Origin of the sequence: Actinoplanes philippinensis, assembly GCF_900113015.1 — a bacterium.
Classification (GTDB): Bacteria; Actinomycetota; Actinomycetes; order Mycobacteriales; family Micromonosporaceae; genus Actinoplanes; species Actinoplanes philippinensis.
In genome coordinates this window covers 1-55,522 of sequence record NZ_FONV01000027.1, presented here as the reverse complement: position 1 = coordinate 55,522, position 55,522 = coordinate 1, and the positions used below count along the sequence as shown (strand labels likewise).

57 protein-coding genes (1 of these 57 cut by a window edge) are annotated in these 55,522 nt (G+C 72.4%); 31 read left to right on the top strand and 26 right to left on the bottom strand.

Going from position 1 to position 55,522, the window contains the following annotated elements:
• Positions 1-751 carry the 5' end (the start) of a glycosyl hydrolase family 28-related protein gene (locus BM290_RS43475; protein ID WP_093621858.1) on the bottom strand. Its footprint begins 1,607 nt before the window's first position, so only the first 751 of its 2,358 coding nucleotides appear in the window; it begins with the start codon at positions 749-751; the stop codon falls past the left edge of the window.
• A 541-nt stretch (positions 752-1,292) separates the two neighbouring features.
• Here BM290_RS43475 and BM290_RS43470 point away from each other — a divergent pair.
• The 8 genes from BM290_RS43470 (at position 1,293) to BM290_RS43440 (ending at position 8,967) form a co-directional block, all read left to right on the top strand.
• Positions 1,293-1,790 (top strand): hypothetical protein, encoded by a 498-nt coding sequence (locus tag BM290_RS43470; RefSeq protein WP_203779897.1) that lies wholly within the window; start codon positions 1,293-1,295, stop codon positions 1,788-1,790.
• 290 nt (positions 1,791-2,080) lie between these two features.
• Positions 2,081-3,529 (top strand): hypothetical protein, encoded by a 1,449-nt coding sequence (locus BM290_RS43465; protein WP_143134165.1) that lies wholly within the window; start codon positions 2,081-2,083, stop codon positions 3,527-3,529.
• Complete coding sequence (locus BM290_RS43460; protein WP_093621856.1) at positions 3,529-4,239, top strand: ABC transporter ATP-binding protein; 711 nt, start codon at positions 3,529-3,531, stop codon at positions 4,237-4,239. The genes BM290_RS43465 and BM290_RS43460 overlap by 1 nt, the downstream gene beginning before the upstream one ends.
• Positions 4,236-5,453: an FtsX-like permease family protein gene (locus BM290_RS43455; protein ID WP_093621855.1), complete on the top strand. Its 1,218-nt coding sequence runs from the start codon at positions 4,236-4,238 to the stop codon at positions 5,451-5,453. The genes BM290_RS43460 and BM290_RS43455 overlap by 4 nt, the downstream gene beginning before the upstream one ends.
• A gap of 2 nt (positions 5,454-5,455) precedes the next feature.
• The gene (locus BM290_RS43450) at positions 5,456-6,496 is read left to right on the top strand and encodes a hypothetical protein (RefSeq protein ID WP_093621854.1); all 1,041 of its coding nucleotides are present in this window, start codon (positions 5,456-5,458) and stop codon (positions 6,494-6,496) included.
• A 377-nt stretch (positions 6,497-6,873) separates the two neighbouring features.
• Positions 6,874-7,032, top strand: coding sequence for a hypothetical protein (locus tag BM290_RS48885; protein WP_177320140.1), 159 nt, complete (start codon positions 6,874-6,876; stop codon positions 7,030-7,032).
• 240 nt (positions 7,033-7,272) lie between these two features.
• Positions 7,273-7,857, top strand: a complete 585-nt coding sequence (locus BM290_RS43445; protein ID WP_093621853.1) for a DoxX family protein — start codon at positions 7,273-7,275, stop codon at positions 7,855-7,857.
• Positions 7,858-8,199: 342 nt separating this feature from the next.
• Complete coding sequence (locus tag BM290_RS43440) at positions 8,200-8,967, top strand: universal stress protein (RefSeq protein ID WP_177320139.1); 768 nt, start codon at positions 8,200-8,202, stop codon at positions 8,965-8,967.
• Between the two features lie 62 nt (positions 8,968-9,029).
• Here the strand turns inward: BM290_RS43440 and BM290_RS43435 are convergent, their stop codons facing one another.
• Both BM290_RS43435 and BM290_RS43430 read right to left on the bottom strand, forming a co-directional pair.
• Positions 9,030-10,766 carry a DUF1996 domain-containing protein gene (locus BM290_RS43435; RefSeq protein ID WP_093621851.1) on the bottom strand — a complete coding sequence of 579 codons (1,737 nt, stop codon included), beginning with the start codon at positions 10,764-10,766 and terminating at the stop codon, positions 9,030-9,032.
• A 98-nt stretch (positions 10,767-10,864) separates the two neighbouring features.
• Positions 10,865-11,710: a helix-turn-helix transcriptional regulator gene (locus BM290_RS43430; protein ID WP_093621850.1), complete on the bottom strand. Its 846-nt coding sequence runs from the start codon at positions 11,708-11,710 to the stop codon at positions 10,865-10,867.
• A 147-nt stretch (positions 11,711-11,857) separates the two neighbouring features.
• On the opposite strand from BM290_RS43430, the gene BM290_RS43425 reads away from it, so the two are divergent.
• Entirely contained in the window at positions 11,858-12,403 is a 546-nt protein-coding gene (locus BM290_RS43425; protein ID WP_093621849.1) for a YbhB/YbcL family Raf kinase inhibitor-like protein, read from the top strand.
• A 53-nt stretch (positions 12,404-12,456) separates the two neighbouring features.
• Here BM290_RS43425 and BM290_RS43420 read toward each other — a convergent pair whose 3' ends face one another.
• Positions 12,457-12,876 (bottom strand): DUF3592 domain-containing protein, encoded by a 420-nt coding sequence (locus BM290_RS43420; protein WP_143134164.1) that lies wholly within the window; start codon positions 12,874-12,876, stop codon positions 12,457-12,459.
• Positions 12,877-13,096: 220 nt separating this feature from the next.
• Here BM290_RS43420 and BM290_RS43415 point away from each other — a divergent pair, with 220 nt between their 5' ends.
• The 4 genes from BM290_RS43415 to BM290_RS43400 all read left to right on the top strand — a co-directional run bounded on the left by BM290_RS43415 (position 13,097) and on the right by BM290_RS43400 (position 16,098).
• The gene (locus BM290_RS43415) at positions 13,097-13,618 is read left to right on the top strand and encodes a DUF6328 family protein (protein WP_239144107.1); all 522 of its coding nucleotides are present in this window, start codon (positions 13,097-13,099) and stop codon (positions 13,616-13,618) included.
• A gap of 75 nt (positions 13,619-13,693) precedes the next feature.
• A complete protein-coding gene (locus BM290_RS43410; protein ID WP_093621874.1) occupies positions 13,694-14,248 on the top strand; it encodes a DM13 domain-containing protein in 555 nt (184 codons plus the stop codon).
• A gap of 38 nt (positions 14,249-14,286) precedes the next feature.
• Entirely contained in the window at positions 14,287-15,165 is an 879-nt protein-coding gene (locus BM290_RS43405; protein WP_093621847.1) for a dienelactone hydrolase family protein, read from the top strand.
• A gap of 84 nt (positions 15,166-15,249) precedes the next feature.
• Complete coding sequence (locus tag BM290_RS43400; protein ID WP_203779895.1) at positions 15,250-16,098, top strand: alpha/beta fold hydrolase; 849 nt, start codon at positions 15,250-15,252, stop codon at positions 16,096-16,098.
• 45 nt (positions 16,099-16,143) lie between these two features.
• On the opposite strand, the gene BM290_RS43395 is transcribed toward BM290_RS43400, so the two are convergent.
• Positions 16,144-16,710: a TetR/AcrR family transcriptional regulator gene (locus BM290_RS43395; protein ID WP_093621845.1), complete on the bottom strand. Its 567-nt coding sequence runs from the start codon at positions 16,708-16,710 to the stop codon at positions 16,144-16,146.
• 116 nt (positions 16,711-16,826) lie between these two features.
• Between BM290_RS43395 and BM290_RS43390 the strand changes: the two genes are divergently transcribed.
• Positions 16,827-17,492, top strand: a complete 666-nt coding sequence (locus BM290_RS43390) for an NADPH-dependent F420 reductase (protein ID WP_093621844.1) — start codon at positions 16,827-16,829, stop codon at positions 17,490-17,492.
• Positions 17,493-17,581: 89 nt separating this feature from the next.
• A complete protein-coding gene (locus BM290_RS43385) occupies positions 17,582-18,634 on the top strand; it encodes a right-handed parallel beta-helix repeat-containing protein (RefSeq protein ID WP_239144106.1) in 1,053 nt (350 codons plus the stop codon).
• Positions 18,635-18,640: 6 nt separating this feature from the next.
• On the opposite strand, the gene BM290_RS48880 is transcribed toward BM290_RS43385, so the two are convergent.
• Positions 18,641-18,796 carry a hypothetical protein gene (locus BM290_RS48880; RefSeq protein WP_177320138.1) on the bottom strand — a complete coding sequence of 52 codons (156 nt, stop codon included), beginning with the start codon at positions 18,794-18,796 and terminating at the stop codon, positions 18,641-18,643.
• Positions 18,797-18,946: 150 nt separating this feature from the next.
• Here BM290_RS48880 and BM290_RS43380 point away from each other — a divergent pair, with 150 nt between their 5' ends.
• The 3 genes from BM290_RS43380 to BM290_RS43370 all read left to right on the top strand — a co-directional run bounded on the left by BM290_RS43380 (position 18,947) and on the right by BM290_RS43370 (position 24,340).
• Positions 18,947-20,770, top strand: coding sequence for a LamG-like jellyroll fold domain-containing protein (locus tag BM290_RS43380; protein WP_093621843.1), 1,824 nt, complete (start codon positions 18,947-18,949; stop codon positions 20,768-20,770).
• Positions 20,771-21,002: 232 nt separating this feature from the next.
• Positions 21,003-22,256, top strand: coding sequence for a glycosyltransferase (locus BM290_RS43375; RefSeq protein ID WP_093621842.1), 1,254 nt, complete (start codon positions 21,003-21,005; stop codon positions 22,254-22,256).
• Entirely contained in the window at positions 22,253-24,340 is a 2,088-nt protein-coding gene (locus BM290_RS43370; RefSeq protein ID WP_093621841.1) for an ArnT family glycosyltransferase, read from the top strand. Before BM290_RS43375 ends, BM290_RS43370 begins: the two co-directional genes overlap by 4 nt.
• A 342-nt stretch (positions 24,341-24,682) precedes the next feature.
• Here the strand turns inward: BM290_RS43370 and BM290_RS43365 are convergent, their stop codons facing one another.
• Both BM290_RS43365 and BM290_RS43360 read right to left on the bottom strand, forming a co-directional pair.
• The gene (locus BM290_RS43365) at positions 24,683-25,342 is read right to left on the bottom strand and encodes a class I SAM-dependent methyltransferase (RefSeq protein ID WP_093621840.1); all 660 of its coding nucleotides are present in this window, start codon (positions 25,340-25,342) and stop codon (positions 24,683-24,685) included.
• A 1,026-nt stretch (positions 25,343-26,368) separates the two neighbouring features.
• Positions 26,369-27,256: a hypothetical protein gene (locus BM290_RS43360; protein ID WP_093621839.1), complete on the bottom strand. Its 888-nt coding sequence runs from the start codon at positions 27,254-27,256 to the stop codon at positions 26,369-26,371.
• Positions 27,257-27,323: 67 nt separating this feature from the next.
• Here BM290_RS43360 and BM290_RS43355 point away from each other — a divergent pair, with 67 nt between their 5' ends.
• Positions 27,324-29,897: an NACHT domain-containing protein gene (locus BM290_RS43355; RefSeq protein WP_143134163.1), complete on the top strand. Its 2,574-nt coding sequence runs from the start codon at positions 27,324-27,326 to the stop codon at positions 29,895-29,897.
• On the opposite strand, the gene BM290_RS43350 is transcribed toward BM290_RS43355, so the two are convergent.
• Genes BM290_RS43350 through BM290_RS43330 form a run of 5 tightly spaced genes read right to left on the bottom strand, consistent with a single transcriptional unit; the run spans position 29,855 to position 34,269 of the window.
• A complete protein-coding gene (locus tag BM290_RS43350; RefSeq protein ID WP_093621837.1) occupies positions 29,855-30,742 on the bottom strand; it encodes a helix-turn-helix domain-containing protein in 888 nt (295 codons plus the stop codon). The two genes, BM290_RS43355 and BM290_RS43350, sit on opposite strands and share 43 nt — an antisense overlap.
• Before the next feature lie 27 nt (positions 30,743-30,769).
• Positions 30,770-31,426: a response regulator gene (locus BM290_RS43345; RefSeq protein ID WP_093621836.1), complete on the bottom strand. Its 657-nt coding sequence runs from the start codon at positions 31,424-31,426 to the stop codon at positions 30,770-30,772.
• The gene (locus tag BM290_RS43340) at positions 31,423-32,601 is read right to left on the bottom strand and encodes a sensor histidine kinase (RefSeq protein ID WP_143134162.1); all 1,179 of its coding nucleotides are present in this window, start codon (positions 32,599-32,601) and stop codon (positions 31,423-31,425) included. Before BM290_RS43340 ends, BM290_RS43345 begins: the two co-directional genes overlap by 4 nt.
• A gap of 10 nt (positions 32,602-32,611) precedes the next feature.
• Positions 32,612-33,385 carry an ABC transporter permease subunit gene (locus BM290_RS43335; RefSeq protein WP_093621834.1) on the bottom strand — a complete coding sequence of 258 codons (774 nt, stop codon included), beginning with the start codon at positions 33,383-33,385 and terminating at the stop codon, positions 32,612-32,614.
• On the bottom strand, positions 33,382-34,269 hold the full coding sequence (locus BM290_RS43330) for an ABC transporter ATP-binding protein (protein WP_093621833.1): 888 nt from the start codon (positions 34,267-34,269) through the stop codon (positions 33,382-33,384). Before BM290_RS43330 ends, BM290_RS43335 begins: the two co-directional genes overlap by 4 nt.
• A 53-nt stretch (positions 34,270-34,322) precedes the next feature.
• Between BM290_RS43330 and BM290_RS43325 the strand changes: the two genes are divergently transcribed.
• The 5 genes from BM290_RS43325 (at position 34,323) to BM290_RS43310 (ending at position 36,841) form a co-directional block, all read left to right on the top strand.
• On the top strand, positions 34,323-34,739 hold the full coding sequence (locus BM290_RS43325) for a hypothetical protein (RefSeq protein WP_093621832.1): 417 nt from the start codon (positions 34,323-34,325) through the stop codon (positions 34,737-34,739).
• A 57-nt stretch (positions 34,740-34,796) separates the two neighbouring features.
• Positions 34,797-35,264, top strand: a complete 468-nt coding sequence (locus tag BM290_RS43320; protein WP_093621831.1) for a GNAT family N-acetyltransferase — start codon at positions 34,797-34,799, stop codon at positions 35,262-35,264.
• Between the two features lie 211 nt (positions 35,265-35,475).
• On the top strand, positions 35,476-35,616 hold the full coding sequence (locus BM290_RS48875) for a hypothetical protein (protein WP_177320137.1): 141 nt from the start codon (positions 35,476-35,478) through the stop codon (positions 35,614-35,616).
• Between the two features lie 7 nt (positions 35,617-35,623).
• Positions 35,624-36,247, top strand: coding sequence for a DUF7002 family protein (locus tag BM290_RS43315; RefSeq protein WP_093621830.1), 624 nt, complete (start codon positions 35,624-35,626; stop codon positions 36,245-36,247).
• Between the two features lie 9 nt (positions 36,248-36,256).
• Complete coding sequence (locus BM290_RS43310; RefSeq protein ID WP_093621829.1) at positions 36,257-36,841, top strand: GNAT family N-acetyltransferase; 585 nt, start codon at positions 36,257-36,259, stop codon at positions 36,839-36,841.
• A gap of 452 nt (positions 36,842-37,293) precedes the next feature.
• On the opposite strand, the gene BM290_RS43295 is transcribed toward BM290_RS43310, so the two are convergent.
• The 5 genes from BM290_RS43295 to BM290_RS43275 are packed head-to-tail and all read right to left on the bottom strand — an operon-like array spanning position 37,294 to position 42,390.
• Positions 37,294-37,737: a DUF6086 family protein gene (locus BM290_RS43295; protein ID WP_143134161.1), complete on the bottom strand. Its 444-nt coding sequence runs from the start codon at positions 37,735-37,737 to the stop codon at positions 37,294-37,296.
• Positions 37,738-37,767: 30 nt separating this feature from the next.
• Positions 37,768-38,640, bottom strand: a complete 873-nt coding sequence (locus BM290_RS43290; protein ID WP_093621825.1) for an intradiol ring-cleavage dioxygenase — start codon at positions 38,638-38,640, stop codon at positions 37,768-37,770.
• Complete coding sequence (locus tag BM290_RS43285) at positions 38,637-39,653, bottom strand: maleylacetate reductase (RefSeq protein WP_093621824.1); 1,017 nt, start codon at positions 39,651-39,653, stop codon at positions 38,637-38,639. The genes BM290_RS43290 and BM290_RS43285 overlap by 4 nt, the downstream gene beginning before the upstream one ends.
• Entirely contained in the window at positions 39,650-41,404 is a 1,755-nt protein-coding gene (locus BM290_RS43280) for an FAD-dependent oxidoreductase (RefSeq protein WP_093621823.1), read from the bottom strand. Before BM290_RS43280 ends, BM290_RS43285 begins: the two co-directional genes overlap by 4 nt.
• Positions 41,401-42,390, bottom strand: coding sequence for a helix-turn-helix domain-containing protein (locus BM290_RS43275; protein ID WP_203779893.1), 990 nt, complete (start codon positions 42,388-42,390; stop codon positions 41,401-41,403). The genes BM290_RS43280 and BM290_RS43275 overlap by 4 nt, the downstream gene beginning before the upstream one ends.
• 93 nt (positions 42,391-42,483) lie before the next feature.
• Between BM290_RS43275 and BM290_RS43270 the strand changes: the two genes are divergently transcribed.
• A complete protein-coding gene (locus BM290_RS43270) occupies positions 42,484-43,272 on the top strand; it encodes an SAM-dependent methyltransferase (protein ID WP_093621822.1) in 789 nt (262 codons plus the stop codon).
• A 151-nt stretch (positions 43,273-43,423) separates the two neighbouring features.
• Here BM290_RS43270 and BM290_RS43265 read toward each other — a convergent pair whose 3' ends face one another.
• Positions 43,424-44,032 (bottom strand): TetR/AcrR family transcriptional regulator, encoded by a 609-nt coding sequence (locus tag BM290_RS43265; RefSeq protein WP_239144105.1) that lies wholly within the window; start codon positions 44,030-44,032, stop codon positions 43,424-43,426.
• Here BM290_RS43265 and BM290_RS43260 point away from each other — a divergent pair.
• Both BM290_RS43260 and BM290_RS43255 read left to right on the top strand, forming a co-directional pair.
• A complete protein-coding gene (locus tag BM290_RS43260; RefSeq protein ID WP_143134160.1) occupies positions 43,992-44,747 on the top strand; it encodes an SDR family NAD(P)-dependent oxidoreductase in 756 nt (251 codons plus the stop codon). The two genes, BM290_RS43265 and BM290_RS43260, sit on opposite strands and share 41 nt — an antisense overlap.
• A gap of 83 nt (positions 44,748-44,830) precedes the next feature.
• The gene (locus BM290_RS43255; RefSeq protein ID WP_373871153.1) at positions 44,831-45,871 is read left to right on the top strand and encodes an FAD-dependent monooxygenase; all 1,041 of its coding nucleotides are present in this window, start codon (positions 44,831-44,833) and stop codon (positions 45,869-45,871) included.
• 39 nt (positions 45,872-45,910) lie between these two features.
• Here the strand turns inward: BM290_RS43255 and BM290_RS43250 are convergent, their stop codons facing one another.
• Both BM290_RS43250 and BM290_RS43245 read right to left on the bottom strand, forming a co-directional pair.
• Positions 45,911-46,372, bottom strand: a complete 462-nt coding sequence (locus BM290_RS43250; RefSeq protein WP_093621820.1) for a phage tail protein — start codon at positions 46,370-46,372, stop codon at positions 45,911-45,913.
• Positions 46,373-46,399: 27 nt separating this feature from the next.
• Positions 46,400-47,308 carry an AraC-like ligand-binding domain-containing protein gene (locus BM290_RS43245; RefSeq protein WP_093621819.1) on the bottom strand — a complete coding sequence of 303 codons (909 nt, stop codon included), beginning with the start codon at positions 47,306-47,308 and terminating at the stop codon, positions 46,400-46,402.
• Between the two features lie 98 nt (positions 47,309-47,406).
• Between BM290_RS43245 and BM290_RS43240 the strand changes: the two genes are divergently transcribed.
• The 3 genes from BM290_RS43240 to BM290_RS43230 all read left to right on the top strand — a co-directional run bounded on the left by BM290_RS43240 (position 47,407) and on the right by BM290_RS43230 (position 49,749).
• Complete coding sequence (locus BM290_RS43240; RefSeq protein WP_093621869.1) at positions 47,407-48,405, top strand: NAD(P)H-dependent flavin oxidoreductase; 999 nt, start codon at positions 47,407-47,409, stop codon at positions 48,403-48,405.
• A 98-nt stretch (positions 48,406-48,503) separates the two neighbouring features.
• On the top strand, positions 48,504-49,001 hold the full coding sequence (locus BM290_RS43235) for a hypothetical protein (RefSeq protein ID WP_093621818.1): 498 nt from the start codon (positions 48,504-48,506) through the stop codon (positions 48,999-49,001).
• A gap of 64 nt (positions 49,002-49,065) precedes the next feature.
• Entirely contained in the window at positions 49,066-49,749 is a 684-nt protein-coding gene (locus BM290_RS43230) for a hypothetical protein (protein WP_093621817.1), read from the top strand.
• Positions 49,750-49,765: 16 nt separating this feature from the next.
• Here the strand turns inward: BM290_RS43230 and BM290_RS43225 are convergent, their stop codons facing one another.
• From BM290_RS43225 to BM290_RS43210, 4 genes are all read right to left on the bottom strand, one after another.
• Positions 49,766-50,692 (bottom strand): cyclase family protein, encoded by a 927-nt coding sequence (locus tag BM290_RS43225; protein ID WP_093621816.1) that lies wholly within the window; start codon positions 50,690-50,692, stop codon positions 49,766-49,768.
• A 131-nt stretch (positions 50,693-50,823) separates the two neighbouring features.
• The gene (locus tag BM290_RS43220) at positions 50,824-52,809 is read right to left on the bottom strand and encodes a beta-1,3-glucanase family protein (RefSeq protein WP_093621815.1); all 1,986 of its coding nucleotides are present in this window, start codon (positions 52,807-52,809) and stop codon (positions 50,824-50,826) included.
• Positions 52,810-52,899: 90 nt separating this feature from the next.
• Positions 52,900-53,478: a DEAD/DEAH box helicase family protein gene (locus BM290_RS43215; RefSeq protein ID WP_203779891.1), complete on the bottom strand. Its 579-nt coding sequence runs from the start codon at positions 53,476-53,478 to the stop codon at positions 52,900-52,902.
• Positions 53,479-53,722: 244 nt separating this feature from the next.
• The gene (locus tag BM290_RS43210; RefSeq protein ID WP_143134159.1) at positions 53,723-54,016 is read right to left on the bottom strand and encodes a hypothetical protein; all 294 of its coding nucleotides are present in this window, start codon (positions 54,014-54,016) and stop codon (positions 53,723-53,725) included.
• Positions 54,017-54,118: 102 nt separating this feature from the next.
• Between BM290_RS43210 and BM290_RS43205 the strand changes: the two genes are divergently transcribed.
• On the top strand, positions 54,119-54,592 hold the full coding sequence (locus BM290_RS43205; RefSeq protein WP_093621813.1) for a GNAT family N-acetyltransferase: 474 nt from the start codon (positions 54,119-54,121) through the stop codon (positions 54,590-54,592).
• 3 nt (positions 54,593-54,595) lie between these two features.
• Here BM290_RS43205 and BM290_RS43200 read toward each other — a convergent pair whose 3' ends face one another.
• Entirely contained in the window at positions 54,596-55,369 is a 774-nt protein-coding gene (locus BM290_RS43200; protein ID WP_093621812.1) for a hypothetical protein, read from the bottom strand.
• Positions 55,370-55,522 lie beyond the last annotated feature (153 nt).

The following is a 55,522-nucleotide window of genomic DNA, read 5'->3' as shown; positions in this document are numbered from 1 at the left end:
CGAACCGGTTGTCGAGCACCCGTACGCCGGTGGTCCCCTTCACCCACAGCTTGAAGTACTCGAAGTTGGTGAACCGCACCTGCCGGACCGTCCAGCGGTCACCGGCCGCGATCCCGCCCCCGGTGTTGGTGTGCGCGCCGAGTGTCGCGCGGAAGTCGCACGGCTTCCCCGGACGGCCGGGGGCGGTCGCGTCGTCGAAGGCGCCCGCGCCGGTACGGCAGTTGCCGTTCACGGTCAGGTCGGCGACCAGGTTGGTGCTGCCCGCCTCGGTCACGCCGTTGGGCAGGACCAGGTAGCTGTAGGAGAAGTTGCGCCAGTCCACGGTCGGGTCCATCAGGATCGTCGTGGCCGCGATCCCGGCGCCGCGCAGGTTGACGTTCGGCGGCAGCTTCAGCCCGCGGGTGATCCGGTACGTACCGGCTGACAGCAGCACCGTGGCGGTGGTGGCCGGCGTGGTGACGGTGCCGTCGGCGGCGACGACCGCCCGGGTGGTGCGCCCGGCCGCGGTGGTGATGGCCTGGGTGAGCGCCGCGTGGTCGTCGAGGGTTCCGCCGCGCGGCGCCGGGGCGGCGACACAGGTCGGGTCCGCGGCGCAGTCGGCCGCGGTGAGCGGCGCGGGGCTGCTGCCCGAGCTCAGCGAGTACGCCGCGGGGTCGGCGGCCGCGGCGCCGGTGGCCGGCAGCACCACGGCGGTCAGAGCGGCGACGGCGATCGCGATGTCACGGGCGATCTCACGGGAAACCAGGCGCATATACGTTCCGTCATCTTCTCGGCGGCAGGTAACTGAAAGTCACTGTATTGCCTGGCCCTTCCGGGAAGATCAGCCGTTCGGTGGCTTCGAACCCGGCCGAGGGATGACACGCAGTAATCGCACACCATGACGCTGAGCGCACGACCCGGATGCCACAAAACGGACTCCGGGCCGTGGTTCGACGAAACGGCGCAGCCATTGGCAAAATTGGGCAAAGAGTCCAGGAAAGCGCTTGCCAGCGCAATCCACTTTCGGCGTCAAAGCGCGGCCTGGGCGGTTTACACGATTCAGAAAACGGCTCCTGAAAATTGTTTTCGAGAGAATCTCCGAACCCTCCCGATTCCCTGACCTGCAATAACGCGATACGCGGGAACCCATCGCCACCGGGCCATTACTTTCCGCCACCGCCGTGCGATGGACACGCACCTGACGTGCTGTAGCGTCCTGCCCCGCACCGCCACGAGGGCCCTCTGGCTTGATGCGTTCGATATCTCAACCCCCTTTCTTGATATCGGGGGAGATCAGTGAGTGGAGTAACTTGATGCGCACATCTGTACGCGCCGGCCGTGCCGCGGCGTTCGTCGGCGCCGTGGCGGGATTGATCGGCCTGGGCCTCACCGGTCCGGCCATGGCGACCAGCGACTCGGCCAGCTGGAACCTCGCCGGCGGCGACAAGTGGCAGGTCAACGCCTGGCACTGCGGCACCTATGTGAACGCGTGCAACTGGACCTCGTCGACGAAGCTGCTCGGCTCCAACCCGGCCACCGCGCAGACCATCACCAACCGTGCCGAGCTGCAGGCGCACGGGGTCAGCGCGAGCCTGACCATCTCGAAGAACCCGGAAGCCACCCTGACCATGAAGAGCAAGTCGCTCGGCGAGGTGAAGTGGACCAACACCCGGGCGTGGATCGCGGACAACAGCGGCCAGATGAAGCCGAACTACAGCACCGTCTACGTGTCCACGCGCAGCTGCGGCTCCGGCAAGGTCAACGCCAGTATCACCGTTTCTGAGAAGTGCGTCGAAGCGGGCGCCTTCTAAGAATCATCCGTACGGGCCACGGCGGGCCGCCGGTTCCGCCGTGGCCGTTCATCGGTGGGAGAGACAAAAGCGTGATCAGGATGAGCTCGGGCGCACCCCGGCGTGTCCGTCCGGGACTTCTTGTCATTCTGTCGGCGGTTCTCCTCCTCGCCGGCTGCACGGAGCCGGAAGAATCGCCCGAAAAGACGTTGACCCAGGGCTTCGACATTCTGGTGAGCACGGTGAACGGGTTGTATTACCCGCCATTCCTGAGGGATGAGACCGCCGGGCCGGAAGCCAATTCGTACGCCGTGCGGATCCGCCGTCTGCTGGACTCCGAACCGCCCCAGCTGAGCGTCTCCGACGACACCGCCCGATTCTTCCGGGACGAGGCCGTCGGGGCCTCCCCGCTGTGGGGACGTCAGTGGCTGGCGCCGCTGGCCGAGGCCGGTGTCGGCGGATTGCTGAACGACGAGGACATCGCCGAGATCCGCCGGATGCAGTCCGCCGACGGCTACTACGCCGAAGCCGGCGCGGGTGCCGACGAGGGCTACCGCGTGGCCGCCACCGTCGCGGCGCTCGAGGTGCTGGCCGCAGCCGACGCCGTCGAGGACACCGACCGCCGGACCGCCGGCGCCTGGCTCACCCGGGTGGCCGAGGGGTCCGGCACGCTGCGGATCACCGCGGACGCCGTACGCGGCCTGCAGATTCTCGGTCTTGCCGTGCCGTCCTCGGCGGCGCCGGCCGTGACCGCGCCGGCCGACTTCGGCAGCCTCGACGACCGGGCCCGCTACGAGGCCCTGCTCGACGCCTACAGCACCGCCGTCATCGCGCGGGCGCAGCACGGCACGGCGTCGCTGGACCCGCGGGTCTGGGGCAACGTCCTGCAGCACAACGCCGGCACACTCGGCTTCCACGACCTCTATTACCTGGTGGTCGTCGCGGTCGCCGCCGGCGTGCCGGACGCCGACCTCGCGCCGGTCCGCGCCCGGATCGCCAGGGAGACGCTGCCGGACAACTCGATCCGCGAATCCGACACGCTCAGCGGCAGCCCGGAGGCCACACTGTTCGTCCTGCGGCTGCGCGGCATGGCGGGCGAGGCGACCACCGATGCCGGGCAGGTCGAGGCGCTGAAGGGCGCGCTGGCCGCCCAGCCGTCGGCGGGTCCGGCCGAACGGCTGCCGATCGCGGCCGCCCGGAGGCTGGCGGGCGACTCCGATTCCGCCGAGGATCTGCGGACGCTGTGTGCCGATCACCGTGCGGTGCCGGGCGCCGTCACCCCGGACAACGCCGAATGGTGGTCACGGGCGACGCTGTCGTGCGCCGAAGCCGGCATCCCGGTCGCCCCGCCACACGCGACGGCTTGGCCGCTCGACACGCCGGCCGGTGTGACGGCCGCCGGCACGCTGGTCACCGGACTCGCCGACAACGGGCACAGCGGCGAGATCCCCACCTGGGTCACCGCCGACTCGCTGCGGCAGTGGGTGGCCGACCCGGGACGCCTGCCGTCGACCAGCGCCTACGTCACGACCGTCCGCGCGTACCTCCTTCTGGGCGGTTCCGCGGACGAAAAAATACGAAACAGCGTCACGAAAGTGCTCACCGCGCGGCAGGGGTGCGCCGATCTTCCCGGTCTCTACCGGGCCGACGGCTCCGGATCCGGCTGCGACCTGAAAGCCACGTGGGCCGCCTGGAAACTCGAGCTGCAACTCGACAACCGCCTCCCCGCCCCGTCCACCCCGTCAGCGAGGCAGAAGTGATGAACACCAACACCGACTCACCGCTGCAGGTGCGCGACGTACACAAATCGTTCGCCCTGCACGGTGAGCGGATCGACGTGCTGCGCGGAGCGGATCTGTCCCTGGCCGCCGGCAAGGTCACCGCGCTCGTCGGCCGCTCCGGCTCCGGCAAGACGACCCTGCTCCAGATCGCCGGCCTGCTGGCGGGGGCCGACCGGGGTTCGGTCCGGATCAGCGGGCGGGACGTGCACGAGCTGAGCGACAACCGGCGCGCCGACCTGCGCCGCCGCTCGCTCGGCTTCGTCTTCCAGGCGTTCAACCTGCTCCCCCAGCACACCGCGGCCAAGAACGTGGCGCTGCCCCACCTCGGCGGTGGCCGCGACGCCGCCCGCCGGGCACACGAGTTGCTCGGGCGAGTCGGGCTCGGCGCGCGGGCCGGTCATCGGCCCGGCGAGCTGTCCGCCGGCGAGCAGCAGCGGGTGGCCGTGGCCCGGGCCCTCGTCAACGACCCCGTGGTGGTGCTCGCCGACGAGCCCACCGGCAATCTCGACGCCGACAGCGAGGCCGCGGTCCTCGCGCTCTTCCGGGAGATCGCCCGGGACGGCCGCGGCGTGCTGCTCGTGACCCACAGTGAGGCCGTCTGCCGGTCCGCCGACGTCGTCATCCGGATGTCCGACGGCGTCACCGTGCCCGACGTCCTCCTCGACTCGGGCGCGGGGGTGCAGCGATGAGCATCCTCGCCCTGTCCGCGGCGAACGTCCGGTCGATGTGGCGCCGCTTCGTGGGCCTGACCGCGCTGCTGACCGTCACCGTCGGGGTGTGCGTCACGGCTCTCGCCGTCTCGGCCAGCGCCGACCGCGCCGCCCACGATCGGGTGCAGGAGGGCGCCGCCAACCGCACCGTCACCGTCGAACGCGCCTTCGACCGCCCCGGAGCCCAGCCGCTCACCGACGCGGCGCTGCGTACCCTCAAGGGACTGCCGCACGTCACGGCCGTCGAGCCCCGCGCGCAGGTCTCCTTCGGTTACAAGGACGCCACGGTCATGGGCGTGCTGCTGTACGCCACCACGGTGCGCAGCTCGGTCACCCCGCCGATCGTCGGGCAGACCCGGCCGGACCTCTTCCCGCTGCGCACCGGCGAGGTGGTGCTGCCGGCGACCTCCCAGGGCAGCGACCTCTCCACGCTGCTCGGCCGGAAGATCACCGTCGACATCACCCGCCTCGTCTCCAGCGGCCAGGGCACCGGCGCGCAGGACGGCGTGACCGTGGTCGGCCTCTTCGACCCGGGCTGGCAGGTCGACGGCGCGGACGCGGCCTACGCGGACAACGACACCGTGGTGGAGTGGTCGGCCGCGCGGGCCGGGGTCACCGCGGCACAGTTCACCGCGAACGTGGGCTACGACAAGGTCAGCGTGATCGTGGACGAGGCCCGTAACGTCGACGCCACCCTGCAGCTGGTGCAGAGCGCCGGCTTCGTCGGATCGACGTTGCAGCAGGAGTTGTCCGCGCTGCCCGGGGTGCTCGCCATGATCCGTACCACCGGAACGTTGTTGCTGGCCGTCCTCGGCCTGGTCGCTCTCGTCGGCGCGATCGTGGTCACCGGGGCGCTGACCCGGCAACGGATCCGGGAGATCGGCATCCTCAAGGCCGTCGGCTTCCGCAGCGCGGCGGTGCTGGCCATGTTCGTCGGCGAGATGGCCGTCGTCGGCGTGCTCGGCGCAGCCGCCGGCGCCCTGGTCGGCGCCGCGGGCGCCGCGGCGGCGGTCACCGTCCTGCGCGGCCTGCCCGAGGCGGCGGCGTACGTCCCCGACGCCCTGCCCCTGCCGGACACCACGACCTTCGGCGGGCTCCTGCTCCTGACCGTGCTCATCACCGTCGCCGGTGCACTGCTGCCCGCCCTCCGCGCGGCCCGCCTGGCGCCCAGCGACGCGATCAAGGAATGGTAATCATGACGAAGAGCCGTCGTACGTTCGTCCTGCGCCGCGGCACTGCCGCTGCCGTCGCCTGCGCCGCCCTGCTGCTCGCGGGCTGTGACGGAGCGGCCGGGGTGGAACTCAGCAAGGACTGGTCCGGGGTCGAGGTGTTCGTGCTGTCCCGGGTCGACGACCTCACCACCGTCGTCGGTGTCGACCCGGTGGCCCGCGTCGGCAAGCCGCTCGCCGTGGTGCCCACCCAGTCCGACGACGACGAGGTGCGCAGCCCGCAGATCGTCCGGCTCACCACCGGCGAATGGATCATCAACATCCCGAAGAAGGACGGCAGGCCCAGCGCCCTCTACCGGATCGACACCGGCGGCCACTCGCTGGAGCGGGTCGGCACCGTGGAGGCCGAGCGGGCGCTGGTGCCGGTCGGCGCGGTCGTCGCCGCGCTGAGCACCGCCGCCGCCTCCACCGCGGGCAAGGCCGAGGCGCTCATGTACGACCCGGCGACCTGGAAGTCCGACCGGGCCGTGGCCCTGCCCACCGACCCCGGCCTGGCCGCCGGCGGGACCGACGACCTGTGCACGGCGACGGCCGACGGCGCCGGCAGCAAGGTGACGGTGGTGCCGGTGGGCGCCGGCCGGGCCCCGACCACCACCACGATCGCGCAGCTGCAGGTGCAGGCGCTGACCTGCGACGGCGACCGGGTGGCGGTGGCCGGCGGCACGGCGACCGGCGAGGGCGCCGGCGAAGGGGTCCGGCTCACCACCGTCGACGGCGCCGACGTGGTCACCACCGCCGCCGGCCGGGTCGACCGGATCGCGGCGACCAAGGACGCCCTCACCGTGGTGGTGTCCTCACCGGCGGGCGTACGGGTGTCGACCCTGCGCCGCAGCGACGGCAAGGTGGCCGGAACCGTCGACCTCACCGGCATCGACGGGGCGACCGGCCTGCACCAGGTCACCAAGGGCTGGCTGCTGACCTCCGGCGGCACCGCCGCGGTGGTGTCGCCGGAGACCGGCAAGGCCGAGACCTTCACCCTGCCGGGCCAGTTGCTCAGCGCCGACTGACCGGGTACCACCGATTCGCGGAAGGAGAGAGACATGGGTCCGTTCGTCGTCGGCTCCACCCTGCTGGGGGTCGCCGCCCTGACCGGCCTGGTGCTGCTGATCGTCCGTCTGGTCCGTCGCTGACCGACCCGGCCGTCATGGTGAGGCGGCGCCACGCCTCACCATGACCACGGTTGCCGGAACCAGCCAGATGAGGAAGAACGGCCACCAGCGCCTCGCCGGCGGCGTCGCCGGCCACACCGATCTGAAATGCCTGCGCCACCATGTTCAGCACCGCCCAGGCGACACCCGCTCCGAAGGCAACGTTCGACAACCGGCCGGAACCGCCCTCGGCGCGCATCAGGTGGGCGCGCAGGCTACCCAGATACCACAGGCTGATGGCACCGGCGGCCAGGAACAGCATGCTCTGCGTCCACAAACCCGGCCGGTTCGCGGTGAAGTCCGCCGCCGTCACCGGCGACCGCTCGAACGCCATCGCCACCACCGTGAGGACGACCAGAACGAATCCGCTCGCCGCGATCACCGGCCTACGGTGAACACCACAGGATGGCCGACGCGCCACCAGACCCACCGTCGTCAAGACGGGAGCCGGCCCGGCGAGCGCCGCCCGGCGATGGGTGCCGCGAGCCTCCGGCGGCGCACGACGAGGGCACGGCTCGGTGACCGCAGGTGGACGGGCCTTTCGGCCCGGTCCGCTCAGGACCTGCGGCACAGGTGACCACACCGGGCCACGGCGAATAGTCGTCCATGGAAGTTCATCAGTCAAGGAGGACGCCATGACCGCCACCGGCCGCGACGCGGCCACCCAGCTCGACCCGGCACCCGCACCCGGTAACGCACTCACCACGACAGCCGGCCGCTCACTGGCCGTCCTGCGGATCTCGCTCGGATTCGTGTTCCTCTGGGCATTCCTCGACAAGACCTTCGGCTGGAACTACGCCACTCCCGGCGAGCGTGCCTGGATCAACGGCGGCTCCCCCACCAAAGGCTTCCTCTCCGGCGTCGACGCCGGACCCTTCGCCGGCTTCTTCAACGACATCGCCGGACAGGCCTGGGCCGACTGGCTGTTCATGCTCGGGCTGCTCGGCATCGGCGTGGCCCTCGTTCTCGGCATCGGCATGCGCATCGCCGCCGTGGCCGCCACCGTGATGATGGTTCTGATGTGGTTCGCCGAGTTCCCGCCCGCGCAGACCAACGACGCCGGCGAGGCCACCCACTCGACCAACCCGTTCATGGACTACCACCTCGTCTACGCTGTCGGCGCCGTCGTCACGGCGCTCACGTACGCCGGCCACACCTGGGGCCTGGGCCGCTGGTGGGCGCACCTGCCGCTGGTCCAGCGCAACCCGTGGCTGATCTGAACAATGGCGGCGGACGCCGCACTCCCGGACGGTCGCGGCCGCGACCGTCCGGTTCTGCCGCCAAGACCGACGGAGGCAGATCCCACCTGGCTCACCCGGGCTTACGGAACGGGACCAGTGACCCTGGTGATCGGAGCGGCACCGGCGGTGTCCTGGCATCAGAAGGACTTCACGACGGTCGGGAAGGAAGAGGCCATGAACGATCTCGACGATCGCCGAGCGGAGCGGGACGTTCGCTCTCACCTGGTCGATGTGAGCCGCCCCAGCCGGTACGCCGATGTCCTGAACCGATACCTGGGTGCCGCCGGTCATCCGGCTGGAGTACCCGCTCCCGTCCCCCGGATGAGGCCGGCGGTCGCGCCGACCGGAGTCGTGCTGGTCGGCGCCGACGAGACACCGGCCGGCTGCACGGTGGTCGACCACGCCGCCATCGAGGCCGAACTGCGTGGCTGGGACCTGCGCATCCTGCACGCCCAACAGGGCAGAACTCTGAGCTCGTCCCGTGATGCGGGCGCCCGGCTGCTGCGAGGGCTGACCGACAGGGTGCATGCGGGTTCGTCGTCGGTGGCGGTCAACTGCCGGCTCGTCGTCGGTTCGGCGGCGTCATTGTTGCTGGCCGAGGCCCGGGCGACGGACCTGCTGGTGGTCGGCAGCCGCCGCAGCGCCACGAGCGCTGCCCTCGGGTTGAGTGTCGCCGATCGGCTGGCCGGGAGCCACGAGGGTGTCATCCTGGTGGTCCGCATCCCGGATCACCCTCCGGAGTCCGGCTTCGGTCAGCGGCCGGTGGTCGCCGGTGTCGAACAACGGGGAGTGCTGACCCCGGCCGCCCGTTTCGCGCTGCTGGAGGCCCAGCTCCGTGGCTGCGAACTGGTCCTGGTCAGCGCGCATCACGGCCCGGCTCCGGTGGACCGCACGGAGACCGTCGACGGGGTCGTCGTGCGTCATCGCACCGAGGACGCCGATCCGGTCGCGGCTCTCACCGACTTCTCCCAGCGGGCGGCCGCGCTGGTCGTCGGCAGGCGTGCATTCGGAGGGCACCCCGTCACCATGCTCGGTTCGGTGAGCCGCGCCGTGATCCAACGCGCGGCATGCCCTGTCTTCCTGGTCTGAAGCGACGGTTCCGGCCCGCGCGGCTCCGGGGCAGGAGCCACGTGGGCCGGAACCGGGGTGTCTCAGGAGCAGGACTTGCCCTTGTTGATACAGGTGGCGATGCGTTGCATGGTCCGGTCCGAGTTGACGTTGACGAAGTCGTTGTGGTCGGAGAACGGGTTGTGGTTCTCCTCGGGGAAGGAGTCGAGGGCGTACTGGCCCTTGAGCTGGACGTCGCGGGGGATGTCGTAGGACACGGTGATCCGTAGTTGCGGGATGGCGGTGAAGCCCTGCGGGCAGGCGCCGGTGGCCTTGTCGGCGAAGGCGACGTGCTTGCGGTGGTTGTCGCTGTCGATGTTCCTGCCGTCCCAGCAGCCGGGGAAGTCGTGCACGCGCTGCACCCGGCTGCCGGCGGGACAGATCGGGTACTTGTCGGAGAGCCGGTCGGCGAAGCCGGAGCAGCTCCAGACGGCGCGGGCGTTCGCCGGGCCGCGGCTGGTGGGTTTGGCGTCGCCGGTCAGAGCCCGCAGGAACTTCGGCATGGGTACGACCTTGGCGGTGGCGTTGCCGCGGTACTCGATGAGGACCTGTGCCGGGCGGACGATGCCGCCGGTGTTGCCGGGCAGTTCGAGGTTGGGGCCCTGCGGGTCCGGCAGCGCGGCCGGTGAGCCGGTCGGGGCGGGCGCCGCGCCGCTGCCCGGGGCCGGGATCGGCTGGTTCAGCGTGCACGCGGCGAGCCGGTCGAGGCCTTGCGGGCGGGCGGCCTGCCGGGAGATGGCGATGGTGATCCGGTCCAGCACGGCGGTGCGCTTGGCCTTCAGAGGGCCGAGGACAGCGTTGTCGACGAACGCCGGGCCGCCCTGACCGCGGGTGCTCAGCAACCGCTCGTTCGCCTCGGTGATCTGGCGGTCGAGTTCGTCGAGGTTGCGGTTCACCTCGGCGAGAGCGCGGTCGGGTACGCCGGGCAGCCTGTCTCGGACCGTGGGGCACTGGACCTGCGGCGTGGCGTCGCGGGCGGCTTTGACGCTGCCGGCGTGGTCGGCGCCGCGCATGGCGGCGTGCAGGCCGTCGTAGCTGACATCGCAGTCGACCAGGGAGACCAGCCCGGCCGGGCGGGCGCCGGCGGAGGCGAGGGTGTCGCCGATGCCACGGATCACCTCGGCGCGGCGGGTGCGCAGATCGTCGAGGACCTGCTTGTTGAGGGTGGGGTCGATGCGGCCGCGGCTGGCGGTCATCCGCCGGTCGGCGGCGGCGGTCAGCGCGTCTAGCTCGGCCAGGCGCCGGTCGACGGCGGCGCGGGCCCGGGTGGGCACGGCCGGGAGCCGGTCACCGACCGTGGGGCAGGCGACGGTCGGCTGCGTCCTGGTCAGCGCCTGGCGGATCGCGTCGCCGTTACGCACGGTCTTGTCGATACGCACGACGGGCCAGAAGTACGACGACTTGTCACCGTTGCGGCAGGTCGTGCCCGAGGCGTCGAGTTCGGCGTTGGAGGAGAACGCGGTGATGGCCTTGTTGCCGACGAAGTCGTGGACGTGCTCGGCGCCGTTCTTGATGCCGGGCTGGGCGACCGGGTTGTCCGGGCTGAACTTGCCGTTGCCGTTGGTGCCGCAGTCCACCGTGAACCGGCCGGTCGACGCGGCCCGGCCGGGCTTCGGCGCGGCCACGTTCGGGCGTACGGCCTGGATCGGCACGTACTGATCCAGGCTGGTCGCCGCGTCGGCGGTGCCCTTGCCACCCCCGGAGACGAACGTGACGGTCAGAGCCCCGGTCGCGGCCAGCACCGCCACGGCCGTGGCGATCCGGTACTTCGTGCGTTTCATGTGTCTCTCCTCGTGTGTCCGACGGCGGCGGATACGCGCCCTCGGGCGGGGAGAGATGAAGTTTCGCCGGCTACGTCATCGTTCGGTAAGAACTCGCCTCAGTTCACCGCGCGCAGCCCGGCCGGCGGGAAGATCAGCGTGCGCAGAGCGGTCTCGGCGTGCGTGTCGGCCGGGGTGACGACCGACAGGCGCTGGCCGGAGCCGTCCTGGACGGCCAGCACGTCGTAGCGCAGCGTCAGGATCCCGGCGGTCGGATGCAGGATCCGTTTGGTCCCGTTCGTACGCTCCTGGACGGTGTGATCGTCCCACCAGGCGGCGAAGTCGCTGCTGCCCCGGCGCAGGTCGCCGACCAGGGCGGTCAGGCGTGGGTCACCGGGGTGCCGGGCCAGGTTGGCGCGCAGGTTGCCCACGTACTCCCGGGCGATCCTGGTCCAGTCGAGCTGAATATCACGGCTGCCGGGGTCGAGGAACAGCTGCTCCGCCGTGTTCACCCCGGGCGTGAACCCCGGGCCGAACAGCGCGGCGGCGGCCGCGTTGTGAGCGAGCACGTCGAAGCGGAAGTCCAGGATCCAGGCGGGCGTCGCCGGCATGCTGTGCAGCATCACCTGGAGGGACTCGCTCGCGGGGGCTGGCTGGTGCCGGGGCGGCGGGGCCTCGCCGCGGGCGATCAGGTGCAGGTGGTGACGCTCGGCCTCGGACAGCCTGAGGGCCTGGCCCACGGCGTCCAGCACGGCGGCCCCGGGCACACCGACCCGGCCCTGTTCGAGCCGGATGTACCAGTCGATGCTGACGGCCGCGAGCTGGGCGACCTCCTGGCGGCGCAGCCCCGGTGTCCGGCGGCGGTCCGTCTCCGGCAGGCCCACGTCAGCCGGCCGCCGCCGCGAGCGCATGGCCCGCAGGAACGCCGACAGCTCGGGCCGGTTGGTGGCTCGGGGCGCTGGCATCGGTCCAGTCTGCCCCCGGTACGGGCGGGCGTCGACGGCCGAGGGTGGCACTGCGGACACCAGGATGCCGGGGATCTCCCTGCCGGCCGCCGCGGGACGCAGGCTCGGTGGTGTCCGCAGTTCACCACTTCGAGGAGCGCTGTCGTCTTGACTGCCATCGACAACCCGTACGCCCGTCTTCCGCAGGTCCCGGAATTCACTGTCACCAGCGCCGCGGCCGGCGACGGCCGGCCGCTGCCACTGCCGCAGATGTCCGGCGCCTTCGGCATCCCCGGCGGCGAGGACCGGTCCCCCGATCTGACCTGGTCCGGCACGCCGGAGGGGACCAGGAGCTTCGCGGTGACCGTCTTCGACGCAGACGCGCCGACGATGTCCGGCTTCTGGCACTGGGCCGTCGCCGGCATCCCCGCCACCGTGACCACGCTGCCCGCCGGGGCCGGTGACGACACCGGGCCGGGCCTGCCGCCGGGGGCGGTGCAGTTGCCGAACGACGCCCGCCTGGCGCGTTACATCGGCGCCGCCCCGCCCGCCGGGCACGGGCCGCACCGGTACTTCATCACCGTGCACGCGCTCGACGTCGAGCGGCTCGACGTGCCGGCCGACGGCACGCCGGCGCTGCTCGACTTCACGATGACCGGCCACGTCCTCGGCCGGGCCACGATCGTGGCGACGGCGGAGACCCCGGCCGGCTGACACGGGAAACGGCCGCCGGAGGGACTCCCGGGACCGGGACGGAAAGCCGCTGATCACATCGGATACTCCGGCGGCAGTTGCCCGGTCCTTCGGTGCCGGAGCCACAGCCGCCACGCCTGCACGCTGAGGGCTGTCACCACCAGACCGGTCAGCGCGCCGCCGACCGACATGTCGTGGCGGGGCTGGTCGCAGGTGTCCTGGGCGTTGTACGGGTCAGAGGCCACGTAGCGGATCTGCATCTGGGCTCCCGGCTCCTTCAGATCGCAGGTCTGCGGCGCGACCGACGTCTCGATCCGCCGGCCGTCGGCCGTGGTGAACTGCACCTTGTTGGTGTGCGTGCGGCCCCACCTCTCCACGTCGGTGACCGTGGCGGGGACCACCACGCCCTCCTTCGCGAGGTGGTAGGCCGATACCGCGGTGTGCCCGAACCACGTCCACGCCCCGATGGCGATCACCGGCAACCAGAACCGCATCCACCACACCTTCCGGTAGGCGATGCGGCCCTTCCTGCGGGTGCTCTCCGTTTCAGCAGTGCCGCCCATCCCCCGCCTCCATTCGTGGACCTCGATCCGGAAGGGACGTTTCCAGCTCACGGCGGCCCCAAACGTCCTCGGTCCCGGGCCGGACCAGGCCGTTTGAGCCGGGCACGGTGGGGCATGCGGCGCCGACGAGCGGCGTGGAGGACGGACCGAGATGGGCCTCGAGACGGAGAAGCAGCGATGGGATCGCAACTTCACCGACCTGCTGCAGGAGTTGCGGGTGGCACAGACGGGGGTGCAGATCCTGTTCGCGTTCCTGCTGATCATGCCGTTCAGCGCCGCGTTCGAGGAGACGACGCCGCTGCAGCGAGCGGTGTATCTGGTGGCGCTGCTGAGCGCCGCGTTCGCCGCCGCCGCGATCATCTCCCCGGTCGCGTTCCACCGGGCGCTGTTCCGGCGGGGCCGCAAGCCGGAGCTGGTGCGGTTCGCCCATCGCATGGCCACCGCGGGGCTGGCCTGCCTGATGGTGTCGATGATCGCGTCCATCCTGCTGATCACCGACTTCACCCTGCCCGGGCCGGTGGCGTGGAGCCTGACCGGGGCGGCCGCGGTCTGGTTCGTGGCGCTGTGGGGCGTGCTGCCGTGGGCGCGCCGCGGCGGGGACGGCAACGATCCCGGCCGGCATCTCACCGCGAGGGAGGTCGCCGACCGCGTCAACGGCGCGGCACATCGCTGACGCCCGGCCCGGCCGTAAGCCGATCGTAAGACGACGGGACTGGTGCGCCTCGGCTTCGCCGGATTGACTCGGATCGTGATTCGCCGAATTCTCACCGCACCCGTCACCTGGATCGTCGTCGCCGTCGTCGGCGCCGGGGCGCTCTACTGGTTCCAGCCGTGGCGGCTGTTCACCGACACCGTCGTGGCCGAGACGCTGACCCCGGTGTCGTCGCCCGCGCCGCGTCCCTCCGGATCCGCCCCGTCCACCCCGGCCGCCCCACCGGCGGGCCCGGTGGTGATCGCCGAGGGCGCCTTCGTGACCCACGAGCACGACACCAGTGGCACGGCGCGGATGGTGCGCAACCCGGACGGCAGCCACCAGCTCGAACTGGCCGGCCTCGACACCAGCGACGGCCCCGACCTGCGGGTGTGGCTGTCCGACCAGCCGGTCCGCACCGGTGTGGCCGGCTGGAAGGTCTTCGACGACGGCAAGTACGCCGAGCTGGGCAAACTGAAAGGCAACCACGGCGACCAGGTGTACCGCCTGGACGCCGACGTCGACCCGGAGTCGTTCCGCAGCGTCACCATCTGGTGCAAGCGCTTCGCGGTCTCCTTCGGCGCCGCCGCCCTCGACACCGCCGGATCCTGACCCCGGCGCCCCGCCCGGCACGGGCATAATCCCCGGTCGTGAGCTTTCGTTCGTTCCTCGGCCCGGCCCCGGCGACCTGCGACCCCGCGGTCGAGACCCTGGAGAGGATCGACTGCGGGCGGTACGTGCGGGAGAAGGTCCGGTACTCGGTGGGTCCGGAGACGCGCGTGTCGGCGTACGTCTGTGTCCCGCACGGTCTCGCCGGGCCGGTCCCGGCCGTGTTCTGTCACCACCAGCACGCCTCCCGTTTCGACCTGGGCAAGAGCGAGGTGGTCGGGCTGGCCGGCGACCCGGATCAGGCATACGCGCACGAGCTGGCCGAACGCGGGTTCGTGACGATCGCGCCGGACGCCATCGGGTTCGAGGAACGCAACTGGAGCCCCGACGGGGCCGGCAACGTCACCTGGTTCGAGCTGTCCACCCGGCTGGTACGGGGCGAGACGCTGCTCGCGACGTGCCTGCACGACATCTCGGTGGCTCTCGACCACCTGACGACGCGGCCCGAGGTCGACGCGAGCCGGATCGGGTTCCTCGGTCACTCGTACGGCGGCCGGATGGCGCTGTGGGCCCCGGCCCACGACCCGCGGATCATCGCGTCGGTGTCGAACTGCGGGTGCATCCCGTTCCGTCACTCGTACACCCACGACACCGGCATCCAGGCCGAGTTCGTGGTGCCCGGGTTCGCCGCCCGCCACGACCTCGAGGACGTCGTCGCCGCCTTCGGCCGGACGGCGCTGCTGATCTCCGCCGGCGCCGCCGACAAGTGGAGCCGCGGCGCCGAGGAGCTCTTCGCCGGCGTACGGCGGAGCCTCGGCGACCGTGCCGAACTGGCCCTCCACGACACCGGCCACGTCTTCACCGCGGCGATGCGCGAGCGCGCGTACCGGTTCCTCGCCGATAGGCTGGCGGCGCGGTGAGGCACTGATGCCGACGTCCGAAAAAGACCTGCGCAGCGCGGCGCCGCGCCCGCCTCTCTCCGGTTGATGATCGATAATTCGGCGGTGACGGAAACCCAGGGCCCGTCGTCGTGGGCCGCGACCCGCGACGGCCGGCGGCTGCACGTGAAGGCACTCGGCGAGGGGACGCCCACGGTGGTCCTCGAAGCCGGTTCGGCCTCGTCCCGGCTGGCGTGGAGTCTGGTCCAGCCGCGGGTCGCCGCGTTCACGCGGGCCGTCGTCTATGACCGGTCCGGTCTGGGCCGCAGCGCGCCCGACCCGGCCGGGCGGACCCTGGACCGGATGGCCGACGACCTCGACGACGTACTCGATCAGGCCGGGCCGGGGCCGTTCGTGCTGACCGGGCACGGCGCCGGTGGGCCGATCGTGCGTCTGGCCGCGGCGCGCCGACCGGATCGGGTCGCCGGGCTGGTGCTGGTCGAGCCGATCGACGAGACCAACGACATGCTGTTCGGCGACGACTTCCGGCGCCGGGAGCGCCGGGCGCTGCGGGCCGGGGCGGTGCTGGCCCGGCTCGGTGTGCTGCACCTGCGGTACCGGTCGCAGCTCGACGCGGCGCCCGCCGGCGTGCGGGCGCAGATGCGGCGGGAGGCGTTCACGCCGGGCGTGATGCGGACAGCTGCCGCGCAGGCGCGCACGTTCCTCGACGAGCTGGCCGCCTGGCGTTCGGATCCACCGGCGCTCGGGGCGATCCCGGTCACGGTGATCTCCGGCGCCCATCCCGGTGGCGGGATGAGCGCCGCCGACCGGGCCGCCGCCAACGTGTCGCACGCACGGCGGGCCAGTTCGTCGCCGGGCTGGCGGCACGTGTTCGCCGAGAGGTCGGGCCACGACGTGCCGTTCACCGACCCGGAGGTCGTGGCCGGGGAGATCTACCGGCTCGCCGGCCGCTGAGCCCCGCCGGAGACGGAGACGCCCGGCCGACGCGATAGGCCCAGGTCACCCCCGGGCCCGGACGCCGTCCAACGCCATGGTGAGCACCCGGTCGCGCTGGGCGTCCTGGACGAAGTTGGCGCCGCTGACCCCGTTGACCAGGAAGAGGACGTCGTCGAAGGTCACGTCGGGGCGGGCCGTGCCGGCGGCCTGGGCGCGTTCGAGCAGTGGCCGGCCGGCGGCGTGGATCATGTCGCGGCCGGTCGTGAACATCTCCTCCCGGTGCGCGATGGCGTCGTACACCGCCTTCTTGGTCGTGGCGTAGCTGACGAACTGCCGCAGCCAGCTCTCCAGCGCCTCCCACGGCCCCCGGTCGCCGAGCCCGGCCGCCAGCCGGGCCAGGGCCTCCACCTCGTCGAGATAGACCGCCTCGAACAGGTGCTGACGGGTCGGGAAGTTGCGGTAGAGCGTCGCGATGTTGACCCCGGCGCGCCGGGCGATGCCCTCCAGCGACGCCCCGGCGCCCTCGGCGGCGAACACCTCCCGAGCCGCGTCGAGGAGCGCGTCGAAGTTGCGCCGGGCGTCGGCACGGGCCGGCCGGCGCACGGCCGTGCGGGGTTCGGTGGCCGCCATCACACATCCCTTCGAGCACCCCGTCACGAAACGAAGGGGTGCCTGCGCTAAAGTCAAGGAGTGCCTTCGCTTATCCGAAGGCTCCCCTTACCTTATCCGGATCGGATGGCACCCCCATGACCACCATCGGCTTCCTCGGCAGCGGCAACATCGGCGGCACCCTGGCAGGGCTAGCGGTCGACGCCGGACACGAGGTCGTCCTCAGCAACAGCCGCGGCCCCGCGACCCTGCGGGAACTGATCACCGCACTCGGGCCACACGCCCGCGCGGCCACGCCCGGCGAGGCGGCGACGGCCGGCGACATCGTCGTGGTCAGCATCCCGATCCGGGCATACCGGCAGGTCCCCGCCGCTCCCCTGCGCGGCAGGGTGGTCATCGACACCCTGAACTACGACCCCGCCCGCCAGGGCCGCGTGCCCGAGATCGAGGCCACCGGCATCCCGGCGCCGCTGCTGCTGCAGACCCATCTGAGTGGGGCGCGGGTCGTCAAGGCGTTCAGCACCGTCTACTTCAAGCACCTGGCGGACCTGCGGCGGCCGGCCGGCGCGCCCGACCGCAGCGCCCTGCCGATCGCGGGCGACGATCCGGGCGCGAGGCAGGCGGTCGCCGCACTGATCGATTCGCTGGGCTTCGACGCGTACGACGTGGGCCCGCTCGCCGAGAGCCGCCGTTTCGCGCCCGGCACCCCCGCCCAGCTGGCTCATCTCGATCCGGTCGGCCTGCTCGCCGCCCCCGGCCGCCCCGTGCCGGCCGACCAGCTCGCGGGGCTGCTGGCGCTCTAGGGACACGGGGTGGCGCTCCCACTGATCATTCTGGTTCCCTTGATCACCTCGCCGGCAACGGCGATCACCGATCAACGGGGGTACGGAAAGTGACGTCACAGAGCCGGCGAGGGCTGCTCACGGGATCACTGGCAGGCGCCGGGCTGGCAGTCTTCGGGCAACCGGAGGCCGCTCTCGCCGCCGCGGCAGGGCTCGTCGTGATCGAGCCGAGCGGTGACCGGACAGGCGCCACCGATCACGCCGCGATCCAGGCAGCCCTTGCCCAGGTCAACGCCCAGGTGCTGCTGAGCCCGGGCGAGTTCGTCATCGACGAGCCGATAGTCATGCGCTCCAACCAGCGGCTGATCGGCGCCGGCGCGCAGGCCACGAAGGTCACCCAGGTGGGTGCCGGTGACGGCATCACCTCGATCAGCAGCTCGGCGATCAACTACGTGACGATCGCCGGTTTGAGCCTGATCGGGCAATACGTCGCCACCGATCCGCCACCGGCCGGCGGGCCGTCCGGGATCCGGCTCGCCCCCGGTCCGGCCGAGGGACCGTCGAACATCACCATCGAGGACTGCGTCGTCCGGGGCTGGGGCGACTGCGGCGTGCACCTGACCGCGGTGATCGCGTCGAGGATCAGCCGTGTCCAGTCGATGAAGAACGGAGGCGACGGCTTCTACGTCACGAAGACCACGACCGCGGCCGCCACCTCGCTCGCGTTCGAGGCCTGCTACGCGCTCGGCAACCGGAAGAACGGCTTCGAGCTCGACTACGTGAGCTACTCGACGCTGAACGCGTGCGCCGCCGACGGTGGCCTGCGCGGCTACGCGCTCTACAACTGCTCGGCCGTCACCCTGACCAGCTGCGGCACCGAGGTCTTCACCGAGGCCGGTTTCCTGCTGCGCAACAGCAGGGGCTGCAGCCTGTTCAGTCCCTACACCTTCAAGGGCGCGAAGACCGGCATCCACATCGGCGCCTCCACCGTCAACGTGACGATCGGCGGCGCCGTCCAGTCCGATCCGGCCTCGTCGGCCGTACCGTCGCTGACGAATTTCCTCGTCGCCGAGGCGGGCAGCTCGGCCGTCGTCTGGGGCATGACCCGGACCAGCCCGAACGCGCTCGCCGGAAAGGTGACGAACCTCGACGGCACCGCCTGACGGTGACTAGACCGGCGCCGCCGACGGGTGGGCGCCGGTCTGGAGGTCGAACGGGTTGCGCAGCCGCTGCATCGCCTCGGCGCTGCGGTCGATCACCGTGCGCGGCGCATCGTCCTGGGCTGGGCGGTCGTCGCCACGAAACTCCACCGGGTGCACGAACATGCTGGTCCCCCGCTCCTCAGTTTTACCGTTGCGCGGCAGTATTACCCGTACGCCCGCGTTTGGGAACCCGATTTGTCGTTCATCCCGGGCGGCCGGTCTGTTCGTCTCACGGTTGCCCGGCGTTGCGCGATGATCGCGATATTCGCTGCCATGGACAGACGAGATCTTCTCCGGGCCGCGGTGGCCGCGCCCGCCGCGGGGCTGGCCGTGCCGTTGACCGCCGCGACCGGCGCCGAGGCCGCGACCACCGCCGGGTCCCGCGACATCGATGCCGAGAGCCCCCGGTTCGCGATCGCGGTGCTGCCCGACACGCAGTACCTGTTCGACGCCGACAGCGCCGACCCGGCGCCGCTGCGGGAGACGTTCCGCTACCTGTTGCAGCAGCGCTCGGACACGAACATCGTGTTCATGACGCACCTGGGTGACGTGACCGAGCACGGCACGGCGCAGGAGCTGTCCCTGGCCGGCCGGACGTTCCGGGACATCGACGGCCGGGTGCCGTACAGCGTGCTGGCCGGCAACCACGACATCCCGGGCGGCACCGACCAGCGCGGGCGTACGCCGTACCTCGATGTCTTCGGCCCTGATCGTTTCTCCCGGACGCCGACCTTCCTGGAGGCGACAGCGGACGGCTACAACAGCGCGCATCTGGTCCGGGCCGGAGGCCGGCAGTGGTTGATCCTCGCGCTGGACTGGCGGATCTCCGACTCCGGCCTGGCGTGGGCGCAGGGGGTCATCGACCGGCACGCGCGGATCCCGGTGATCGTCACGACGCACGACCTGGCCTACGCCGACGACGCCGGGCGCGCGTACCTGTCCGGCCACGGCACCCGGCTGTGGGATCGGCTGATCAACCGCAACGATCAGATCTTCCTCACCCTGAACGGGCACTACTGGCCGCCCGGACGGGCCACGATGCGCAACGCGGCCGGGCATGACGTGCACGTGCACATCGCCAACTACCAGGACCGGTACTACGGCGGCGCCGGGATGATCCGGCTCTACCACTTCGACCTGGCGCGCAACGTGATCGACGTGGAGACGTTCGCGCCCTGGTTCCTCGCCCGCGACCCGCGCCGGCGCACGCCGCTGGAGGCCGAGACCATCGAGCTGACCGGCGACGTCGACCGGTTCAGTGTGGACATCGACTTCGACGCCCGGTTCGCCGGGTTCGCCCCGCCGGTGCTGCCCGCGCCACGGCCGGCGGCGCAGGTCGTCGACCGGCACACCACCGCCTATTGGCGGTTCGACAGCGCGGGGCAGGCGGTCACCGACGGCGCGACGGTCCGGGACCTCACCGGGCACGGCAACGACCTGGTGGTACGACGACTCGCGAACAGCAACGCCGACACCCTGCGGCTGAGCCCCGAGCACCACGCGGGCGCGCCGGCCCACGCCAGCCTGTACTTCGACGGCGGCAAGAGCCCCGACCGCGGCGCGATCCTGCAGACCGGCCCGGACGCGGCGATCAACAGTGAGAAATTCCTGAACGGCTACACCATCGAGACGTTCGTCAAACTGCCCGAGCCGTTCACCGGCGACCACGCCTGGATGGGCATCCTGAGCTGGGAGGGCCGCAGCGGCGACGCCGGGAAGAAGAGCGGATACTCGCCGCTGGAGCCGACCTGCAGCCTCAACCTGAGCCCGGAGCGCTTCCTGCAGTACGTCGTCTACAGCGAGATCGGCGACGTCAACCCGACATCGTGGAGCCACGCGCTCCCGATCGGCCGCTGGATGCACGTGGCGATCGTCAACGACGGCCGGCACACGGCCGTCTGGGTGGACGGCTCCCGGATCGCCCGCAACCCGGCTCGCGAGGCGCGCGGCATCGCGACGCTGGGCAGGCCTTTCACGATCGGCGCGACGTCCTGGGACCTGGCGTACGGCCAAGGCTTCTACGGCTGGATCGGCGACACCCGGATCACCGGGCGCCCGCTCGACCCGGCCCGCTTCCTGCCGGCCGGCCACTTCTGACGGTCCCGCCGGCAACCACCGACGCCGGCGATGTTCGACAGGTGTTCACCGACGGGTGACCGGTCAGAAGTGACCCCGGTCACTCGTCGTGCGCGGGCCGACGGTGCTGAGCTGCGGAAAGGGGCGCGATGATACGTCCCTTTTAGGAAGCTTTGAGGTTGCTCCCGGGAAACTTGGTGCCTCGCTCGGGAGGGTCGCGGTGTCGCGTCACCGAGACGAAAGAGGGCGCCACATGTCCGCAGATCCGTCACCGGTCGCCGCCCGGGCGGTGGTGTTCGCCGAACGGGCCGCCGAGGAGGCACAGGCACCGACGGTCGAGATCGTGGTTCCGGTCCACAACGAGGAACGCGCGCTGCCGGGCTGCATCCGGACCCTGCACGCCCGGCTGCGCGACGAGTTGCCGTTCCCGTGGCGGATCACGATCGCCGACAACGCCAGCACCGACCGGACCCTGGCCGTCGCCGGGGAACTGGCCGGCACGCTGCCGAACGTCGCCGTGGTGCACCTGGAACGCAAGGGCCGCGGCCGGGCGCTGCGGGCGGTGTGGGGCTCCAGTGACGCCGACATCGTGGCCTACATGGACGTCGACCTGTCGACCGGGCTCGACGGGCTGCTGCCGCTGATCGCGCCGCTGGCCAGCGGGCACTCCGACCTGGCCGTCGGCAGCCGGCTCGCGCCCGGCGCCCGGACCGTCCGCGGGCCACGCCGCGAGCTGATCTCCCGCTGCTACAACGCGCTGATCAGGATCAGTCACGGTGCACGGTTCAGTGACGCCCAGTGCGGGTTCAAGGCCGGCCGCACCCAGGCGCTGCAGCCGCTGCTGTCCCGGACCCGCGACGACGCCTGGTTCTTCGACACCGAGCTGCTGCTGCTGGCCGAGCACAACGGGCTGCGCATCCACGAGGTGCCGGTCGACTGGGTGGAGGACGTCGACACCCGAGTCGACGTGGTGCGTACCGCCGCCGACGATCTGCGCGGGCTGTGGCGGATGCGGCGGCTGCGGGACTCCGGCGGCGCGGACGTGGCGCTGCCCGCCCGGCCCGGGCCCGCGGCCCAGCATCCCGAAGCCGTGCTCGCGCCGGCCGCCGGCCGTGACCGGCTGCGCTGGGAGATCGGCTGCTTCGTCGTCGTCGGCGCGTTGTCGACCGCCGGGCAGGCGCTGCTCTACTGGTCGTTGCGGCACTGGTGGCCGCCGGCGGCGGCGACGTTCGTGTCCCTGGTGGTCCTGACGATCTTCAACACCGAGGCGAGCCGCCGGTTGACGTTCCGGGACACCGCGACCCCGGTCCGGCGGGCGCATCTGGGCGCCGGGATGCTGTTCCTGGTCGGCTATCTGGTCACCTCGGGCGCGGTGCTGGCGTTCCGGGCATGGCAGCCGGGCGCGCCGGTCAGCGCGGAGACCGTCGTGCTGGTGGTGTCGTCGCTGCTGGTGACCGTGGTCCGGTTCGTGGTGCTGCGGTCGGTCGTGTTCCGGAGGCCGGCATGAGACGGCATGCGCCGCTCGCCGCCATCCTGACGGTCGCGGCCGTCCTGCACGTCTGGGCCCTCGGCTCGCTCGGCTGGGGCAACAGCTACTACGCGGCGGCGGTCCGGTCGATGGGCCTCAACGCCACGAACTTCCTGTTCGGAGCGTACGACCCGGCCGGCGTCGTGACCGTCGACAAACCACCGGCGGCACTGTGGCCACAGGTGCTGAGCACCAAGATCTTCGGGTTGCACGGGTGGGCGATGATCCTGCCGCAGGCGGTGCTCGGCGTGGCCACGGTGTGGCTGCTCTACCTGGTGGTACGCCGGTGGGCGGGGCACGCGGCCGGACTCGTCGCGGCGGGCGTGCTCACCCTCACACCGATCACCGTGGCCATCGACCGGGACAACAATCCCGACACGCTGCTGATCCTCCTGCTGGTGGCGGCCGCCTACGCCCTGACCCGGGCGCTGCAGGGCGGCTCCGGGCGTACCACCGTGGGCTGGTTGTGCCTGTGCGGTTTCCTCGTCGGAGCAGGGTTCCTCACCAAGATGCTCGCCGCCTGGATGGTGGTGCCGGCGTTCGCGGCGGCGTGGCTGGCCGGCGCGACCGGCGGCTGGTGGACGCGGACGTGGCGCCTGCTGGTGGCGGGCGCGGTGCTGGCGGTGTCGTCGTTGTGGTGGGTGGCGCTGGTCGCGGTGTGGCCGGGCGAACGACCCTACATCGGCGGAAGCACCGACGGCGGCGCGTGGGACCTGGTGATCGGGTACAACGGGCTCGGCCGGGTGTTCGGGCAGTCCGGCGGCGGTTTCTCTTCCGGCGGCGCGGGCGGCGGGATCTCGTTCGGCGGGGCGGCCGGATGGGACCGGCTGTTCAACCAGCAGGTCGCCGGGCAGATCAGCTGGCTGCTGCCGGCCTGCGCGGTCGCGGTGACGGTGGCGGTCGTCGTCGCGGTGCTGCATCGCCGGGGCATCACGTCGGCCGGCGAACCACTGCCCGGCTCCGGATGGATCCTGTGGGGTGGATGGCTGCTGACCTGCGCGGCGGTGTTCAGCACACAGCAGGGGATCTTCCACCCGTACTACACGTCACAGCTCGCACCCGCGGTCGGCGCGTTGTGCGGCGGTCTGGCCGTGGCCCTGTGGCGGGCCGAACGGGCCGGGGCCCGGTGGGCGCTGCCGGTCGTCACGATCACGGTGGCCGGCACCGTGGGATGGGCATTCGCGGTCATCGCGCGGGTGCCGTCGTGGCACGGATGGCTGCGGTGGGCGGTGGTGGGGGCCGGCGTGGTCGCCGTGCTGCTGGTTGCCGTCGGGTTCCTGCGGCGGCGGGTGCTGCCGGTCGCGGTGACGGCCGCGGTGGTCGCGGTGCTGCTGGCTCCGGGGTTCTGGTCGGCGTCGGTGACCTGGTCGGACAGTGCGATGGGTGGCGCCAACCCGACCGCCGGGCCTGCGGTGATGTCATTCGGTCGCGCCGGTTTCCCCGGCGGTCCCGGCGCCTTTCCCGGCGATCCCGGTGGCGCTCCCGCCGGCCCCGGCGCCGCTTCCGGCGATCCCGGTGGCGCTTCCGGCGATCCCGGTGGCGCTCCTTCCGGCGCCGCTCCCGGCGGTCCCGGTGGCGTCCCCGGTGGGTTCGGCGGCTCTCGTGGTGGCCCTTTTCCCAACGGCGGCGGGGGTCGCGGTGGTTTCGGCGGCGATCAGGGCCTCACGGAGGCGCAACGCGCGATCCTCGACTTCGCGATCAAGAGCTCCGGCGGTACGCGCATCGCGCTCGCCGTCGAGGGCGGAGCCATGGGCGCGTCCGCCTACATCCTGGAGAGCGACGCCACGGTCATCGGCATGGGCGGCTTCAGTGGCCAGGACAACGCCCCGTCGGTGAGCCAACTGCAGACCTGGGTCGACACCGGCCAGCTGCGGTACGTGCTGGGCCGTGCGGCCGGCGGCACGGGACGCGGCGGCGGCCGGGGCATGAACAGCGGCGCCGCCCAGCAGCGGGCCGACTTTCTCACCGCCAATTGCGCCGAGGTCCCGCCCACCGACTACGGCGCCTCGTCCACCGCCTCCGTCCTGTATGACTGCGCCACCCGGCCCACCAGCCAGTCGTGAACGTGTTCCCGCTCGCCTGCCGGCCGGCACCTCGTCCACCGCCTCCGTCCGGTATGACTGCGCCACCCCGCCCACCAGCCAGTCGTGAACGTGTTCCCGCTCGCCTGCCGATCGGCGCCACGTGACCCACCGGCGGTAGCGGCATCGAGGCCGGCCCCTGCTCGACCCGCTGACCGGTAAACGAAGGCCACAGCCGCGGAAATCACGGCTGTCAGCCCCCGCTCCACCCGGCTGATCGGTGAACGGCGGCCAAGGCCGCGGGTGAAAGGTCGTCGAGGCGCCGACCAGCGTCCGCCGGGCGGATGTCGTGACGACGGCATCCGCCCGGCCGCGTGTCGTTCCCTACGCCCGGGCGTGCACCGCCTTGCGTAGCAGCAGGTATCCCTGCGGGCAGGACTCCCCCTCCTCGGCCGGCCGTCCGGCCCGGAACACCACCTCGAAGCCGGCGCCGGCGGCAAGCTCCGTCATCTCGCCGGTGGACAGCCAGTAGGAGTCGAACTCCACCCCGAGACCGGCCGACCGTCCGCCGCGCCGGTGCCGGCCGTCGCCGTCCTTGAACGCGGTCACCAGATGGCCGCCCGGCTTGACGACCCGGGCCAGCTCGGCGAACGCGGGCTTGCGATCGGACGGCGCCAGGAAGATCAGCGAATACCAGCAGACCACCCCGGCCAGCGACGCGTCGGCGAACGGCAGCTCACGCAGGTCGGCCACCTCGAACCGGAACGCCGGATGATCACGCCGGGCGACCTCGATCATGCCGGGCGAGAGATCGACACCTTGCGGTGAAAGGCCACGGGCCGCGAGGTACGGCTCCAGCCGCCCCGTTCCACACCCGACGTCGGCGACGTCCGATCCCAGACCCGCGGCCAGCGTGAGTTCCCCGAACAGGTCGAGAACGGCCCGATCGACCGGCATCGCCTCCAGGGCTCCGGCAAGCCGTTCCGCATACCAGTCGGCGAGCACGTCGTGCGCGTGGCGAAGCTCTTCGATCGGGTCGTCCATGCCGGAGACTCTATAGACCTTCGGGACAGGGGGTACGGACCTCCCAGCGGCACGCCGAGTGACCGGCACAGCGCTGTGACCGAGCTGTTCGCGCGCGCCGAACGATCGCCCGTCGCAGCACCGAGACTCTCCTCAGCCCGGCCGCCCACCAGCAGCGTCACAACGGCCTTCCGCCACCCAAGCGGCCCATCAGGAACGCCACAACAGCCTTCCATCGCCCGAGCGGCACACCAGGAACGCCAAAACGCCCCGGATGCAGCCGCCACGTGCCGCTAACCAGACGGCGAACGTCCGGAAGCAGCCCCCACGTGCCGCTAACCAGACCGCGAACGTCCGGAAGCAGCCCCCACGTGCCGCTAACCAGACCGCGAACGTCCGGAAGCAGCCCCCACGTGCCGCTAACCAGACCGCGAACGTCCGGAAGCAGCCCCCACGTGCCGCTAACCAGACCGCGAACGTCCGGAAGCAGCCCCCACGTGCCGCTAACCAGACCGCGAACGTCCGGAAGCAGCCGCCACGTGCCGCTAACCAGACCGCGAGCGTCCGGATGCAGCCACGGCGTGCCGCTGGGCGATCGTTTGCGGCACCCGGATGCCGTGGACTCGGCCGCGTCGGCCCACCGCAAATGCACCAGAGCGTCAGAGGACGCCGTTGATGCCGACTCCGAAGACTCTTCGGAGCGCCTACACGGCCGCCACGCCCCGAACCGTCGCCGCACCACCAGACAGCCGCCGCGCCACCGAAACCGTCGCCGCACCACCGGACAGCCGCCACGCCACCGGACGGCCGCCACGCCCCGAAACCGTCGCCGGACCACCGGACAGCCGCCGCGCCACCGGACGGCCGCCACGCCCCCGAAACCGTCGCCGCGTCACCGGACAGCCGCCACGCCTCCGAAACGGCCGCCGCGCCACCGAACCGGAACCGGCCGCCACGCGACCGAACCGGAACCGGCCGCCATGCGACCGAACCGGAACCGGCCGCCGTGGGCGAGGGGTGACGGCGGGCCGGTGGGGACGGGCGGCGTCAGATGCTGACGGCGTCTCCGGACAGGATCGACTCGACCAGGGAACCGCCGGCCAGGAAGAACTCCAGGTGTGTGCCACCCGCCTGGATGGTGAGGATCTGCACGTCCCGGTAACGGTCGTGGGCCCGGACCTGGATGCCGGTGATCCGGCTGCGGGCCAGCACGGTCCGGGCCAGGGAGAGGTCGTCGCCGGCGCCGGTGAACCAGTCGCGGCGGTGGATGATCTGGATCTCCCGGTCGTCGGCGACGACTATCGAGGCGTGCAGGACCGTCGGCCAGACCCGGTCGCGCAGCCGGCCGAGCGGGGAGTGCGGGGTGACCACCCGCCGCTCGGCGACGTTGATCACCCGCATCCCCGGTTCCTGGGTGATCATGCGGTGGTAGTCGGTGAGCAGGCCGGTGTCGGCGCGGCTGAGCACCGGGTCGACGCGGTACGGTTCGTCGTCGCCCGGCACGCCCGCCGGCAGATACCACCGGCGCAGCAGCGTCATCAGCTCCCGCACGGGCCCGTTGGCGGACGCGTTGTACCGCACGGTCAGCCGCTGCCCGTCGACGGTGTGCACGGTGAGGAGCCCGCTGAGCAGCCGCACGCTGTCGGCGATCGCCGCGATCCGGTCGTGCGCGACGCGGTGGGTGTCGTAGCCGTCGTCGCGCCGGGTGAGGACGGTGAGGGTCTCCTCGTCGACAGCGATCAGGTAGTCGTACAGGTGCATGCCGGGGTGGGCGTTGCGCCGCTCGATGTCGCGCGGCACCTTGAGGACCAGCCGGTACGCGGACGGGTCGAGGCCCGCGCGCCGGTAGAGGCGGGGCATCTCGTCGAAGGTGCGGACCTCGTCGATCCACGGCCCGAACCGGTCGAACTCCGGGGTGCTGTCGGCGCTGGTCACAACGCCGCAGCGTACCCCCTCCCCGCCGGTCACTCTCCGATTGGCGGTCATCACTTAGGGTTCGGTTGTGGCCAGAGCAACGCCGTTGACGTACGAGGGTGCGCTCAAGCTGCTCGGCGGGCACGCCCCGGCGGCGATCGAGGTGCTGGAGCGGATCACCGGGATGGGGATCCTTCTCGGCGCGATCGCCGTCCCGGGCGCGTTCGGGCTGGTCGACGGGAAGCAGGAGGCCGGCCGGCTGCTGCGGGAGCTGAGCCGGGCCGCCACGGCCCGGCTGCACGGCGCGCACGGGCACAGCCGGCACGAGCTGGTCGCGGCGGCCCACACCACGATCGTCCTGGCGTCGCTCTTCGAGGCGCTGCACGAGGAGGTCGGGCCGTCGTTCGCCGCGCTGAAGGTGACCGACCGGGAGAAGCTGCAGCTCGCGTCGGCGCCCGGCGACATCGTCACCCAGTCCGAGTGGATCGGGCGGCTGGCCGGGACGGATCTTCCGCTGCCGGGTCCGGCCGCGGGTTTCGAGGAGAATCTGGGTACGGTGCTGGCCCCGCGCATCGCCGAGCTGGCCGGCAGCGCGATCGCGTTCTTCGAGGGCCTGCGGGCGTGGCGGGGTGTCCCCTTCGACTCGTCGGCGCTCATCGCGCGGACCACCCGCCGGTGGCGTGAGCTGTATCGCGACGCGTACCTGCGGCTCGCTGCCGACGTGACGGAGTTCTTCGTCTGGGCGTCGCTGGGCGAGCACGCGGCCACCCGGGAGGAGCTGCGCGGCGCCAATGCCCGGCTGCTGGAGGTGCTGGACCGTACCTCGGAGGCTCTCGGGCAGTTGCACGACCTCCTGGCCGCCGGTGAGATCCCGGTGCGGCCCGGGCGTGTCTCGGTGCGCGGGAAGCTGGCCCGGGCCGCGGCGGCGGTGCTGGACCAGCCGCTGCTCAGGTCGTCGGCGCTGCCTCCGGGCCTGCGCTTCCCGACCGTCGCGGAGGGTTTCGTCACTCCCCGGTTCCGCAGCGCGGTCGCGTCGGCGGCGGGCGGGACCGCGCTGTCGCAGGAGGCGTGGTGGGCGTCGCGGCCGGTGCACGACGGGCTGGACCGGTTCCTCGCCGGGTACCTGGCCCATCCCGACGCGGCACGCCGTCCCCTCGTCGTGCTGGGCCACCCCGGCGCCGGGAAGTCGCTGCTGGCCGAGATCCTCGCCGCCCGCCTGCCGAGCGAGAAGTACACCGTGGTGCCGGTGCAGCTGCGCCGGGTCAACGCCGACGACCGGCTGCTGCCGCAGATCGAGAGCGCGCTGCGCGACATCCTGAAGGAGCAGGTGACGTGGGGGCGGGTGGCCGACGAGAGTGACGGGCTGACCCGGGTGGTGATCCTGGACGGGCTGGACGAGCTGATCCAGCCGACCGGGACCGCCCAGTCGGCGTATCTGACCGAGGTGGCCCGGTTCCAGCACGAGGAGCTGGCGCTGGGCCGCCCGGTGACCGTGGTGGTGACCTCGCGGACCATCGTGGTGGACCGGGCCCGGGTCCCGGACGGCTCGCTGGTGCTCAAGCTGGAGGACTTCGCCGACGACCAGATCGGCGCCTGGGCCGCCGCGTGGAACCACGCCAACGTCGCCACCGCCGGTTTCCGCCGGCTGCGCGCCGCCACGGTTCTCCGTCACGGCGACGTGGCCCGCCAGCCGCTGCTGCTCACGCTGCTGGCGATCTACCACGCGGACCCGGCCGCCCCGCGTCTGGACGGGGACGGCGTCTCCCCCGCGACGCTCTACCAGACCCTGCTGGACAACTTCATCCACCGGCAGGTCGCCGACAAGCCGGACCGGCCGCCCGCCCCGGAGCGTCTGCCGCGGCTGCTCAGCGAGTTGCGGTGGCGGCTGAGCATCGCGGCGCTCGGCATGTTCAACCGGCAACGCCAGCACATCTCCGAGGCCGATCTGGAGCGTGACCTGGAGGTCTTCCTGGGCCGGCGGGAGGAGCAGGCGCACGAGTTCGAGTCACCGGCCGGGCGGGCGCATCAGACGGTCGCCGGGTTCTTCTTCGTCCATGTCTCGCGGGTGGACGAGCAGAGCGACAACCCCCGGCGGACGTACGAGTTCCTGCACGCCACGTTCGGCGAGTATCTGATCGCCGAACGGGCGCTGCTGCTGCTCGACGGGTACGCCCGCCGGCTCGCCGACCACCGTGCCGATCCGGCGTTCCACGAGGCGCCGGACGACAGCCTGCTCCGGGCGCTGCTGTCGTATCAGCCGCTCACCCAGCGCAAGCCGATCGTCGAGTTCGCGGCCGGCCTGGCCGGGCAGCGCACGCCGGCGCAGCGTGCCGAACTGTTCGCGGCCGTGTGCGCTCTGGTCGCCGACGCCAGGAGCCGGGCGTTCGGCCGGTATCAGCGTTACGAGCCGGCGCCGCCGGACGTGGTGGCCGCGTGCGCCGCGTGGACGGCGAACCTGGTCATCCTGGGCTCCCTGGTCATCGCCGGGGAGGACGACCTGTCCCGTCTCGCGCCGGCCGGCGCCGACCCGCGGGCTTGGTGGTCGGCGACCACCCGGCTGTGGCAGGCGGGGCTGAGCGAGGAGGCGCAGGACGGCATGCGCCCGGTGTGGCTGCCGGATCAGTCCCAGAGCCAGGGCCGCGGGTTGCCGCCGGCGGCGTAGGCCCCGGCCACCCGATGCAGCAGCTGGCCGGTCCGCCCGGCGTCCAGGGCGGCCTCCCACAACGCGGCGAACTGGGACTCGAAGTGCGCCACGATCGGCCCCTCCTCGAAGAGCACGTCACTCAAGCGGGCCTCGCTGTACACCACCGTTCCGGTCAGCTCGCTGCGGATGACGGTGAACGACTCGGCCCGGTAGACGGGCACCTCGAAGGGCAGAACCCGCAGCGTCACGTAGGGCCGGCGCGCGAGCTCGGCGACCCGTTTCATCTGGTCTGCCATGATCTGCTGGTCGCCGACCCGCCGGTAGAGGACCGCCTCCTCGATCAGGACGCTGGTGTCGGGTGGCTCCCGCTGCTCGTGGAAGTTGGCCTGCCGGCGCAGCCTGATCGCCAGCCGTCTGCCGAGCTGATGTTCGGCGGCTCCGAGGCCGGCCGTGTGCAGCAACGCCGACGCGTAGGCGGGTGTCTGCATCAGCCCCGGCACGAAGGCCGACACGTACTCACTGAGGTTGTCGGCATCGGACTCCAGGCCGATCAGGGTGAGCATCGCGGGCGGGATCTCCGCGCGGTCGTCGTGCCACCAGCCGCGGCGCCGGGCCGCCTGCGCACGCTGGAGCAGCACCTCCGTGGCCGCGGCGCCGATCTCCAGATGCATGCAGAGGGCACGCAGGTCGTTGACCGAGATTCCCACGTCGCCGCTCTCGATCCGGGTCACCTTCGACAGTGACCACTCCAGCGACTCGGCGACCTGCATCTGCGTCAGCCCGGCGGTCTCACGAGCCCGGCGCAGGTCGGCGCGCAGCAGACGGCTCGCCGCGATCGGGTTCATCTCACCGCCGGTCCGCACGTCTCGACCCTACGCCGGGCGGGTCCGTCATGGAGAGCGCGGCGCCAGCCCGTGCTCGTAGGCGTAGACGACGATCTGCACCCGGTCGCGCAGCGCGAGTTTGCTGAGCAGGCGGCCCACGTGGGCTTTCACGGTGGCCTCGGACAGGTGCAGCCCGCCGGCGATCTCGCCGTTCGACAGGCCGCGGGCGACCCAGGTGAGGACCTCCCGCTCGCGGTCGGTGAGGCGTTGCAGGCGTTCGTCGGCGACCGGCTCGGGCAGATGCGGCAGCGCGATGTCGAGCAGGCGGCGGGTCACCGCGGGGGCGACCACGGCGTGCCCGCCGACGACCGCGTGGACCGCGCTGATCAGGTCGGCCGGTGGCACGTCCTTGAGCAGGAAGCCGCTGGCCCCGGCGCGGAGGGCGGCGTACACGTACTCGTCGAGGTCGAAGGTGGTCAGCATCAGGATGCGGGCGGGGCTGCCGGAGGCGACGATCTCGCGGGTGGCCTCGATGCCGTCGAGGACCGGCATCCGGACGTCCATCAGCACCACGTCGGGCCGTAGCGCCCGGGCCATGGTGACCGCCTGGGCGCCGTTGCCGGCCTCGCCGACGACGGTGATGTCCGGCTGCGCCTCCAGCACCAGGCGCAGGCCGAGGGAGAGCAGCGGCTGGTCGTCGGCGAGCAGCACCGAGACGGTCACGTCGGCTCCGTCCGGTCGAAGGTGAGCGTGGCGTGCACCTGCCAGCCGGGGCCGTGGCGTGGTCCGGTGCGGAGCCGGCCGCCGTAGGCGGTGGCGCGTTCGGCCATGCCCGCCAGCCCGTGCCGGTCGGTGGGCTCGGGCCGGTGGGCGACCCGGCCGGCCCCGTCGTCGAGGACTGTCACGTCGGCGCCGGCGGCCCGGTAGCGCAGGGACACCTCGGCGGCGGCGTGCGGCCCGGCGTGTTTGAGGGTGTTGGTGAGGGCTTCCTGGACGATCCGGTAGACGGCCAGTCCGGCCCCCGGGCCCCAGTCGCCGGGGACGCCGTCGCGGCGCAGCGTGACCCGTACCCCCGCGGCTCTGACCCGGTCGACGAGCGCGTCGATGTCGTCGAGGCCCGGCTGCGGGGCGCGGGCGCCCGCCTCCGGCGCGGAGGCGCCGCGCAGCAGGCCGACCAGCCGGCGCATCTCGCCCAGCGCCTGACGGCCGGTCGCCGAGACCTGGCCCATCACGTCGGCGGCGCGTTCCGGCGCGACCGCCGTGGTCGCCGCCGCGCCGTCGGAAAGGGCGACGATCACGGCCAGGTGGTGGGCGACGACGTCGTGCATCTCCCGGGCGACGCGCGCCCGCTCGTCGGCGACGGCGAGGCGGGCGCGCTGGTCGCGGTCCTGTTCGAGGCGTTCGGCCCGGTCCTCCAGGGCGGCGAGGTACGCGCTGCGGGTGCGCTGGTTGACGCCGATCAGGACGACCGCGACGGTGATCGCCGACACCGCCGCGAACGCGCCCCACGCCGGGCCGTCCTCGATCCGGTTGTCGAAGCCGGGCAGCACGGTGACGGCGGCGGGCCATGCGAACCGGGCCGGCCGGTACCGGGCGACGGCGTGCAGGGCGGTCAGCGTGACCGTCAGCGCGGCCGGGGACTGTGCGCCCATCGCCTGGGTGACCACGAACAGGCCGGTCGTGGCGGCGAAGACCGATACCGGCGCGCGGCGGCGCCAGATCAGCGGCACCGGAAGGAGCACCACCGACGCCCAGTCCAGGGCGTCGGTGGGGGCGAGGGTGGCGCCGGTGCGCCCGGTGAGCACCAGGGCGCAGCCGAGCGCCACCAGCCCGGCGATGCCGGCGTCGACGGCCCGCGGGTGGCGCCGCGCGACGCCGCGGAGGTCCTGGGGGCTCACCGTGTCATTGTCACGGATCACGGCGCCACAGCATCGCTCCTCCGGCGGCCAGCGCGAGCACCGTCCACACCGTGACGGTGAGCAGGGCCGGGCCGGGGGCGAGCATCCGGAACGGGTTGCCGGTGTCCACGGCGTACAGTGCCTGGGCCGCGGCGACCGGGACGTAGCGGACCACGTCGTCGGCGAGGTGGCCGGGCAGGGCGGGCTGCAGGATCGCCGGGAGCACCAGCAGGGCCAGGACGTAGACGGTGATCGCCGCGGCGGTGTGGCGGACCAGCGCGCCGATGCCGAGCCCGATCAGCGCGAGCACGACCGGGGCGGCCGCCGCCCCGAGCAGGGCACGTGTCGGGATGTCGGCGTGCTGACCGGCGGGGAGCAGCGCCCGGCCGGCCAGCATCGCCGCGGCGCAGGCCGCCAGCGTCGCGGGGAACCCGGCGGCGACCAGCACGACGGCCTTGGCGAGCAGCACGGGTGTCCGCCGGGGCACGGCGGCGAACGTCGCCCGGATCAGGCCCGAACCGTACTCACCGGTGATCATGAGGATGCCGAAGACGCCCAGGATCAGCGAGGTGACGTCGACGCCCAGGAACGTCTGGGCGGTCAGGGCGCGGGGCGACACCTCGGCCCCGGCCGTACGGTAGACGTTGATGTTGATCGCCACGGCCAGGCCCACGGTGATCAGCGCGGCGGTGGCCAGGGTGGCCCAGGTGGATCGCAGGGTGATCAGCTTGCCCCATTCGGCGCGGGCGACCCGGGCGAAGGTGACCCGGTGGGCGGCGGTCATGCCCGGCTCCGGGTGATGTCCATGTAGGCCTGTTCCAGGGAGGCCCGATGGGGCGTCAGCTCGTGGAGGGTCGCGTGTCGGGACGCCGCGAGTGTGCCGATCCGCTCGGCGGCCACGCCCCGGACGATCAGGGCGCCGTCGTCCTCCGCGGTGACCGTGGCGCCGGCGGCGGTGAGGGCGCTGTGCAGGACGGCCGCGTCCGGGGAGCGGACCAGGCAGTGGCTGGTTCCGGCGCGGGTGATCAGGTCGTCGATGCCGACGTCGGCGAGCAGCCGTCCGCCGCCGATGATCAGCAGGTGGTCGGCGGTCACCGCGGTCTCGCTCATCAGGTGGCTGGAGACCAGGACGGTGCGGCCCTGCGCGGCCAGATCCTTGAGCAGGGTACGGATCCACAGCACCCCGTCCGGGTCGAGCCCGTTGACCGGCTCGTCGAGGATCACCACGGCCGGGTCGCCGAGCAGCGCCGACGCCACCCCGAGGCGCTGGCTCATGCCCAGCGAGAATCCGCCGGCGCGCCGGTCGGCGGCGCCGCCGAGCCCCGCCATGTCCAGCACCTCGGCCACCCGCCGGGCGGAGATGCCGTGGGTACGGGCCAGTCCGAGCAGGTGCTGCCGGGCGGTCCGGCCCCGGTGCACGGCGCGCCCTTCCAGCAGCACGCCGACCGTGCAGAGCGGGGCCGGACCGGTCCGGTAGGGGCGGCCGCCGACGGTCGCCGTCCCGGAGTCGGGCCGGTCCAGGCCGACGATCATCCGCATGGTGGTGGACTTGCCGGCGCCGTTGGGGCCGAGGAACCCGGTCACCCGGCCGGGCCGCACCGTGAACGACAGGCCGTCGACGGCTGCCGTCGCGCCGAAGCGTTTGGTCAGTTCTCGCACTTCAATCATGGTGTCGACGCTAGGGGCGCGGCCGTCCGGCGAGGAGCGCCCGAGGTCTCGTCGTGGGGCCCGCCGGCTACGACCTGAGTAGCATCCGGCACCGACCCGGCGGTCGGGCCGGCGGCGCCGCGCGTCCTGACCTGCTCACCCTCTTCGACTTCGAGGTGGCCCGGGCCGCGGACGGCCCGATCGAGCCGGTGACGCTGCCCGGCGGCGAGGCCCTGACGGCGATCGCCGGCGACAGCACGGGCGGAACCTACCTCCAGGTCGGCGACGGCGACGTCCGGCCGGTGCTGTACGTCGGCTCGGAAGGTGAGGGCGGCCTGGTCGCGCGGAGTCTGCGGGACGCGCTTGCCCTGGTCGCCGGTGTCTCCGGCGTCCACGACGCGACAGCGTTCCCGGTCGACGAGGACGGCGGGCGGGCGCTGCGCGACCACCTCGCACGGACCTCCGAGGAGATCCGTTTCTGGCAGCCCTAGGTCGTGCCGGCGCCACCCGGCGGGGCGGCGGTTGCCGCGGGCCGCGATGATCTCTGCATGGTTGACATCGAGGTGACGGTTCGCCGGGCGGCCGAGGCGGATGCGACCGCCCTCGCCGGTCTGCGCCGCCGGCGGGCCACCGAGGACCACGGCCATCAGGGCGGCGATCCGGACGACCTCGCCGCCGCCATGGGTGACTTCATGCGCGGCCACCCGGGACATCGGGCGTTCGTGGCCGAGGCTGCCGGTGCGGTGGTCGGCATGGCGTGGCTGGCCGTCCTGGACCGGGTGCCCACCGCCGACCGGCACACCCGCCGCGGCGGTGACGTGCAGTCCGTCTTCGTCGTCCCCGAACTGCGGGACCGGCGCGTCGGCGCGCTGCTGATGGCCGCCGTCCTGGACGAGGCCCGCAGCCTCGGCCTGGAGCACGTGACGGTGCACTCCAGTCCGCGGGCGGTCGCGTTCTACGAACGCAACGGCTGGTCCCACGACCCGGAGTGGCTCGCCTGGGCGGCGGAGCGCTGACGGATGGCCGAGTTCATCGTCCGGCGGGCCGCCGGTATGGGCGTCATGCACTACTTCCGGGTCCACGCGCGGTCGGCCCGCCAGATCATGGAGACGTTCGCCGACCTTCAGGTGGTCACGGAGCCGCCCACTCTCGCGCGGGCGGACGCCTGGGTGGAGTGCGACATCGACATCGACGGGCCCGTGCTGCCCGCCGAGTTCGAGGAGCTGCGTGCGGAACGCGACGCCCAGCGTGGGCGGCCGCGGCATCGTCCACCTGCGCGAGCCCGACGACGACGACGCCGACACCGCGGCCGAGTTCGAGGACGCCTGGCGTGCGGCCGTGCCACCGGACCCGGACCGTACGCCATGATGCCCGGATGGACGTCGAGGAGCTGATCGAGCGTCATCCGCGGGTGTTCCACACGATGCCGGCGGCCGCGTGGCCGTCGGTGCAGCGGCACGGTCTGCTGTCGACCGTACGGCTGATCGATCTTTTCGGGGTCGACGGCGAAAGCCGTGATCGCCTGCTGGGCTCGCCACGCACACGGAGCGTGGTCCTGGAGGCGCCCGGGCTGCCGCCGGCCGTCATCCGGGACCAGAAGCCGATGAAGTTCATCGACGAGAAGATCGAGCCGGGCTCGTCGCTCGCCGAGTACCTGACCGCGATCAACTCGCGGGTGTTCTTCTGGGCCACCCCGGAACGCCTCGACCGGCTGCGCCAGGCCAGGGAGTACCGTGCCGGGAACCAGGTCGTTCTGCACGTCGACACCCGTGCCCTGGTCGAGCGCCACGGTCCGCGCGTCGAGCTCTGCCGGCTCAACTCCGGCGCGGTGACCCAGAAGAACCATCCGGTGCGCGGGCACCGCTCGTGGCTGCCGATCGCCGACTACCCCTACGGCGAATACCGGCGGATGTACGGCCGTGACGGCGCTCTGGTGGAGGTGACGGTGCTCGACGCCGTGCCGGACATCCTGGAGCTGGCCGATCGGATCGACGTCTAGGATCGTCGCATGTCGATCACCGCTGCCCGGTTCGTCTGGCCGATCGGCGACGGCACCGTCCTGATTCCCCGGACGCCGGCGATCACCGGGCCGTACCACGAACTGCTCGTCGCCAACCATGACCGCCTGGCCGCCTCGTCACCCGGTCTGACCGAGCCGACGGTGGAGTCCACGCGGGCCACCCTGGAGAGGTCCGGGCAGGCGTGGCTCGCCGGCAACCGGCTGCCGCTGGCCATCGGCGTGCGGGCCGGGACCGGCCACCGGCTGGTCGGCGCGGTGAGCCTGTCCCTCGACAGTGCCGAGGTCGGCTTCTGGATCGCCGCCGACGCCGAGGGGCGAGGGTATGTGAGCCGCGCGCTGAACGCCGTGTTCGGGCACGCCTTCGACGATCTCGGCCTGCACCGGATCGAGATGCGGACCCTGACCACCAACGACCGCAGCCGCCGCGTGGCGGAGCGTTTCGGCTTCACCCTGGAAGGCGTGCTGCGGAAAGCGGCCCGTTTCCCGGACGGTCATCGCGACGTGGCCCTGTACGCCCTGCTCGCCGACGAATTCGTCGCGTCGACCCGTAGTAGGCCGGAACAGGCGGTTTGATCGTCACCGCCATCGTGACGGTGGCGCACAGCCACAGCGGCCCCAGTAGCGGGATGAACGGCGTCCACACCAGGACGAACAGCAGCACGCTGAGCGATCGGAACACCATCCTGCTCCTGTCCCTGCCCAGGAACCACAGGAGCAGAACCCCGAGTAGACCCTGGCCGAGAACCATGAAGGAGTACGCCAGAATCGCCTTGAGCCCCTCGGTGCGGTCGTTCCAGGGGTTTTCCGGCCGGTAGGCGATGCGAGCGAAGATCAGCGCTGTGGCCATGAGGATGAAGTGGGCCGCGGCATACAAGGAGAACCATGTGCCGAACCACCGCCGGAACGTGGCCGCCGGCCAGGCCGCCACTTTCCTGGGCGCCCCCGATGCAACTGTCACGGCCATCCCCGCCTCTGCTCTTGAGCAGTCGCTCAAGGACTGAGGTTACGAGATTTTGAGCGAACGCTCAAGTCGGCATGGCGCGCGCGGCGGCCTCCGCCGACCGCCGGAGTTCGACGGTGTCGCCGGCCGGGTCGAAGGCGTCGTCGTGGAGGGAGATGGCCTCGTGCGAGCGCTCGATCGCGGCGATCATCGACTTGAGGGTCCGCCCGCTGCGCTCGACCATCACCACCGCCGCCGGCAGATATCCGGCGATCATCGACTTGAGGATCGGGTGATTCGAGGCGAGATACCGGCCGGCCAGCGTGTCCACGAACGCGGCGAAGACCTCGGGGTCGACGTCGTACTCGTCGTAGCCCAGGTCCACGACTCCGCAGGGGCGTTCGGCATACGGCTCGAGCGCCTCGGTCATCCGGAAGAACATCTGCGCCACCCGGGTGGCCGGGTTCCAGAGGGTCACCCGGGTCGTCGCGTCCTTGAAGTACTGGCTCACCGCGTCATGTTCTCCCATCCCGGGACGTTGCGCGGTCCCCGGCCGGGGTCATGACGGGGCGAGGACGATGTCGAACCGCACCCGGCTCCAGGGCCGGCCGCCCAGGTCACGGCCGTCCGGGGCCGGGGCGCCGGCGGGCTGCGGCTCGAAGTCGCGGATCAGCGAGTCCCGTACCCCGAAGACGCTGTCGGAGTCGAGCCGGTCGTCGCCGCGGACGAAGATGTGCGTGACGAGGGTCCGCAACCCGGGCGCCTCGACCAGGAAGTGCAGGTGCGAGGCCCGCATCGGGGACCGGCCGGTCGCCGCGAGCAGCCGGCCCACCGGCCCGTCGTGCGGAATCGGGTACGGCGTGGGGGTGATCGCCCAGAAGCGGAACGATCCGTCGGGACCGGCGGTCAGGCGGCCGCGGGCGGCGACCCGGTCGTCGTCGTACTGGACGTCGTAGAAGCCGTCGTCGTCGGCCTCCCAGACCTCGATCCGCGCGCCCGGGACCGGCCGGCCGGCCGTGTCGGTGACGGTGCCCTCGACCCAGCACGGCCGGCCGGGCGCGCCGCCGGAGATGTCGCCGCCGAGCGGGATCTCCGGGGCGCCGGCGACGAAGAACGGGCCGACGACGGTGGCCTCGGTGGCGTCCAGGTAGGCCTCGTTGTTGACGGTGATGGTCTGCATCGACACGCCGAGCACGTCGGAGAGCAGGATGAACTCCTGCCGCCGGTCGTCGGTGATGTGCCCGGCCGCGGTGAGGAACGCGATGGCCTGCTGCCATTCGGCCTCGGTGAGGCGCACCTCGCGGACGAACGCGTGCAGGTGCCGGGTGAGCGCCTGCATCAGCTCCTTGAGGCGCGCGTCGGGTGTGCCGTCGAACGAGGCGGCCACCCGGTCGGCGAGCTGTTGTTCGCGGCGTTGCTGCTCGTCGGTCATCGCTGGTCTCCTGGGGGGTCTCCGGCCCACGCGTGGCGCAGGAGGTCGGTGAGGTCGCCGCCGGTCACGGCGACCGGGTTGCCCGGTGGCACGATCGGCAGGATCGCGGCGACGGCGGCCGGGATGTCGCTGTCCCGGAACCCGTAGTCGCGCAGGGCGCGCGGGGCGCCGATCCGGTCGCGCAACCCCTGCAGGCCGTCCGGGCCGAAGGCGCCGGCGAGCAGAGGGCGGACCGTGTGGGCGTTCAAGGCCATGACGTACGGCAGAACGACCGCGTGGGTCTGCGCATGCGGGAGGTCGAACATGCCGCCGAGCACGTGACAGATCTTGTGGTGCAGTCCGGAGCCCGCCGAGGCGAAGGCGACCGCCGCGAGGTGTGCCCCGTACAGCGTCTGCTCGCGCCCGGCAAGGTCGTCGGGCCGTGCGGCGATGCCGGTGAGGCCGGCGGTGAGCGCGCGGATCCCGGCGAGGGCGAGGGCCTGGTTGATCGGGTCGGCGCGGGGCGCCCACAGCGAGTCGACGCAGTGGGCGACGGCGTTGAGCCCGGAGGCGATGCTCAGGTCGGCCGGCAGGCTGCGGGTGAGGGTCGCGTCGTACACGACGGTGCGGGGCAGGACCCGCCGGTCGGCGCCGGTGGTCTTGCGGCCGTCGTCGGTCAGGCCCCACACGTCGGTGGCCTCGGATCCGGCGTAGGTGGTCGGCACCGCGACGATCGGCAGCCCGGTGGTGAGCGCGACCGCCTTGGCCAGCCCGGTGGCCGAGCCGCCGCCGATGCTGACCAGCACGTCGGCGCCGATGCCGGCGGTGACGGCGCGGGCCCGTTCGGCGACGGCGACCGGCACGTGCATGACCACCTCGCGGTGCCGGGGGACGCCGGGCAGCAGGTCGGCGGCGGCCCGGCCGATCACCAGCGGCCGCTCGCCGAGCCGGGCCACCTCGGCGGCGAGATGCTCGGCGGCCGGGCCGAAGACCACCCGTTGCGGCAGCGTCTCGTGGGTGAAGCGCAGGTTCATCGGGTACGGCTCCGCCCGAGGATCGTGGCCAGCGCGTCCCGCAGCGCCGCCACCGGGTCGGCGGGCAGCCGTGCCGAGCGCCAGCCGATGTGCTTGTCCGGGCGCACCAGGATCACCCCGTCCTCCTCGACCTCGCGTGCCCGGGCCCAGTCGTAGTACAGGTCGGTGACCGCCCGGCCGGGCCCGATCACCACAGTCTCCACCGGCACGCCCAGCTCCGCCGACACCTTCTCGGCGGCGGCCGCCCACGCCTCCCCCGCGATGCCGGTGAACAGCGTGAACCGGGTCATCGGCGCGAGGTCGAGGGTGGAGACGCGGGTGCGGGCATCGCCGACCCACACGTGCGGCAGACGCGATCCGGGTACGGTCGACGCCTCGAAGTACAGCTCCGGGTCGCGTGCCGGGACGGGCCGGGACGTGCCGTCGCCGGCGATCGCCGCGGACTCGTAGAACTGGCCCAGTTCGACGCCGTGCGCGTTGAACTCGTAGTGCTTGAGCTCCATCGCCGCCACCAGCGCGGCCCGCTTGGCGGCGCCGGCCGGGGTGTTGGCCTTGCGCTCCTCGATCCGGGCCACCATCTCCGCCTCGTCCCGGGCGTCGAGCAGCCCCAGCACCTCGAAGAACTGGACGAACTCGCGGCTGGACCGGTTGGCGCGCCGCACGATCTGCTCGGCGACCGGGGCGCGTTCGGTGGTGTAGGTGTCCAGCAGTGACGGGCCGGCCTGGCCGCGGAGCACGGCGGCCAGCTTCCACGCCAGGTTGTAGGAGTCCTGGATCGAGGTGTTGGAGCCGAGCCCGTTGGACGGCGGGTGCCGGTGCACGGCGTCGCCGGCGCAGAACACCCGGCCGGAGTGCAGGCGGGTCGCGTACCTCTCGTTGTTGCCCCAGAGGGAGGTGCCGGTGATCTCGACGTCGATGTCGGGCAGGCCGAGCAGGCCGCGCACGATCGCTGTCGCGGCGGTCTCGTCGACGACCGGCGCGGGCCCGTCGATGTCGTAGCCCCACACGATCAGCCACTCGTTCCAGGGCCGGACCATCCGCACCAGACCGGCGCCGATCCCGCCCACGTTCGAGCCCGGCTGGATCACCCAGTACAGGACCGAGGGGCGATTTCCGACGTACGGCGTGAGGTCCGCCCGGAAGGTGATGTTCATCGACCCGGCGATGTCCATCCGGCCCTCCATGGGCAGGCCCAGGTCCTCGGCCACCTGCGAGCGTGCGCCGTCCGCGCCGATCAGGTACTTGGCGCGGATGGTGTACTCGCGTCCGGTCAGCCGGTCGCGCACGTCGACGTCCACACCGTCGGGGTCCTGCCGGTGGCCGAGGTATTCGGTGGAGAAGCGGGTCTGGGTGCCACGCTCGGTGGCGTTGCGGACCAGGATCGGCTCCAGACGGTTCTGCGGGATGTCGACCGGCAGGCACGGCGAGGCGAGCCGGTAGTCGCCGTGCCGCGCCGGGTGGGTGCCCCAGGTCAGGATCCGGCCGATCTCCTCCCCGGCGATCGAGGTGCAGAAGACGGTGTCGCCCATCAGGTGGTGCCCGGTCGCGTCGGCGAGCACCTGGTCCTCGATGCCGGCGTCCCGGAAGACCTCCATCGCGCGCTGGTTGGTGATGTGCGCGCGGGGCGTGTTCGCCGTCCACCGGTACTTCGTGATCATGATGTTGGGGATGCCGAGGGTGGCGAGCAGCAGCGCCGCGCCCGCGCCCGCCGGGCCGGATCCGACGATCAGGACATCAGTGGTCACCGTCATGAGTAGTCATTGGCGGGCGCCCCGGGCGGGCCGGCAACGGCGGGGCCGGTGATCGGGCGGAAGTCCGATGGTGTGGCGGATTTCCGTACATCCGTGGGGCGGATCCCGAAGCGCTCGCGGAACGCCTGCGCGAAGTAGGTGCGCGAATGGAACCCGCACGCGGCGGCGACCTCGGCGACCGGGGTGCGCGGGACGGCCGCGAGCAGCCGGTGCGCCCGGTCCAGGCGGCGGGCCAGGATGTGCCGGGGCAGGCTCGTCCCGGCGCCGGCGAAGGCGCGCGACAGGTGCCGTTCGCTGATCCCGATGCCCGCGGCGACCCGGGTGGCGGTGAGGCCGGGGTCGGTCAGGTGGTCCTCGATGAACGCGCGGGCGTTGGCCAGGTGCACGGTGGCCGGGTCGGCGACGCGACGGCCGGTCAGGTCGGCGATCAGGTGCAGCAGGGCCGGCTCGTCCACGGCGCCGCCGGCGCGCAGCGCGGTCCCCGCGGTCCGGGCCAGCGCCCGGGAGGTGGCCCGGACGATCGGCGCCCGGACCGACTCCAGTCCGGTGAGATCGTGGAAGACCCCGCGGGGCACCTTGATCGCGAGCTCGTCGAGGCCGTGCGAGAAGCCGCGCATGAACGGCCGGTCGGCGTCGCAGATCAGCGCCTGCCCCGGCCGCAGGGTGAGCACCCCGCCGTCGTGGTAGAAGAACGCCTCCCCGACCAGGGTGAGATACACCGCGACGGCGTCGGCGGGGCTGCGGCGGATCACGTCGGCGGGCCGCTCGACGACGTGCGAGGTGCCCCGCACCCGGGCCAGTTGCAGCCGGTCGAGCTGCAGGTTCAGCTCGGTGCCGTCGAAGGGGGTGTCGCCGAGCAGCCGGCACCGCAGCCCGATCAGCGCGGCCCGGTTGTGGTCCTCCCACAGCTCGACGCGCCGTGCCTCCGGCAACTCCGCCGTGCTGAACCGCCGTACCCGCCCGGCCGTCGCTGTGTCCTCGATCACGCCCCCAGTCTCCGGCGGGCGCCGCCTCGGAACAAGCGCCCCGGCGACGGTGACTACGCTTACCCCGCCCCCTCGATCCACATAGGAGCCGCCATGCCGAACGACCGCGATCTGCCGCCCACGCTCGACGCCTCGGTCCCGCAGACCGCCCGCATCTGGAACTTCCTGCTGGGCGGCAAGGACAACTTCGCCGTCGACCGGGCGGTCGGTGAGCAGATCCTCGCCAGCCGTCCCGAGCTGGCCGAGAGCGCCCGCCTGAGCCGGGCGTACCTGATCCGCGCCGTCCGTTTCCTGGCCGCGGAGGCCGGTGTGCGGCAGTTCCTGGACATCGGGACCGGCCTGCCGACCGCGAACAACACGCACCAGGTCGCGCAGTCGGTGGCGCCGGAGAGCCGGGTGGTCTACGTCGACAACGACCCGCTGGTGCTCTCGCACGCGCGGGCGCTGCTGGAGAGCCACCCCGACGGCGTCACCGACTACGTCGACGCCGACATGCACGACATGGATCTGGTGCTGCGCGAGGCGGGTGGGACGCTCGACTTCACCCGGCCGGTGGCGGTGCTGTTCATGGGGGTTCTCGGGCACGTCGAGGACGACGCGGTGGCCCAGGACATGGTGCGCCGGGCGATGGCGGCCGTCCCGTCCGGAAGCTACCTGGCGATCTACGACGGCGCCGACATCACCCCGGCCAACGTCGAGGCGGCCCGGATCTGGAACGAGTCGGCCGCCCAGCCGTACTTCCTGCGCAGCCCGGCCCGTCTCGCGCGGTTCTTCGACGGGCTGGAGCTGGTGGAGCCGGGCGTGGTCCCGGTGACCCGCTGGCGCCCGGAGGACGACACCCCGGACATCGACCAGTTCTGCGGTGTGGGCCGCAAGCCCTGACCCTGCTCGACCACGTCCCGGCCGACCGCGACGACCTGCTCGGCGAGGGTGGCCGGGTCTCGCCCGCCGGCCTGCTCGACACCGGCCGCGTCGGCATGGACGCCGCCGAGACCGCCCCGGCGGGGTCGCCGCCCGACCCGTTCCGTGGCTGCTACCCCGCCGAGGCGGGCACCACGGCCTGGTAGCGGGCGACCATGGTGGCGACCGCCTCCTCGACGGCCTGGTCGACCGCGGGCCGGGCCGGCGCCCAGTCGGTGAGCAGCAGCGTGGGCCAGAAGACGAAGTTGGCGATCATGCCGAGGAACTGTGTCGCGGCGAGGTCGGCGTCGTGGACCCGCGCCGACCCGGCGGCGTGCGCAGCGGCGAGGTAACGGCTGACCGACGTGAAGTAGGGCATCTTGCCCCGGCTGAACTGGGCCTCGCCGAGCTCGGGGAACCGCGGCAGCTCCGCGATGACGATGCGGAACAGGGCGGTCATGCCCGGACGGGTCAGCAGGTCGGCGTAGCGGTGACCGATCATGGTCAGCCCGGCGCGCAGGTCGCCGGCCGGCGGCTCGGGCCCGGCGTCCTCCTCGACCTGCCACGACTCGGTGACGATCGCGTCGAACAGCGCCGCTTTGGTGGGGAACTGCTTGAAGAGCGTGGCCTTGGAGACGCCGGCCGCCTCGGCGATCCGGGCGAGCGAGGTGCCGTCATAGCCCGCACTCAGGAACAGGCCGGTGGCGGCAGAGAGGATCGCGGCCCGCTTCTCTCCGGCCACGCGCCGGTGGTACGCCGAGGGCGCGACCGTCGTCATCGGCAGCACGGCCGGCGGCCTGGCAAGGGCGGAGGCTCTCGCCACCGAGCTCGGCGACCGCGCGCTGGCCGTCTGCCTCGACGTCGCCCGCGAGGACGACTGGGCCGCCGCCGTGGCCGCGGCCGAGCAGCGTTCCGGCCGGCTCACGATCCTGGTCAACAACGCGGGCGTGCAGAACTCCGCCACCACGATCGAGGCCACCGACCCGGCCGTCTGGGACCACACGTTCGCCGTCAACGTCACCGGACAGTTTCTCGGCATCAGGGCCGTCACCCCGGCGATGCGGCGCGCCGGGGGCGGCGTCATCGTCAACATCGGATCGGCCATGGCGTACGGCGGAACCGCGCTCTACGCACCCTACGCCGCCGCCAAGTGGGCGGTCCGTGGGCTGACCCTCAGCGCCGCGCTGGAGCTGGGCCGCGACAACATCCGGGTCAACGCCATCCACCCCGGCGTCGTCTCCACCAAGCTGATCAACGAGCCGGCCACCCCCGGCGGGCGGCCGATCGCCGACTTCTACGACCCGCGGCCGTACGCCGTCCCCCGACTCGGCGAACCCGCCGACGTCACCGCCGCGCTGCTCTACCTGACCTCGGGTGAGGCGTCGTTCGCTACCGGCGCCGAACTGGTCCCCGACGGCGGCCTTCTCCTCGGCCCGGCACTGCCCGCCGGCGTCTGAGGGCGCGACCCGCGGGTGCCGGCGCCGGCACCCGCGTCGCCGAGGAGTCGGGCCGGTGGCGGCGGTGCGGCAGGATGGGGCTCGTGGCCGTACGCACAGTGATCGTCGCCGGCGGTGGGGTCGCGGGGACCGCGACCGCTCTCGCGCTGCGCGACGCCGGGTTCGAGGTGGAGATTCACGAGGCGCACACGTCGGGCGGCGCGGACGGTGGCGCGTTCCTCACCGTGATGCGCAACGGCATGGCAGCGCTCGCGGCGATCGGCGCGGCGGAGGCCGTGACGGCGGTGTCGTTCCCGGCGCGGGCGGTGGCCCTCCACGACGACCGGGGACAGCGCCTCGGGCATCGGCCGATCGAGGGGCCGGCCCGGTCGCTCACCCGTGCCGCCCTCTACCGGGTGCTCCAGGAGCTCGCGATCGCCCGCGGGATCACGGTGCGGCACGGGCGGCGGATGATCGATGCCACGATCGGGCCGGACGGGGTCGAGGCGGAGTTCGACGACGGCAGCCGTGCGGCCGCCGACGTCCTGGTCGGCGCGGACGGCATCCATTCGCGGACCCGCCGGGTCATCGATCCGCAGGCCCCGGCGCCGAGGTATGCGGGGCAGCACGTGGTCTACGGCTACACGCCCGGCAACCCGGCCGGCCTCGACCCGGACGAGTACCACATGATCCGGGGCAGCCGGGCGTTCGCAGGCCTGACCGTGCCCGGCGGCGACGGCCGGACCTGGTGGTTCGCCCGCGTCCACGGCGCGGAGCCGGCCGCCGGGCTGAGCCCCGAGCAGTGGCGCGACCTGGCGCTGCGGACCTGCCGGGACGACGCCACCCCGGTGGCCGCGGTCGTCGCCGCCGCCACCCGGATCGTCGGCGGCGACGCCTACGACATCCCGACCACCCCACGCTGGCACAACGCCCGCATGGTGCTGGCCGGCGACGCCGCCCACGCCGCTGTCCCGGCCGCCGCCCAGGGCGCGTCGATGGCCGCCGAGGACGCGGTGGCGCTCGCCGCGGCGCTGGCCGGGCACGACGATCCGGAGGTCGCGTTCGCCGTCTACGAGCAGCGGCGGCGCGCGGAGACCGAGGAGACGGTCGCGGCGAGCGCCCGGCTCAGCTCGCCGGGACAGTGACCCGAGGGTTTCCTGGCAGGATCAGGAGCATGCTGCCGTTCAGTACTCCTTCTTGATGACGAAGTAGGAGCCGCGGATGGTGCCGGCGAGCTTCGACTTCTGCCGGGCGAACTTGAACGCTCCGAGCTCCTCCGGGACCTCCATGCCGTCGGAGAGCTTGAAGCCGACCGCCCGCTTCCCGCCGTCGTCCACGGTGTACATCACGTTGATCGACAGGCCGCTCCGGTAGAACACGTACGCCATCCGGATGTTCTCCACCTGGAAGGCGGTCGCCTCCAGCGGCGGCGACGCGATGACCAGCCCGCGCTCGGCCTCGAGGATGTGGTGCACCCGGTCGACGGTCTCCCGGGCCTCGCCGGCGGGCTCGACGGTGAAGACGTGGCCGTACTTGTTCCGGAAGTAGCGGGCCTCGTTCGCCCGGAGGCCGGCGAGCGCCTCCGCGACCGGCGACGACTCCAGGCCGGTCGTCGAGACGTTGTCGAAATCCACCTCGTACGCCATACCGTGCGACGCTACGCCATGGGAACGCTACCGCCGGCGAAGTTGACCCGGAGTCGCGCCGAACGCGCGACGGAACGCCCGGTGGAACGCGGCGACGTCGGCGAACCCGGCATCGGCCGCGATGTCGGCGACCCGCAGGTGGGCGCGGGCCGGATCGCGCAGGTCACGGACGGCACGGTCCAGGCGCAGGCGGCGCACCGTGGCGGCGTACGACAGGTCGCTCCCGGCGAACAGGGCGTGCAACGACCGTACCGAGATGTCCAGCCGCCGGGCCGTCGCCGACGGTGACAGATCGTCGTCGGCCAGGTGTTCCTCGATGTCGGCGACCGCGCGGGCGTGGCTGCGCGGCGCCCGCCGCGGCGCCGCCGCCGCCGGCGACTCGGACAGGGCCACCGCGAGCACGCCGGCGGCGTGCGGGGCGAGCCGCGGGACGCCGGCCGGCAGCGCGGTCAGCAGATGCCGCAGCGCCGCGCCGGCGCCCGCCGTGGTCGGGATCCGGGTGGCGGTGGCGATCGGGCCGGTGACCTGGGCGGTCAGCAGCGCCCGCGGGACGAAGAACGACAGCTGCCGGAAGTCGCCGCCGAACTCGAACGTGAACGGCTCGCCGGTGTCCACGACCGCCACATCACCCGGCCGCAGCACCGTGAACCGCCCCGCCTGGCGCATCGTGCTCACCCCGGCCAGTTGCAGGTTGGCGTAGAAGCCCGGCGGTGATCCGGCCGCCAGATCACTCTCGGTACGTTCGACGCGTTGACGCTGCGCGGTGATGCGGGCGATCGAGAGCGTGCCGAGCGGCCACTGGGTGACCCCGGCGTCGAACCCGTCGCGCAGGTCCGACTCCGGGGTCAGCGCGAGGAACGCCTGGCAGATCATCTCGCGCCAGTGCCCGAACTGCCGTGCCGGCACGGCGTCGCGGGTGGACCAGGTCTGTGGCATGGGGGCTCCCTGTCCGATGCCGGACTTCCGCACCCGATGCAACCCCGCCCGCACGCCCGGCCACACCCTTGCGACCGGGATCCGACACCGTCGACACCATGCAGATCACCACCAGATTGACCGACGAGTACGGCCTGCGGACACCGATCGTGCAGGCCGGGATGGCGTTCGTGGGGATGACACCGGACCTGGCCGTGGCGGTGAGCAACGCCGGGGCGATGGGGTCACTCGGCGTAGGACTGATGCCACCACCGGCGGTGACCGCCACGATCGCCGCGATCCGGGCCGGCACCGGCGGCCCGTTCCATGTCAACGTGATCACCCCGTTCACCACCGGCGAGCTGATCGACGCGCTGTGTGCGGCGGCCGTGCCGGCGGTGTCGTTCCACTGGGGGCATCCGTCCCCGGAGTGGATCGACCGGCTGCACGCCGCCGGGGCGCGCGTGTTCGAGCAGGTCGGGTCGGTCGAGGCGGCGCGGCGGGCGGCCGGTGACGGCGTCGACGTGATCGTGGCGCAGGGCGCCGAGGCCGGCGGGCACAACTTCGCCACGCTGCCGACCTTCGCGCTGGTGCCGCTGGTGGTGGACGCGGTCGCCCCGGCCCTGGTGCTGGCCGCCGGCGGTGTCGCCGACGGGCGCGGGCTGGCCGCGGCGCTGATGCTCGGCGCCGACGGCGTGTGGGTCGGCACCCGGCTCGTCGCCACCGCGGAGTCGGCCGCCCACGACGGCTACAAGGAGCGGCTCGTCGCGGCGCAGGCGACGGCGACCGTGCGGACGTCGCTGTTCGGGCCGGAGACACCGGACTTCAACCCGATGCGGGTGCTGCGCAACCGGGTGGTCGAGGAACACCCGCACGGCGGCGGTGACCGGCCGGTGATCGGCCACACCGTGCTCGGCGGCGAGGAGATCGAGCTACGCCGCTACACGAATCTGGTGCCGATGCGGGACGTGACGACCGGCGACCTGGAGGAGATGCCGCTGCTGTCGGGCCAGGGCGTCGGCCTGGTCGGCGCGGTCGAGCCGGCCGGCACGGTGATCGCCGACATGACCGCCACCGCGGCGGCGCTGCTGTCCCGGTGGACCGCGGCCGTCGCCTGATCCACCCGGGCGTCCGGGTTCATCCGGGATCTCCCCACCCGCACGGCCGGCGCCGGACAGTCGTCGGTACGACCGTCACGCGAGCCAGGGAGATCCCGATGACCAGCAGGAAACAACTGATCGGCGCGTCCGCCGCCGTCGCCTTCGTCGCCGCCACGGCCGGTGTGATCACCACCGTGACGGCCGGCCCGGCCGCGGCCCTCCCGGCGTCGCAGTCGGTCTGCGCGATGAACGGCTTCCCCTTCTGGTCCGACGCCGGCTGGATCTCGATGCTGCCGGCGCGCACCGTCGTGACCAGTGGAGCGACGACGCTGAAGGTGTCGGCGACCGCCGACATCGGCGTCGACAGCGCCAACAACGCGGAGGTACGGCTCGGCTGGTCGGTCAACAACGGCGCGCCGGCCGAGGGCGTCTACGGCCCCGCCAACTTCGCCGTCCACGCCGGCTCGTGGGCGGCCCGGACCACGTTCGGCCTGATCAGCGTCGGGGCCGGCACTACCACCGTGCAGCCGTACATCCGGCTCAGCGCGCCGGTGCTGTCGCCGCCCGCGAACATCATCCACCGCTGCTTCACCATCGAGGCCACCACCAGCTGACCCGTCGACGACGGCGCCGGGAGCGGGGTGCTCCCGGCGCCGTCGCGGATGAGATGATCACGCGGTGAACGAGCCTGGGGATCTTGGCGGGGGAACACCCGCGCCGGAAGCGGCGGGCGCTTGGCTCGCCGATGTCGCCCACGACCGGGTCGCCGCGCTGCGCGGCTTCCTGCAGAGCTGGTATGCCGACGTCCCGCCGGTGCAGCCGGAGAAGACCGAGGCGCCGATGCCTCTTCCCGCGGCGCTGGCGGCCTTCTACGAGCTCGCGGCCCGCCGGCCGGTGATCTACGGCGTGCACAACACGGTCTACCCGCCGCACGAGCTCGAATACGACGAGGACGAGGGCGGGGTCGTGTTCGCCGCCGAGAACCAGGGTGTTTGGGTCAAGGCCTTCGACCCCGAGGAGCAGGACCCCCTGGTGTACGACGACGGCGAACCCGACGAGGAGCGGCTCGGTGGCGTGCTGCTGCAGTTCGCGCTGGTCGAGGCGGTGATGTCGGCGCCGTACGCCGGTCATGCCCTGATCAGCGAGGAGCAGCGGGACCGGTTCGTGGCCGGGCTGACCCGGGTGCCGCTGGCGCCGGCGACGTTCCCGGAGCAGGACACGGTGATCCATGTGGGGCCGGATCTGGTGGCGATCTCCTGTCCGGAGGACGACGGATACCAGCTGTCGGTGGCGAGCCGCCGGCGTGCGGCGCTGGCCGTCCTGCGGGATCCGGGTTTCGCGTGGGAGTCCTTCACCGGCTGACCCGGCTCGCGCCGGGTCAGAAGGTGGCGATCGGGTTGACCGGGCTGCCGGACGTGCCGGTGAACCGGACCGGCGCCACGGCCAGCTGGAAATCCCACTGGCTCAGCTCGGCGGCGGTGGCCGCGCACGCCTCCAGATCGCAGTTGTCGACCAGCCACAGGCCCATCGCCACGAGACCCACCGCGTGCACCGGCATCAGCACGTTGTCGTACCCCGACGGCTGAACGTCCTGCGGGGTGTCGGCGCCGATCAGGGCGACCTCGCGCTCGTGGAGCCACGGCAGGCTGGTCGCGTGCCAGCCGGCCTGGGTGAGGGCCGGGGTGTATCCGGCCTCGTGGCGGACCCGGCCGTAACCGGTGCGCAGCAGGACGGCGTCGCCGGACCGGACCCGCACGCCCTGGCGGCGTTCGGCCTCCTCCAGGTCACGGGGGCGCACGCCCTCCCCCGGTTCGAGCCAGGGCACGCCGCGCGCCGCCGCGACGTCGAGGAGCACACCGCGGGTGACGATGCCGTTCGCCGCCGCGGTGACGGCCGCCCACGCCGACCCGGTGGCCGCGTCGACCATCGTGTGCGGCCGCCCGTTGTAGAGCCGGCCGTCCCAGTAGAGGTGACACGGCGAGTCGAGGTGGGTGACGGTGTTGCCGTGGAAGGTGAGACCGAGCCGCTCGGACGAGAAACCCCAGCGCCGGTCGGCGTGAAAGGCCGCCGGCATGGCCTCCGCGCCCGGCATGTCGGCGGCGCACGGGCACGTCGTGGTCGCCCTCTCCATCTCCCCCGGCACGGCGACGTCCCACGCGCAGGACACGCTCCGGCCGTGGCGCACCGCCCGGGCCGCCGCCAGCCGCACGTCGCCGGTGATGTGGTTGAGGGTGCCGAGCTGATCGTCGTCGCCCCATCGTCCCCAGTTCGACAGGGTGTCGAAATACCCGAGCACGTCCTCCATGCGATCCTCCGGTCACGCGCTGCGGGCCACCATCGGCAGGTTATCCCGCCCCGGATGCCGTCGACGACGGCGGTACGGACGCCCGGACAGGGCGAAGCGGCCGGACACGTGTCCGGCCGCTTCCGGGAAGGTCAGGCCTTGGCGAACTTCTGGGCCGCGGAGTTGTTGCAGTCCCAGATCTGCAGGCGGGCGCCGTTGGCGGTGCTGGCGTTCGGCGAGTCGATGCAGCGGCCCGACTGCGGGTTGCTGATGCTGCCGTCGGTGTTGAGGACCCAGGTCTGGGCCGGGTTTCCGGTGCAGTCGTGCAGTTGCAGGACGGCGCCGTTGGCGGTGCCGCCGCCGGCGATGTCCAGGCAGCGGCCCAGGGTGGTCAGGGACTGGCCGGTCCACGACCAGTGCTGGTCGCGGGCGGTGAGCTGGCAGTCCCAGAGCTGGACGGCCGCGCCGTCGCCGCCGGTGTCGTCGCCGGCCACGTCGACGCATTTGCCGCCGGGGGCGGACAGGTTGGTGGCGCCGCCGTTGTAGGCGTACTTCTGGGCCGCGGAGGTGTTGCAGTCCCACAGTTGCAGGCGGGCGCCGTTGGCGGTGCTGGCGTTCGGCGAGTCGATGCAGCGGCCGGACTGCGGGTTGCGGATCGAGCCGTCGGCCTGGGTGACCCACTGCTGGCCGCCGACGCCGTTGCAGTCCCACAGCTGCAGCTTGCTGCCGCCGGCGGTGGCGTTGCCGGCCACGTCGAGGCAGCGGCCGAGAGTCTGCAGGGTGCCGTTGCGCAGCGTCCAGTGCTGGTCCTTGGCCGCGGTCTGGCAATCCCACAGTTGTACGGCCGCCCCGTTGCCGCCGACGTCGTCACCCGCGACGTCCACGCACTTGCCGCCGGGGCCCGTCACGGCGTACCCCGTGGTGGAACCGCCGCCACCGCCCCCGCCTCCGGTGAAGGGCGAGAGGGTGACCCCGGCGGACGTCGGGTTGTTGGAGTAGACGAGCGATTCCTGGGCCTGGACGTCGTCGAAGGCGAACGCGTACGCCTTTCCGTCGGCCATGTTCGCGTGGATGATCCGCGCGTACTGGTTGGCGGGGTTGCTCTTGTAGAAGTCGGACGGCGTACCACCGGGCTGGGTGTCGATCGTGCCGAGGGTGCCGCGGTTGAGGGCCGCGCAGAGGGTGCGGGCGATCGGGCCGACGACCAGGTCGTTGGGGGCGTGCAGGTTGCCGTCGCAGCCCCAGACGTGCGCGCTCGTCGGCTTGTTGAACGACGCCACCTGGGCGCCGGAGCTGTTGGTGAAGACCATGGTGCTGCCCGAGGTGCGGCCGAAGTACTTCGTGTTGGGCTGGTCGCCGAACGGCACGACGGTCAAAGTCTTGCTCGTGTACGCGTTCCAGGCGGAGGTGATGTAGGAGTCCAGGTAGGTGCTGCTGAACAGTCCGGCGTCGGCGGCCTTGCCGGGCGCGAGGACGCGCAGGACGGTGCCGTCGGAGCGGGTGACGACCGTGTTGGCCCAGCCGGACTGGCCGCGGATCTGGTCGATGACGTTCTGGCGGCCGTTGGCCACCACCGCGCCGGTGCTGCGGCTGCCGTCGGTTCCGGTGACGCTGACCGCGTGGGGTACGGCGAACATGTCCACCTGGGAGCTGTTGAGCCACAGCCCGGAGTCGTTGTAGGTGAACTCGCTCCAGTCGAACAGGATGTCGTGGTTGGGGTCGCCGGACGCCCACGGGGCGGGCTGGACCAGCCCGTCGGGGGTGAGGAAGAACTGGAGCCGCTGGCCGAGGGACATGTACATGCGGCCGGAGAAGTTGCGCGGGAACCGGACGGTGGTGCTGCCGCCGTTGCCGGGGCCGGCGATGGACACGTCCGGGGCGGGTGACGGCGGGATGTTGCCGGCCGGCCAGGCGTTGAAGGCGCCGCCGCCGGTCACGTAGCCGAGCCGGCCGGTGGTCAGGTTGACGCCGATGACGTAGAGGTAGACGGCGTCGCCACGGCCGGTGGTGTTGGTGACGGTGACCGGAAGCAGGGCCGGTCCGACGGCGGCGGCCGGTGCGGTGGCGACGGCGGCGCCGATCGGGATCGCCGTCAGGAGCGCCGCGAGGGCGCTTAACAACCTGTTACGCGTGGACATGGGGACTCCCGGGGACGCGGTGGAGGGGGACCGCTCAACTGCAAGAGAGCGCTCTCAGAGCATGTCCAAGCTGTTAACAGTTGTCAATGCTTACAGTTGCCGGCTCAGGCCGAAATGCGCGATCGCCCTGGTGGCCACCTCGGCCGGGGACAGGTGGGTGTTGTCGATGCGCAGGTGGTCGGCGCGGCCGTCGAACCGCCCGTCCGAGGAGAGCCGGTGGTCACGGTCCAGGTCGAGCAGGTTCTGCCGGGAGAAGGCCTGATCGCGTTTGGAGGGCTTCTCGGCCAGCCGGGTCTCGCCACTGTTGCGCTCCAGCCGTACCTCCTGGGTGGCCTGAAGCTCCAGATGCAGCACCCGGCCGCCGCGCGTGCGGAACGGCTCGGCGAACCGCTCGACCGCCCGGCCGTCCTCCGGCAGATCGAACGCCCACACGTACGTGAAGATCAGGCCCGGCAGATCGCTGGCGGCCACCTCCTCGATGAGGTCGCGCCGGAACCGGTCGACGAGACGGCCGAACGGCGGGCTGCCGAACGGGAAGAACCGCAGCACCGGCTCGATGGCGAGGTGATTGTGGAACAGGCGCAGGCCGGTACGGGCGGCGATCTCGGCGCCGACGGTCATCTTCCCGACGGCCGGCGGCCCGATGATGAACAACATGGTCCCGGTCACGGTGACGCACTCTAGGCGGCGGTCAGCCGGCACGCCCGTCGCGGCTGGACCACGCCGAGGACGAGAAAAGATCAACAGACCGATGCCGGCGTACGGAAGAAGGCGCTCCCGGTGAGGCCGACGGGGAGGGTGACCGTCCCCGCCGGCCAGGAGCCCCGCCCCCGGCCAGTCGATCCGGACGTCGCCGGTGCAGGCCGGTCGCGCGACACGCACACCGTCGCCGGTGGTGGTCGGACGGTCCGGGTCAGCAGGTCTCGAGCTGCTCGTAGAGGATGGCCAGCCGGGCCTGGACCTCGACGATCGCGCGGACGATCGCGGGCTTCTCCGCCGCGCCGGCGTGCCGCAGACGGTCCTGCAGGGCGAGCAGACGGAACTCCAGGTTCTCGATCTGCTGCAGGATCTCGGCGCAGCCGGCCGGCGCGGCCTGGACCGCCGTCGCCCCGTGCGCCGGTGCGGCCTGCGCCGCGCCACCGACCGCGAACAGGCCCAGCGTGGCCAGGACGGCAGCGCCGGCCCGTACCCCCATCGTGTTTCTCATGTCCTTCTCCCTGTGTCATGGGCTATGACCGGGAGGCGTTCCATGGGTGTTCCATCCGCGGTGTGGCATCGTTTCGGTGTGCATACGCCAGAGATCGCCGCGATGGGTGACGAGCACGCCGCGCAGGTGCTGGAGATCTACCGGCTCGGCATCGCCACCGGCAACGCGACCTTCGAGACCGAGCCGCCCAGCTGGGAGCGGTTCACCGGGTCACGGCTCGCCGGACTGCGGTTCGTCGCCCTCGACAGCGACGCGACGGTGACCGGGTGGGTCGCCTGCGGCCGGGTGTCCGACCGGTGCGCGTATTCCGGGGTCGTCGAGCATTCCGTCTACGTCCACCCCGGGCACAGCGGCAGAGGGATCGGGCGGGCGCTGCTGGGCGCGCTGATCGGCGCCACCGAGGCGGCCGGGATCTGGACCATCCAGTCGGGGATCTTCCCGGAGAACGCGGCCAGCCTCGCCCTGCACGCCGCCTGCGGTTTCCGGACCGTCGGCACCCGGGAGCGCATCGGCCGGCTCGACGGCGTCTGGCGCGACGTGATCCTCCTCGAACGGCGCAGCCCCACCGTCGGCTGACGGTCAGTCCGGGTAGGACGCGTCGATCACCATGGCGCGCGTCTCGATGATGCCGGGCCAGTGCCGGGAAACCGGGTCGGCGCCACGGCGCAGCCAGAGGACGGTGCCGTCGGCCGCCGTCGCGGTCTCGATCACGTGGCCGGCGCCGCCCTCGATGCGCCCGGCGCCCACCACGTCCAGGCCGAGCCGTTCGGCCTCGGCGGTCAGCCCCGCCCGTGCCCGGTAGAGCAGGGCAGCGCGGCCCCGGTCCACGCTGACGGCGGCCGGGTCGACGCGGGCGAGCCACGGCTCCAGGGCCGCTGCCCCTCCGGTGATCGTCGCCGCCGGGACGGTGACGAACAGCCGCGCGACGAGATCGTCCCGGGCCGGCTCGATGTCGAGGCTGCGGCCGGGGCCGAGGCCGGTGCCGTGGACCGCGCCCTCCCAGCCCAGCTCCTGCCCGGCACGGTCGATGACCAGGCGGACGGCCGGCGGCCCGGACGGCGCGACGCAGGTCTCGGCGTAACGGACATTGCGGTGGTACGCGAAGTCGCCCTCGGCCCAGCCGAAACGCCGCAGCAGCCGCCCCGCCATGGCGTGCATCGCGCGTTCCTCGCCGGCGGCGACGAGGGTGCTCGACAGCAGCAGATCAGCGCGCCCGGCATCGACGTCGATCCCGTCGGCCCCGATCTCGTCGGCGATCGGCGCATACCGGCGCACCGTCGCGACGACGTCCGCGGTCCCCCGGTCCAGCCGGAGCATCGCCGTCATCGCGAACGGCGGCCGCGCCCTAGGCATCGACGGCCTGGACATCGGCCGCCGGGGCGTCCTCGGGGCGGGCCGGCCGCGACTGCACGCTCATTGGTGCACCCTTGTCTCACTCGAGCTGATGGTGGTTCGAGTGCACCGGTGACCGTCGGGCCATCGCCCTGCTCGCTCGACCTTCGAGGT

Bases quoted from the DNA above. Each gene is read 5' to 3' on its own strand.
- BM290_RS43470 (WP_203779897.1), top strand. From the start codon at position 1,293: ATGCGCACATCTGTACGCGCCGGCCGTGCCGCGGCGTTCGTCGGCGCC.
- BM290_RS43460 (WP_093621856.1), top strand. From the start codon at position 3,529: ATGAACACCAACACCGACTCACCGCTGCAGGTGCGCGACGTACACAAA.
- BM290_RS43455 (WP_093621855.1), top strand. From the start codon at position 4,236: ATGAGCATCCTCGCCCTGTCCGCGGCGAACGTCCGGTCGATGTGGCGC.
- BM290_RS43450 (WP_093621854.1), top strand. From the start codon at position 5,456: ATGACGAAGAGCCGTCGTACGTTCGTCCTGCGCCGCGGCACTGCCGCT.
- BM290_RS48885 (WP_177320140.1), top strand. From the start codon at position 6,874: ATGGCACCGGCGGCCAGGAACAGCATGCTCTGCGTCCACAAACCCGGC.
- BM290_RS43445 (WP_093621853.1), top strand. From the start codon at position 7,273: ATGACCGCCACCGGCCGCGACGCGGCCACCCAGCTCGACCCGGCACCC.
- BM290_RS43440 (WP_177320139.1), top strand. From the start codon at position 8,200: ATGAGGCCGGCGGTCGCGCCGACCGGAGTCGTGCTGGTCGGCGCCGAC.
- BM290_RS43435 (WP_093621851.1), bottom strand. From the start codon at position 10,766: ATGAAACGCACGAAGTACCGGATCGCCACGGCCGTGGCGGTGCTGGCC.
- BM290_RS43430 (WP_093621850.1), bottom strand. From the start codon at position 11,710: ATGCCAGCGCCCCGAGCCACCAACCGGCCCGAGCTGTCGGCGTTCCTG.
- BM290_RS43420 (WP_143134164.1), bottom strand. From the start codon at position 12,876: ATGCGGTTCTGGTTGCCGGTGATCGCCATCGGGGCGTGGACGTGGTTC.
- BM290_RS43415 (WP_239144107.1), top strand. From the start codon at position 13,097: ATGGGCCTCGAGACGGAGAAGCAGCGATGGGATCGCAACTTCACCGAC.
- BM290_RS43395 (WP_093621845.1), bottom strand. From the start codon at position 16,710: ATGGCGGCCACCGAACCCCGCACGGCCGTGCGCCGGCCGGCCCGTGCC.
- BM290_RS43390 (WP_093621844.1), top strand. From the start codon at position 16,827: ATGACCACCATCGGCTTCCTCGGCAGCGGCAACATCGGCGGCACCCTG.
- BM290_RS48880 (WP_177320138.1), bottom strand. From the start codon at position 18,796: ATGTTCGTGCACCCGGTGGAGTTTCGTGGCGACGACCGCCCAGCCCAG.
- BM290_RS43380 (WP_093621843.1), top strand. From the start codon at position 18,947: ATGGACAGACGAGATCTTCTCCGGGCCGCGGTGGCCGCGCCCGCCGCG.
- BM290_RS43375 (WP_093621842.1), top strand. From the start codon at position 21,003: ATGTCCGCAGATCCGTCACCGGTCGCCGCCCGGGCGGTGGTGTTCGCC.
- BM290_RS43370 (WP_093621841.1), top strand. From the start codon at position 22,253: ATGAGACGGCATGCGCCGCTCGCCGCCATCCTGACGGTCGCGGCCGTC.
- BM290_RS43365 (WP_093621840.1), bottom strand. From the start codon at position 25,342: ATGGACGACCCGATCGAAGAGCTTCGCCACGCGCACGACGTGCTCGCC.
- BM290_RS43335 (WP_093621834.1), bottom strand. From the start codon at position 33,385: ATGACCGCCGCCCACCGGGTCACCTTCGCCCGGGTCGCCCGCGCCGAA.
- BM290_RS43330 (WP_093621833.1), bottom strand. From the start codon at position 34,269: ATGATTGAAGTGCGAGAACTGACCAAACGCTTCGGCGCGACGGCAGCC.
- BM290_RS43320 (WP_093621831.1), top strand. From the start codon at position 34,797: ATGGTTGACATCGAGGTGACGGTTCGCCGGGCGGCCGAGGCGGATGCG.
- BM290_RS43315 (WP_093621830.1), top strand. From the start codon at position 35,624: ATGGACGTCGAGGAGCTGATCGAGCGTCATCCGCGGGTGTTCCACACG.
- BM290_RS43310 (WP_093621829.1), top strand. From the start codon at position 36,257: ATGTCGATCACCGCTGCCCGGTTCGTCTGGCCGATCGGCGACGGCACC.
- BM290_RS43295 (WP_143134161.1), bottom strand. From the start codon at position 37,737: ATGGGAGAACATGACGCGGTGAGCCAGTACTTCAAGGACGCGACGACC.
- BM290_RS43290 (WP_093621825.1), bottom strand. From the start codon at position 38,640: ATGACCGACGAGCAGCAACGCCGCGAACAACAGCTCGCCGACCGGGTG.
- BM290_RS43285 (WP_093621824.1), bottom strand. From the start codon at position 39,653: ATGAACCTGCGCTTCACCCACGAGACGCTGCCGCAACGGGTGGTCTTC.
- BM290_RS43280 (WP_093621823.1), bottom strand. From the start codon at position 41,404: ATGACGGTGACCACTGATGTCCTGATCGTCGGATCCGGCCCGGCGGGC.
- BM290_RS43270 (WP_093621822.1), top strand. From the start codon at position 42,484: ATGCCGAACGACCGCGATCTGCCGCCCACGCTCGACGCCTCGGTCCCG.
- BM290_RS43250 (WP_093621820.1), bottom strand. From the start codon at position 46,372: ATGGCGTACGAGGTGGATTTCGACAACGTCTCGACGACCGGCCTGGAG.
- BM290_RS43245 (WP_093621819.1), bottom strand. From the start codon at position 47,308: ATGCCACAGACCTGGTCCACCCGCGACGCCGTGCCGGCACGGCAGTTC.
- BM290_RS43240 (WP_093621869.1), top strand. From the start codon at position 47,407: ATGCAGATCACCACCAGATTGACCGACGAGTACGGCCTGCGGACACCG.
- BM290_RS43235 (WP_093621818.1), top strand. From the start codon at position 48,504: ATGACCAGCAGGAAACAACTGATCGGCGCGTCCGCCGCCGTCGCCTTC.
- BM290_RS43225 (WP_093621816.1), bottom strand. From the start codon at position 50,692: ATGGAGGACGTGCTCGGGTATTTCGACACCCTGTCGAACTGGGGACGA.
- BM290_RS43220 (WP_093621815.1), bottom strand. From the start codon at position 52,809: ATGTCCACGCGTAACAGGTTGTTAAGCGCCCTCGCGGCGCTCCTGACG.
- BM290_RS43210 (WP_143134159.1), bottom strand. From the start codon at position 54,016: ATGAGAAACACGATGGGGGTACGGGCCGGCGCTGCCGTCCTGGCCACG.
- BM290_RS43205 (WP_093621813.1), top strand. From the start codon at position 54,119: ATGGGTGACGAGCACGCCGCGCAGGTGCTGGAGATCTACCGGCTCGGC.
- BM290_RS43200 (WP_093621812.1), bottom strand. From the start codon at position 55,369: ATGCCTAGGGCGCGGCCGCCGTTCGCGATGACGGCGATGCTCCGGCTG.